Annotated in this window: 55 protein-coding genes and 2 pseudogenes (1 of these 57 running past the window's edge); 50 read left to right on the top strand and 7 right to left on the bottom strand. The window is 37.3% G+C overall.

Annotation, left to right across the window (positions count from 1 at the left end; genetic code table 11):
• From ACFINF_RS04975 to alaS, 32 genes and pseudogenes are all read left to right on the top strand, one after another.
• Positions 1-65 (top strand): annotated as a pseudogene (locus ACFINF_RS04975) (elongation factor Tu); the annotation flags it as partial.
• Between the two features lie 61 nt (positions 66-126).
• The gene (rpsJ, locus tag ACFINF_RS04970; RefSeq protein ID WP_005773267.1) at positions 127-435 is read left to right on the top strand and encodes a 30S ribosomal protein S10; all 309 of its coding nucleotides are present in this window, start codon (positions 127-129) and stop codon (positions 433-435) included.
• 27 nt (positions 436-462) lie between these two features.
• The gene (rplC, locus tag ACFINF_RS04965) at positions 463-1200 is read left to right on the top strand and encodes a 50S ribosomal protein L3 (protein WP_375619913.1); all 738 of its coding nucleotides are present in this window, start codon (positions 463-465) and stop codon (positions 1198-1200) included.
• 2 nt (positions 1201-1202) lie between these two features.
• On the top strand, positions 1203-1823 hold the full coding sequence (rplD, locus tag ACFINF_RS04960; protein ID WP_375619912.1) for a 50S ribosomal protein L4: 621 nt from the start codon (positions 1203-1205) through the stop codon (positions 1821-1823).
• Positions 1820-2113: a 50S ribosomal protein L23 gene (locus ACFINF_RS04955; RefSeq protein WP_375619911.1), complete on the top strand. Its 294-nt coding sequence runs from the start codon at positions 1820-1822 to the stop codon at positions 2111-2113. Before rplD ends, ACFINF_RS04955 begins: the two co-directional genes overlap by 4 nt.
• A 21-nt stretch (positions 2114-2134) precedes the next feature.
• A complete protein-coding gene (gene rplB / locus ACFINF_RS04950) occupies positions 2135-2968 on the top strand; it encodes a 50S ribosomal protein L2 (RefSeq protein ID WP_273788259.1) in 834 nt (277 codons plus the stop codon).
• A gap of 15 nt (positions 2969-2983) precedes the next feature.
• Positions 2984-3262 carry a 30S ribosomal protein S19 gene (gene rpsS / locus ACFINF_RS04945; RefSeq protein WP_004855734.1) on the top strand — a complete coding sequence of 93 codons (279 nt, stop codon included), beginning with the start codon at positions 2984-2986 and terminating at the stop codon, positions 3260-3262.
• Between the two features lie 2 nt (positions 3263-3264).
• Entirely contained in the window at positions 3265-3654 is a 390-nt protein-coding gene (gene rplV / locus ACFINF_RS04940; protein WP_375619910.1) for a 50S ribosomal protein L22, read from the top strand.
• The gene (gene rpsC, locus ACFINF_RS04935) at positions 3654-4364 is read left to right on the top strand and encodes a 30S ribosomal protein S3 (protein WP_015856582.1); all 711 of its coding nucleotides are present in this window, start codon (positions 3654-3656) and stop codon (positions 4362-4364) included. Before rplV ends, rpsC begins: the two co-directional genes overlap by 1 nt.
• A gap of 36 nt (positions 4365-4400) precedes the next feature.
• Complete coding sequence (gene rplP, locus ACFINF_RS04930; protein ID WP_015856581.1) at positions 4401-4814, top strand: 50S ribosomal protein L16; 414 nt, start codon at positions 4401-4403, stop codon at positions 4812-4814.
• A 12-nt stretch (positions 4815-4826) separates the two neighbouring features.
• Positions 4827-5027, top strand: a complete 201-nt coding sequence (gene rpmC, locus ACFINF_RS04925; protein WP_273788260.1) for a 50S ribosomal protein L29 — start codon at positions 4827-4829, stop codon at positions 5025-5027.
• 11 nt (positions 5028-5038) lie between these two features.
• Positions 5039-5278, top strand: a complete 240-nt coding sequence (gene rpsQ, locus ACFINF_RS04920; RefSeq protein ID WP_012231991.1) for a 30S ribosomal protein S17 — start codon at positions 5039-5041, stop codon at positions 5276-5278.
• A gap of 144 nt (positions 5279-5422) precedes the next feature.
• Positions 5423-5791, top strand: coding sequence for a 50S ribosomal protein L14 (rplN, locus tag ACFINF_RS04915; protein WP_004855715.1), 369 nt, complete (start codon positions 5423-5425; stop codon positions 5789-5791).
• A 12-nt stretch (positions 5792-5803) separates the two neighbouring features.
• Positions 5804-6118, top strand: a complete 315-nt coding sequence (rplX, locus tag ACFINF_RS04910) for a 50S ribosomal protein L24 (protein ID WP_015856579.1) — start codon at positions 5804-5806, stop codon at positions 6116-6118.
• The gene (gene rplE / locus ACFINF_RS04905; RefSeq protein ID WP_375619909.1) at positions 6111-6668 is read left to right on the top strand and encodes a 50S ribosomal protein L5; all 558 of its coding nucleotides are present in this window, start codon (positions 6111-6113) and stop codon (positions 6666-6668) included. Before rplX ends, rplE begins: the two co-directional genes overlap by 8 nt.
• Before the next feature lie 24 nt (positions 6669-6692).
• Positions 6693-6998 carry a 30S ribosomal protein S14 gene (rpsN, locus tag ACFINF_RS04900; protein WP_005773283.1) on the top strand — a complete coding sequence of 102 codons (306 nt, stop codon included), beginning with the start codon at positions 6693-6695 and terminating at the stop codon, positions 6996-6998.
• A gap of 14 nt (positions 6999-7012) precedes the next feature.
• Positions 7013-7411 carry a 30S ribosomal protein S8 gene (gene rpsH / locus ACFINF_RS04895; RefSeq protein ID WP_375619908.1) on the top strand — a complete coding sequence of 133 codons (399 nt, stop codon included), beginning with the start codon at positions 7013-7015 and terminating at the stop codon, positions 7409-7411.
• Between the two features lie 39 nt (positions 7412-7450).
• Positions 7451-7984 (top strand): 50S ribosomal protein L6, encoded by a 534-nt coding sequence (gene rplF / locus ACFINF_RS04890; RefSeq protein WP_015856576.1) that lies wholly within the window; start codon positions 7451-7453, stop codon positions 7982-7984.
• Positions 7985-7996: 12 nt separating this feature from the next.
• Positions 7997-8359 (top strand): 50S ribosomal protein L18, encoded by a 363-nt coding sequence (gene rplR, locus ACFINF_RS04885; protein WP_015856575.1) that lies wholly within the window; start codon positions 7997-7999, stop codon positions 8357-8359.
• Positions 8360-8467: 108 nt separating this feature from the next.
• Complete coding sequence (rpsE, locus tag ACFINF_RS04880; protein ID WP_015856574.1) at positions 8468-9016, top strand: 30S ribosomal protein S5; 549 nt, start codon at positions 8468-8470, stop codon at positions 9014-9016.
• Between the two features lie 31 nt (positions 9017-9047).
• Positions 9048-9254: a 50S ribosomal protein L30 gene (rpmD, locus tag ACFINF_RS04875; RefSeq protein WP_015856573.1), complete on the top strand. Its 207-nt coding sequence runs from the start codon at positions 9048-9050 to the stop codon at positions 9252-9254.
• A gap of 20 nt (positions 9255-9274) precedes the next feature.
• Positions 9275-9742, top strand: coding sequence for a 50S ribosomal protein L15 (rplO, locus tag ACFINF_RS04870; RefSeq protein ID WP_375619907.1), 468 nt, complete (start codon positions 9275-9277; stop codon positions 9740-9742).
• Between the two features lie 161 nt (positions 9743-9903).
• Positions 9904-11250 (top strand): preprotein translocase subunit SecY, encoded by a 1347-nt coding sequence (secY, locus tag ACFINF_RS04865; protein ID WP_375619917.1) that lies wholly within the window; start codon positions 9904-9906, stop codon positions 11248-11250.
• Complete coding sequence (locus ACFINF_RS04860) at positions 11247-11825, top strand: adenylate kinase (RefSeq protein ID WP_375619906.1); 579 nt, start codon at positions 11247-11249, stop codon at positions 11823-11825. The genes secY and ACFINF_RS04860 overlap by 4 nt, the downstream gene beginning before the upstream one ends.
• A 180-nt stretch (positions 11826-12005) precedes the next feature.
• Positions 12006-12374 (top strand): 30S ribosomal protein S13, encoded by a 369-nt coding sequence (rpsM, locus tag ACFINF_RS04855; RefSeq protein WP_026500557.1) that lies wholly within the window; start codon positions 12006-12008, stop codon positions 12372-12374.
• Positions 12375-12488: 114 nt separating this feature from the next.
• Positions 12489-12878, top strand: a complete 390-nt coding sequence (gene rpsK, locus ACFINF_RS04850) for a 30S ribosomal protein S11 (protein ID WP_007347762.1) — start codon at positions 12489-12491, stop codon at positions 12876-12878.
• A 94-nt stretch (positions 12879-12972) separates the two neighbouring features.
• Positions 12973-13986: a DNA-directed RNA polymerase subunit alpha gene (locus ACFINF_RS04845; protein ID WP_015856568.1), complete on the top strand. Its 1014-nt coding sequence runs from the start codon at positions 12973-12975 to the stop codon at positions 13984-13986.
• Between the two features lie 24 nt (positions 13987-14010).
• Complete coding sequence (gene rplQ, locus ACFINF_RS04840) at positions 14011-14439, top strand: 50S ribosomal protein L17 (protein WP_375619905.1); 429 nt, start codon at positions 14011-14013, stop codon at positions 14437-14439.
• 269 nt (positions 14440-14708) lie between these two features.
• Positions 14709-16103: a DegQ family serine endoprotease gene (locus ACFINF_RS04835; RefSeq protein WP_375619904.1), complete on the top strand. Its 1395-nt coding sequence runs from the start codon at positions 14709-14711 to the stop codon at positions 16101-16103.
• 9 nt (positions 16104-16112) lie between these two features.
• Positions 16113-17432 (top strand): replication-associated recombination protein A, encoded by a 1320-nt coding sequence (locus ACFINF_RS04830; RefSeq protein ID WP_375619903.1) that lies wholly within the window; start codon positions 16113-16115, stop codon positions 17430-17432.
• A gap of 991 nt (positions 17433-18423) precedes the next feature.
• Positions 18424-19467: a recombinase RecA gene (gene recA, locus ACFINF_RS04825; protein WP_375619902.1), complete on the top strand. Its 1044-nt coding sequence runs from the start codon at positions 18424-18426 to the stop codon at positions 19465-19467.
• 201 nt (positions 19468-19668) lie between these two features.
• Positions 19669-22341 (top strand): alanine--tRNA ligase, encoded by a 2673-nt coding sequence (alaS, locus tag ACFINF_RS04820; protein ID WP_375619901.1) that lies wholly within the window; start codon positions 19669-19671, stop codon positions 22339-22341.
• Between the two features lie 1234 nt (positions 22342-23575).
• Here the strand turns inward: alaS and ACFINF_RS04815 are convergent.
• Positions 23576-25357 (bottom strand): glucan ABC transporter ATP-binding protein/ permease, encoded by a 1782-nt coding sequence (locus tag ACFINF_RS04815; RefSeq protein WP_375619900.1) that lies wholly within the window; start codon positions 25355-25357, stop codon positions 23576-23578.
• Positions 25358-25563: 206 nt separating this feature from the next.
• Here ACFINF_RS04815 and ACFINF_RS04810 point away from each other — a divergent pair, with 206 nt between their 5' ends.
• From ACFINF_RS04810 to ACFINF_RS04780, 7 genes are all read left to right on the top strand, one after another.
• On the top strand, positions 25564-26547 hold the full coding sequence (locus ACFINF_RS04810; protein WP_375619899.1) for an RluA family pseudouridine synthase: 984 nt from the start codon (positions 25564-25566) through the stop codon (positions 26545-26547).
• A gap of 791 nt (positions 26548-27338) precedes the next feature.
• Positions 27339-27845: an ATP-binding cassette domain-containing protein gene (locus tag ACFINF_RS04805; protein ID WP_375619898.1), complete on the top strand. Its 507-nt coding sequence runs from the start codon at positions 27339-27341 to the stop codon at positions 27843-27845.
• Positions 27846-27875: 30 nt separating this feature from the next.
• Positions 27876-28232 (top strand): hypothetical protein, encoded by a 357-nt coding sequence (locus ACFINF_RS04800; protein WP_375619897.1) that lies wholly within the window; start codon positions 27876-27878, stop codon positions 28230-28232.
• Positions 28207-29028, top strand: coding sequence for an ABC-2 family transporter protein (locus ACFINF_RS04795; protein WP_375619896.1), 822 nt, complete (start codon positions 28207-28209; stop codon positions 29026-29028). The genes ACFINF_RS04800 and ACFINF_RS04795 overlap by 26 nt, the downstream gene beginning before the upstream one ends.
• The gene (locus ACFINF_RS04790; protein WP_375619895.1) at positions 29012-29800 is read left to right on the top strand and encodes an ABC-2 family transporter protein; all 789 of its coding nucleotides are present in this window, start codon (positions 29012-29014) and stop codon (positions 29798-29800) included. Before ACFINF_RS04795 ends, ACFINF_RS04790 begins: the two co-directional genes overlap by 17 nt.
• A gap of 726 nt (positions 29801-30526) precedes the next feature.
• Positions 30527-30886 (top strand): hypothetical protein, encoded by a 360-nt coding sequence (locus ACFINF_RS04785; RefSeq protein WP_375619916.1) that lies wholly within the window; start codon positions 30527-30529, stop codon positions 30884-30886.
• A gap of 524 nt (positions 30887-31410) precedes the next feature.
• On the top strand, positions 31411-31776 hold the full coding sequence (locus tag ACFINF_RS04780) for a response regulator (RefSeq protein ID WP_015856546.1): 366 nt from the start codon (positions 31411-31413) through the stop codon (positions 31774-31776).
• A gap of 309 nt (positions 31777-32085) precedes the next feature.
• Here the strand turns inward: ACFINF_RS04780 and rpsI are convergent, their stop codons facing one another.
• Positions 32086-32571 carry a 30S ribosomal protein S9 gene (rpsI, locus tag ACFINF_RS04775; protein ID WP_375619894.1) on the bottom strand — a complete coding sequence of 162 codons (486 nt, stop codon included), beginning with the start codon at positions 32569-32571 and terminating at the stop codon, positions 32086-32088.
• A 2-nt stretch (positions 32572-32573) separates the two neighbouring features.
• A complete protein-coding gene (gene rplM / locus ACFINF_RS04770) occupies positions 32574-33038 on the bottom strand; it encodes a 50S ribosomal protein L13 (RefSeq protein ID WP_375619893.1) in 465 nt (154 codons plus the stop codon).
• 296 nt (positions 33039-33334) lie between these two features.
• Here rplM and recJ point away from each other — a divergent pair, with 296 nt between their 5' ends.
• Entirely contained in the window at positions 33335-35119 is a 1785-nt protein-coding gene (gene recJ / locus ACFINF_RS04765) for a single-stranded-DNA-specific exonuclease RecJ (RefSeq protein WP_375619892.1), read from the top strand.
• 16 nt (positions 35120-35135) lie between these two features.
• On the opposite strand, the gene parE is transcribed toward recJ, so the two are convergent.
• The 4 genes from parE to ACFINF_RS04745 form a co-directional block, all read right to left on the bottom strand.
• A complete protein-coding gene (parE, locus tag ACFINF_RS04760; RefSeq protein WP_375619891.1) occupies positions 35136-37202 on the bottom strand; it encodes a DNA topoisomerase IV subunit B in 2067 nt (688 codons plus the stop codon).
• A gap of 81 nt (positions 37203-37283) precedes the next feature.
• Positions 37284-38021 carry a lipoyl(octanoyl) transferase LipB gene (lipB, locus tag ACFINF_RS04755; RefSeq protein WP_375619890.1) on the bottom strand — a complete coding sequence of 246 codons (738 nt, stop codon included), beginning with the start codon at positions 38019-38021 and terminating at the stop codon, positions 37284-37286.
• A 116-nt stretch (positions 38022-38137) separates the two neighbouring features.
• Positions 38138-38989: a TPM domain-containing protein gene (locus ACFINF_RS04750; RefSeq protein WP_375619889.1), complete on the bottom strand. Its 852-nt coding sequence runs from the start codon at positions 38987-38989 to the stop codon at positions 38138-38140.
• Entirely contained in the window at positions 38989-39615 is a 627-nt protein-coding gene (locus tag ACFINF_RS04745) for a LemA family protein (RefSeq protein WP_375619888.1), read from the bottom strand. Before ACFINF_RS04745 ends, ACFINF_RS04750 begins: the two co-directional genes overlap by 1 nt.
• Before the next feature lie 388 nt (positions 39616-40003).
• On the opposite strand from ACFINF_RS04745, the gene ACFINF_RS04740 reads away from it, so the two are divergent.
• From ACFINF_RS04740 to ACFINF_RS04695, 10 genes and pseudogenes are all read left to right on the top strand, one after another.
• Complete coding sequence (locus ACFINF_RS04740) at positions 40004-40816, top strand: class I SAM-dependent methyltransferase (protein ID WP_375619887.1); 813 nt, start codon at positions 40004-40006, stop codon at positions 40814-40816.
• Positions 40817-42121: 1305 nt separating this feature from the next.
• On the top strand, positions 42122-43660 hold the full coding sequence (hutH, locus tag ACFINF_RS04735; protein ID WP_375619886.1) for a histidine ammonia-lyase: 1539 nt from the start codon (positions 42122-42124) through the stop codon (positions 43658-43660).
• A 469-nt stretch (positions 43661-44129) separates the two neighbouring features.
• Positions 44130-44375: a hypothetical protein gene (locus ACFINF_RS04730; protein WP_375619885.1), complete on the top strand. Its 246-nt coding sequence runs from the start codon at positions 44130-44132 to the stop codon at positions 44373-44375.
• A gap of 928 nt (positions 44376-45303) precedes the next feature.
• Positions 45304-46680, top strand: a complete 1377-nt coding sequence (locus ACFINF_RS04725; RefSeq protein WP_375619884.1) for an amino acid permease — start codon at positions 45304-45306, stop codon at positions 46678-46680.
• A gap of 964 nt (positions 46681-47644) precedes the next feature.
• Positions 47645-47866 (top strand): hypothetical protein, encoded by a 222-nt coding sequence (locus ACFINF_RS04720; RefSeq protein ID WP_375619883.1) that lies wholly within the window; start codon positions 47645-47647, stop codon positions 47864-47866.
• 589 nt (positions 47867-48455) lie between these two features.
• The gene (locus tag ACFINF_RS04715) at positions 48456-48620 is read left to right on the top strand and encodes a hypothetical protein (protein ID WP_375619882.1); all 165 of its coding nucleotides are present in this window, start codon (positions 48456-48458) and stop codon (positions 48618-48620) included.
• 281 nt (positions 48621-48901) lie between these two features.
• Positions 48902-49303 (top strand): annotated as a pseudogene (locus ACFINF_RS04710) (hypothetical protein).
• Positions 49304-49668: 365 nt separating this feature from the next.
• Positions 49669-50070, top strand: coding sequence for a hypothetical protein (locus tag ACFINF_RS04705; RefSeq protein WP_375619881.1), 402 nt, complete (start codon positions 49669-49671; stop codon positions 50068-50070).
• 148 nt (positions 50071-50218) lie between these two features.
• Positions 50219-50668, top strand: coding sequence for a hypothetical protein (locus tag ACFINF_RS04700; protein WP_375619880.1), 450 nt, complete (start codon positions 50219-50221; stop codon positions 50666-50668).
• A gap of 1019 nt (positions 50669-51687) precedes the next feature.
• Positions 51688-53920 carry the 5' portion of an autotransporter outer membrane beta-barrel domain-containing protein gene (locus tag ACFINF_RS04695; protein ID WP_375619879.1) on the top strand. The gene runs 515 nt beyond the window's last position, so 2233 of the gene's 2748 nt are visible here — the first part of the coding sequence; its start codon is at positions 51688-51690; its stop codon lies beyond the right edge, outside the window.

The following is a 53920-nucleotide window of genomic DNA, read 5'->3' as shown; positions in this document are numbered from 1 at the left end:
GTTTTGCTATTCGTGAAGGTGGTCGTACTGTTGGTGCCGGTATCGTCTCTAAGATCATCGAATAAATAATGCTTGTTGAGTGCTTTCATTCTTGAAGGCACTCTGTATAACAGGGAAATAAAGAGCATGAACAGTCAAAATATTCGCATTCGCTTAAAAGCGTTTGATCATAGAATTCTTGATACGTCGACGCGTGAAATTGTATCGACTGCTAAACGTACCGGTGCAAATGTCCGTGGTCCCATTCCGCTTCCGACGCGGATTGAGAAGTTTACGGTCAATCGTGGACCGCATATCGATAAGAAGAGTCGTGAGCAGTTTGAGATGCGAACACATAAGCGTCTTCTTGATATTGTTGATCCAACGCCGCAAACAGTGGATGCGCTTATGAAGCTCGATCTTTCTGCTGGTGTGGATGTAGAAATTAAGCTCTGAGGTTTGAGGACAGAAGGAACAGACCCGATGCGTTCAGGTGTAATAGCACAGAAGCTGGGCATGACCCGTATTTATAATGATGCTGGTGAACATGTGCCGGTGACCGTACTTCGTTTGGAGAATTGTCAAGTCGTTGCTCAGCGTACAGTTGAAAAGAATGGTTATACTGCTGTTCAATTAGGTGTAGGCTTTGCTAAGGTTAAGAATACTTCACAAGCTCTTCGTGGACATTTTGCTAAGGCTTCTGTTGAGCCTAAAGCTAAAATAGCAGAGTTTCGTGTGAGTCCCGATAATCTTCTTGATGTTGGTACTGAGATTACGGTGGAACATTTTGTTCCAGGACAAAGAGTTGATGTGACTGGTACCAGTATTGGTAAGGGGTTTGCTGGTGTTATGAAACGGCATAACTTTGGTGGGCATCGTGCTTCCCATGGCAATTCGATCACACATCGTGCTCATGGTTCTACAGGGCAGTGTCAAGATCCTGGTAAAGTTTTTAAAGGTAAAAAAATGGCTGGCCATATGGGGCAAGTGCGTGTAACAACACAGAATATTGAAGTTATTTCCACGGATAGTGAGCGTGGTTTAATTTTAGTGCGTGGTGCTGTTTCTGGTTCTAAAGGTTCTTGGATTTTGATACGAGATGCTGTGAAGAAGCGTCTTCCTGATAATGCTCCAAAGCCTGCTGGTATCCGCCGTCTTGTGAAGGAGAAAACGGAAATGGTTACTCCGGTGACGGAAAGCTCTGAAGTTGAGGGAGCCTAATAATGGATCTTGTAATTAAAACTCTTGATGGTAATGAAGCTGGCAAATTAAAGGTTTCTGAAGCTATTTTTGATCTTGTTCCACGTGAGGATATTTTACAACGTGTTGTTCGTTGGCAGCTTGCACGTCGTCAGCAGGGGAGTCATCAATCCCAAGGTCGTTCTGATGTGTCGCGAACAGGGGCAAAAATGTTTAAACAGAAAGGAACTGGGCGTGCTCGACATTCATCTGCACGCGCACCGCAGTTTAGAGGTGGGGGTAAGGCACATGGACCGGTGGTTCGTAGCCATGCGCATGATCTTCCTAAAAAGATTCGTGCTCTTGGGTTACGTTTTGCTTTATCTGCAAAATTAAAAGCAAAAGACTTAATTATTGTGGATGAGTTGACTGTTAAGGATGCTAAAACGAAAATGCTTGTTTCTCATTTTTCTAAGCTTGGATTTAATAACGCTCTCTTGATTGGTGGTAAAGAGATTGATATTAACTTTTTTCGTGCAGTCTCTAATATCCCTAATATCGATATTTTGCCTATTCAGGGAATTAATGTTTATGATATTTTGCGTCGCAGCAAACTTGTTTTATCAAAGGCAGCTGTTGAGGCTCTTGAGGAGCGTTTTAAATGACAGATCTTCGCCATTATGATATAATTATTAGTCCAGTTATTACTGAAAAGTCGACTATGATTTCTGAATATAATCAAGTTGCTTTTAATGTCGCGCCGAAAGCGACTAAGCCTGAGATTAAGGCTGCTATTGAAGCGCTTTTTAGCGTAAAAGTTAAAGCAGTTAACACGATAGTCCGTAAGGGTAAAGTGAAGCGTTTCAAAGGTATAGTTGGTCGGCAAAGTGATGTCAAAAAAGCGATCGTAACTCTGGCCAGTGGTCAGACTATCGACGTTTCGACAGGTCTTTAAAGAGGCTCGGAGATAGGAATAATGGCACTTAAGCAATTTAATCCAACGACACCTGGGCAGCGTCAGCTTGTTATTGTGGAACGTTCTTGTCTTTATAAGGGAAAACCTATAAAGATGTTGACTGAAGGTTTGTCTTCAAAGGGTGGACGTAATAATCGCGGTCGTGTTACTGCTCGTTTTCAGGGTGGTGGACATAAACGTAGTTATCGGTTTGTCGACTTTAAGCGTCTTAAACGTGATGTTTCAGCAAAGGTTGAGCGTTTAGAATATGATCCTAACCGTACTGCTTTTATTGCTTTAATTCGCTATGAGGACGGGCAATTGAGTTATATTCTTGCACCACAGCGTCTTGCGGTTGGTGATTCTGTTATGGCTGGTTTAAATGTGGATGTTAAACCAGGTAATGCTATGCCTCTTGCTAATATGCCTGTAGGTACAATTATTCATAATGTTGAGATGAAGCCAGGAAAAGGGGGGCAGATTGCACGTTCAGCGGGTACTTATGCGCAGTTGGTTGGACGAGATCATGGTATGGCTATTCTTCGTTTAAATTCTGGTGAACAGCGTTTGGTTCCTAGTAGCTGTTTTGCAACTGTTGGTGCTGTTTCAAATCCTGATCATGGGAATATTAATGATGGTAAGGCAGGTCGGTCACGTTGGCGTGGTAAACGTCCACATGTTCGTGGTGTTGCTATGAACCCCGTTGATCATCCGCACGGTGGTGGTGAAGGTCGTACATCGGGGGGGCGCCATCCAGTATCTCCTTGGGGTAAGCCTACGAAAGGTAAGCGTACGCGCTCCAATAAAGCCACTGATAAATTTATTATGCGTACGCGTCATCAACGCAAGAAATGAGAAAGGTAGTCTGAAGTGGTTCGTTCAGTGTGGAAAGGTCCGTTTGTTGACGGCTATCTTCTTGGTAAAGCAGAGAAGGTACGTGCAAGTGGGCGCAATGAAGTTATAAAAATATGGAGTCGTCGCTCTACTATTTTACCGCAATTTGTTGGTTTAACTTTTGGTGTTTACAACGGTAATAAGCATATTCCTGTTTCTGTTTCTGAAGAGATGGTTGGACATAAGTTTGGTGAGTTCGCTCCTACCCGGACTTATTATGGTCATGGTGCCGATAAAAAAGCGAAGAGGAAGTAGGAATGGGAAAAGCTAAAGTTTCGCGCCAGCTTAGGGATAATGAAGCAAGAGCTGTCACGCGGAAAATTCGTGTTAGTCCGCAGAAGCTTAATTTAGTTGCTGCAATGATTCGTGGTAAAAGAGTTAATGTAGCACTCGCTGATTTGATGTTTTCACGCAAGCGTATTGCTGCTACTGTGAAAAAAACGCTTGAATCAGCAATTGCAAATGCAGAGAATAACCACGATCTTGATATTGATTCGCTTATTGTGGCGGAAGCTTATGTTGGTAAGTCGATAGTGATGAAGCGCTTTCATGTTCGTGGTCGAGGGCGTGCTAGTAGAATTGAACGTCCATTTTCGCATCTTACTGTTATTGTTCGTGAAGTTACCGAAAAAGTGGAGGCCGCGTAATGGGTCAGAAGATCAATCCAATAGGACTTCGTCTTGGTGTTAATCGGACTTGGGATTCTCGTTGGTATGCTGATAGTGGTGAATATGGGCGCCTTCTTCATGAAGATTTGAAAATTCGTTCATATGTGCTGGAGGAGCTTAAACAGGCGGCTATTTCGAAGGTTGTTATTGAGCGTCCTCATAAGAAGTGTCGTATTACGATTCATTCTGCACGTCCTGGTTTGATTATTGGTAAAAAGGGTGCTGATATCGAAAAGCTTCGTCGTAAGCTCTCAGAAATGACGGATGCTGAAACTTCATTAAATATTGTGGAGATTCGTAAACCGGAGATTGATGCCACGATTATTGCGCAATCAATTGCTCAACAGTTAGAGCGTCGTGTTGCTTTTCGTCGTGCAATGAAGCGTGCTGTTCAGTCTGCTATGCGTCTTGGTGCGGAAGGTATTCGTATCAATTGTTCTGGCCGTCTTGGTGGTGCTGAAATTGCTCGTATGGAATGGTATCGTGAAGGTCGTGTTCCACTTCATACCTTGCGTTCTGATGTTGATTACGGTACAGCAGAAGCTAAGACCGCTTATGGTATTTGTGGTATTAAAGTTTGGGTCTTTAAGGGTGAGATTCTTGAGCATGATCCGATGGCTTCAGAACGTCGTGCTACGGAAGTTGATCAATCTGGTTCTTCATCGAATCGTCGCCGTGAAAATGCTTAGTTTTTGAGATTGAACTAAAATTTGGAGTAGAGAACAATGTTGCAGCCAAAGCGCACAAAGTTCCGTAAACAGTTCAAGGGCCGTATTCACGGTGTTGCGAAGGGTGGTACGGATTTGAATTTCGGTGCCTACGGTTTGAAGGCTGTTGAGCCGGAGCGGATTACTGCTCGTCAAATTGAAGCGGCGCGCCGTGCGATTACGCGTTATATGAAGCGTTCTGGTCGTGTGTGGATTCGCATTTTTCCAGATCTTCCGGTTACATCTAAACCGACTGAAGTTCGTATGGGTAAAGGTAAGGGAAGTGTCGATTATTGGGCTGCACGTGTTGCTCCTGGACGCATCATGTTTGAGCTTGATGGAGTTCCTGAGGATGTTGCACGTGAAGCACTAAGATTGGGTGCTGCAAAGTTGCCTATAAAAACGCGTTTCATCCAGCGTATTGCTGAATAATGAGGTTAAGCGATGAAAGCCACAGAATTACGGGCGCAAACGCTCGACCAAATGAAAGATGAATTGGCTAAGTTAAAGAAAGAGCAATTTAATTTGCGTTTTCAAAAAGCAACAGGTCAATTAGAAAAGACTGCGCGTGTTAGACAAGTTCGTCGTGATATTGCGCGTATTAAAACTTTTCTTCGTCAAAAGGTAAGTGAAAGTAAGGTTTAAGGAAATGAGAGATGCCTAAACGCGTTTTGCAGGGTGTTGTTATTAGCGACAAAAGTGATAAGACTGTTGTTGTCAAAGTTGAGCGCCGTTATTCTCATCCGCTTCTTAAGAAGACTGTTCGGCAGTCTAAAAATTATAAAGCGCATGACGAAAACAACCAATTCAAGATTGGGGATCAGGTTTCTATTCAAGAATCTAGACCAATTTCGAAAGATAAATGTTGGATTGTTGTAAAAGACAATGTAGCGTAATGAGTTAAGTTTATTGTTTTAGAATTTAACAGTGTTTTTATCATTGATAAATTTAAAGGCGATGACTTTATCGTTATTTGGCAGGCAAATCCGAGTGTATAAAAGGTACAATCGGATATATGTGTTAAGAGAAGGTGGCCAGTCATGATTCAGATGCAAACAAACCTCGACGTTGCTGATAATTCTGGTGCTCGTCGTGTCATGTGCATCAAGGTGTTAGGCGGTTCAAAGCGGAAATATGCTTCGGTCGGTGACATTATTGTTGTTTCGGTTAAGGATGCTATTCCTCGTGGCCGTGTTAAAAAAGGTGATGTTATGAAAGCTGTTGTGGTTCGTACTGCTAAGGATATTCGTCGCGCAGATGGTAGTGTCATTCGTTTTGATAGTAATGCTGCGGTTTTAGTGGATAATAAAAAAGAGCCGATCGGTACTCGTATCTTTGGACCTGTTCCCCGCGAATTGCGTGGTAGGAATCATATGAAGATCATCTCGCTCGCTCCTGAAGTTCTGTAAGGAGTAAATGTTATGCAGAAGATTCGAAAAGGTGATAAAGTTGTTGTTTTATCCGGTAAGGATAAAGGATGTAGTGGTGAAGTAATTAAGGTTAGTCCAAAAGAGAATAAGGCTTTTGTTCGTGGGATTAATATGATTAAACGTCATCAACGTCAAACGCAGAAGCAAGAAGCTGGAATTATTTCTAAAGAAGCTCCGATTCATCTGTCTAATTTGGCGATTGCTGATCCTAAAGATGGTAAGCCTACACGTGTAGGCTTTCGTATGAATGCAGATGGTAATAAAGTGCGTTTTGCCAAGCGTTCGGGAGAGTTGATTAATGGCTGAGGAAAGACAAATACCGCGTATGAAAGTGCATTATTTTGAAGTGATTCGTAAAGCGCTTCAAGAGAAGTTTAATTACAGAAATGCGATGCAAATTCCGCGGATTGATAAAATTGTAATAAATATGGGGATAGGTGAAGCAACTGCTGATTCGAAGAAGCCTTCCCTTGCTGCTGAGGATTTAGGGCTAATAACAGGTCAGAAGGCTGTTGTTACACGTGCGCGTAATTCTATTGCGACCTTTAAGGTTCGTGAAGGAATGCCTCTTGGGGCTAAAGTTACATTGCGTAAAGATCGTATGTTTGAGTTTTTAGATCGTCTTGTTACGATTGCTCTTCCACGGGTTCGTGACTTTCGTGGTTTGAATCCAAAGAGTTTTGATGGTCGTGGCAATTTTGCTATGGGTATTAAAGAACACATTGTGTTTCCAGAAATCAACTATGATAAAGTTGATCAAATTTGGGGCATGGATATTATTGTTTGTACGACAGCAAAAACGGATGATGAAGCTCGTGAGTTATTGCGTGCTTTTAATTTTCCTTTTCGTTCGTAACGGCAGACATAGTGAGGTGAAAGTATGGCCAAAGTAAGTGCCGTTGAAAAAAATAAGCGTCGTGAGGTGATGGTAAAGCGTTATGCTGCCCGTCGTGCACGTTTGAAAGCAATAGTTATGGATCAGAAGGTTTCTCTTGAAGAACGTTTTAAAGCTTCTGTTCAGTTGGCAGAGTTGCCACGTAATTCTTCGAAAGTTCGTATTCGTAATCGCTGTGAGGTTTCAGGTCGTCCGCGGGCTTATTATCGTAAATTAAAAATGTCGCGAATTGCGTTGCGTGAGCTTGGCTCTATTGGCCATATTCCTGGTATTGTAAAGTCTAGTTGGTAAGAGGAGATTATTTAATGTCTATGTCAGATCCTCTTGGTGATATGTTAACACGTATTCGTAATGCACTTGGTCGTAAAAAAGGTAAAGTAGTTACTCCAGCTTCGAAGCTTCGTGCGCACGTTCTTGATGTTCTTCAGTCGGAAGGTTATATTCGTGGATATAATCAAATTGATTTAGGTGATGGGAAAGCTGAAATTGAAATCGAATTGAAGTATTTTGAAGGGCTGGCTGCTATTCGTGAGATTTTACGTGTATCAAAGCCAGGTCGTCGTGTGTATGTTTCTGCTAAGTCACTTCCACAGGTGGCAAATGGTCTTGGTATTTCGATTTTATCGACTCCTAAAGGCGTCATGGCAGATCATGAGGCGCGTGAACAGAATGTTGGTGGAGAACTCCTTTGTCGTGTTTTCTAAGTTATGTCAAGAAAACGGAAGAAAAAGTAGGTTAGAACAATGTCTCGTATTGGAAAGAAACCCATTTCAATTCCTTCTGGAGTTACTGCTACTGTTGAAGGTCAGCTGGTTAAGGCAAAAGGTCCAAAAGGTGAGCTGAGCTACGTCGTCAATGATGAAGTCTTAGTCAAGTTTGAGGAAAATATCATATCAGTTATGCCGCGGGATCAGTCAAAAGATGCGCGTTCTAAATGGGGTATGTCGCGCTCAATGATTGAGAACATTTTTTGTGGTGTGAAAGATGGTTTTGAAAAGAGGTTGGAGATTAATGGGGTTGGTTATCGTGCTGCTTTGCAGGGTAAGGATGTCCAACTATCTCTAGGCTTTTCCCATGATGTGGTTTATAAAGTTCCATCGGGTGTTACTGTAACTGTTCCTAAGCCGACAGAAATTGTTGTTTCTGGAATTGATAAACAGCAAGTTGGACAAGTTGCAGCGGAGATTCGTGAGTATCGTAGACCTGAGCCTTATAAAGGTAAAGGTGTTAAGCATGCAGATGAACGTATTTTCCGTAAAGAAGGTAAAAAGAAATAAGGATTTTGTATTATGGTTTCATCTAAGGACATTATCCAACGTCGTGCAAGGCGTGTTCGTCGTAGAATTAAAATGGTTTCTCATGATCGTCCTCGGCTTAGTGTTTATCGTTCAAATCAGAACATTTATGCTCAAGTTATCGATGATTTGCGGGGATGTACACTTGTTTCAGCCTCTACTCTTGAAAGTGATTTAAAAAAGTCGTTAAAGAGTGGTGCTGATAAAAAAGCAGCTTTTGCTGTTGGTAAGTTAATTGCTGAGCGTGCGAAGCAAGCGGGTGTTAATGAAGTGGTTTTTGATCGTGGAGCGTATGTGTACCATGGTCGAGTCAAAGCTTTAGCTGAAGCTGCTCGTGAAGGTGGTTTGAATTTCTAAAATTTCTTATTTAATGAGTAAGGAGAGTTTAGAATATTTCGTTTAAGTTCTTCCAGTTTGATGAGGGACTTTGTTATCGTGCTTCCGGAAAAGAAAAAGGAATGAGGAATGGCACAAAAAGAACGTGGTGAGAGAGAAGAACGCGATAATGAGTTTGTCGATAGGCTAGTTCATATCAATCGTGTTGCTAAAGTTGTAAAGGGTGGTCGGCGTTTTGGTTTTGCTGCTCTTGTTGTTGTTGGAGATCAAAAAGGGCGTGTAGGTTTTGGACATGGTAAAGCCCGTGAAGTTCCAGAAGCCGTTCGTAAAGCAACGGAATCTGCAAAACGTGGGATGATTTATGTTCCGCTTCGCTCTGGACGTACATTGCATCATGATCTTGAAGGGCGTCACGGAGCGGGCCGTGTTTTGCTACGTTCGGCTTCTGCTGGTACTGGTATTATTGCTGGGGGACCGATGCGTGCTATTTTTGAAGCTCTTGGTATGCAGGATGTCGTTGCAAAATCACTAGGATCATCGAATCCTTATAACATGGTTCGTGCAACATTTGATGCATTGAAACATCAAATGCATCCTAGAGATATTGCTGCTCAACGCGGTATAAAATATTCGACTTTGCAGGCGCGTCGTCGCCATTTAGTTGACCTAGAAGGATAGTTTCTGAGATTATCAGAAAAGGAATTAGGAAATGGTTCAGAAAAAATCTCAGAGTGGTAAAACTATCACGGTGGAGCAAATTGGAAGCCCTATTCGAAACTCACAGATTCAGCGTGCAACCTTAAAGGGGCTTGGATTAAATAAAATGCGTCGTCGGCGCGTTTTAGATGATACACTTTGTGTGCGGGGTATGATTGCTCAGGTTCGGCATCTTGTTCGCGTTATAGATGAAGGTTAAGGGTTGCGGGAGTATTAGATATGAAACTCAATGAACTGCGTGATTGCGAAGGCGCAACAAAAAATCGTAAGCGTATTGGGCGTGGTATTGGTTCCGGTACGGGTAAGACTGGTGGTCGTGGTGTAAAAGGGCAAAAGTCGCGTTCTGGTGTTTCCCTTAATGGTTTTGAAGGTGGGCAAATGCCTATCTATCGTCGTTTGCCAAAACGTGGATTTAGAAATTTCTTTGCCAAAACCTACAATGAGGTTTCACTAGGACGTATTCAGTTGGCAGTTGATGCAGGTAAGTTGGATATTGAAAAGCCTGTTGATATGATTGCTTTGAAAGAAGCTGGTATTATTCGTCGTGAAAAAGATGGGGCTCGTCTTCTTTCTGATGGTGAGTTGAAGGCTAAGATTACCTTTCATGTTTCTGGTGCTTCACAAGCTGCTCGTGGTAAGATTGAAAAAGTGGGTGGTCAGGTTATTTTTCCTGATAGTGCTCGATAATTTTTTAATATGAGTAGAGACCTAAAGAAGAGTTACATCTGTTCGGTGGGGGCTTTTGTGGAGAATTTTTTAAGTTCTGCATTTATTTATGTATGCATATATGAATTTTAAGGTTATACTTCTGTGATTTAAAGAACTGGAGTGTGAAGTGGAGACGTTTTATGGCATCAGCAGCAGAGCAATTTGCTTCCAATATAAACTTCGGTACCTTTTCTCGTGCGACTGAATTAAAGAAACGCATCTGGTTTACTCTGGCGGCGCTTCTTGTATATCGCTTTGGCACTTACATCTCTCTTCCAGGTATTAATATCGATGCTTTGCGGCAAACATTCGAACATCACGCGTCGGGTGTATTAGGACTCTTTAATATGTTTGCTGGGGGTGCCGTTGGGCGTATGGCTATTTTTGCGCTGGGTATCATGCCTTATATATCGGCATCTATTATTGTGCAATTGTTAACATCTATTATTCCTTCTTTGGAAACTCTTAAAAAAGAAGGGGAATTAGGTCGTAAGATTATCAATCAATATACGCGTTATGTAACAGTAGTATTGGCAATTCTACAAGCTTTTGGTATTGCGGTTGCGCTTGAAAGCGGTATAGGGACGGGGCTTCAAATTGTTTTAGAACCAGGTCTTATGTTTCGTGTTTCTTCTGTTATTACACTTGTTGGCGGAACGATGTTTCTCATGTGGCTTGGTGAGCAAATTACGTCACGTGGTGTTGGTAATGGGGTTTCTCTTATCATTTTTACAGGGATTGTAGCCAATTTTCCTTCTACTTTTGCTCAGCTTTTGACAGCTCATAGTCACGCTGATTTATCAACATTTCTTTTAATAGGAATTGTTCTTATTGCTGTTTTGGTTATTGGGCTTATTGTTTTTATAGAGCGTGCACAACGGCGAATTCTTATCCAGTATCCGAAACGTCAGGTTGGGAATCAAATGTTTCAAGGAGATATGTCGCATCTTCCTTTAAAGTTGAATACTGCTGGTGTTATTCCACCTATTTTTGCTTCATCTTTATTATTATTACCTGCCACTATTAATAATTTTTCTGATAAAATGCCACAATGGGTTCAGGCGATTTCTTATGCTCTTGGTCATGGACAGCCACTTTATATGATTGTTTATGCATTTTTAATGGCGTTTTTTTGCTTTTTTTATACAGCTATTGTGTTTAATCCAAGTGATACTGCAGATCAGTTGAAAAAACATTCTGGTTTTATTCCAGGGATTCGTCCAGGTGAACGTACAGCCGAATATATTGATTACGTTTTGACGCGTATTACTGTTGTGGGCGCTGTTTATATTATCTTGGTTTGTTTGTTACCTGAATTTATGATATCTGCATTACAGGTTCCTTTTTATCTTGGGGGAACATCCTTGTTGATTGTTGTTACTGTTACGCTTGATACGGTTGCTCAAATTCAGGGGTATCTTGTTGCTCACCAATATGAAGGGTTGATAAAAAAATCAAAACTTCGTGGAGGTAGAAGGAATCGATGAGAGTTATTCTTTTAGGTCCTCCTGGAGCGGGAAAAGGTACGCAAGCAAAAATGTTGACTGAGGAATATAACATTCCTCATTTGTCAACAGGGGATATGTTGCGTGAGGTGATTGCCAAAGAAACGGAGATTGGTAAAAAAGCTAAAGCTATTATAAGTTCTGGTGCTTTGGTTCCTGATAATATTGTTAATCAAATCGTATCAGATCGGATTGGTGAAACTGATTGTGTAAATGGTTTTGTTTTGGATGGATATCCTCGAACTGTGGGGCAGGCAGAAGCGTTACAACAGATTTTGCAGTCAAAAAATATGCGGCTTGATGCTGTTATTGAGTTGTGTGTTGATGAAGACGTGTTGATTGAACGTATGAAGAAGCGCGTTGAGGAGACAATAGCGGCTGGTGGACAGGTTCGTTTAGATGACAATCCTGTTGCTTTTGCAAAAAGATTAGTAGAATATCGTGAAAAAACAGCTCCCTTATCAAAATTTTATTCAGAGAGGGGAATGTTGAAGGTCATTGATGGAATGATTGGTATTGCTGAAGTGACACGTATGATTAGAGTTTTTCTTTCATGAGATTTTTTTTAGAAATAAATGAAAAGAGTTGACTTTTGAGATGAAATCTATCACAAATGAATTTAATTTATTATTAGTGAAATAATAGGATTCGGAAGAATTTTTTCTGAGTCTATTTTTTTCTGTAAGGTATATCAGGTATTTTATAACAATTTGTCAAAATAACTAAGGAGAGTAGGCGTGGCTCGTATTGCTGGCGTCAATATCCCGACAAATAAGCGTGTAATTATTGCGCTTCAATATATCCACGGGATTGGACCAAAATTTGCTCAAGAAATTATTGAAAGAGTTGGCATTCCCTTGGGGCGTCGTGTCCATGAACTTTCAGATGCTGAGGTGTTGCAGATTCGTGAGGCGATAGATCAAGGCTATCAAGTTGAAGGTGATCTTCGTCGTGAGGTTGCTATGAATGTTAAGCGTTTGATGGACCTTGGTTGTTATAGAGGATTGCGTCATCGCCGGTCTTTGCCTGTCCGAGGGCAGCGTACACATACAAATGCTCGTACGCGTAAAGGACCAGCTAAGGCAATTGCTGGTAAAAAGAAATAAGAGCCTTTTTGGAAGGTTTTTATATATTCTGTTTCTTGTTTGATTTGTTTGACAAGGAAAAGAAGGTGGAGCTGCTGATGTTACGGCAGTGATGAGATCGTTGAAAGGGAAATTATGGCCAAGGAAGCCACACGTGTTCGTCGTCGCGAACGTAAAAATATTTCATCGGGTGTTGTGCATATTAATTCAACATTTAATAACACAATGATTACTATTACTGATGCTCAGGGTAATGCAATTGCTTGGTCATCTGCGGGGGCCCAAGGGTTTAAAGGTGCGCGTAAATCGACACCTTTTGCTGCTCAAGTTGCTGCGGAGGATTGTGCAAGAAAAGCGCAAGAGCATGGTATGCGTTCTTTGGAAGTTGAAGTTTGTGGGCCTGGATCAGGGCGTGAATCTGCTCTTCGTGCATTGCAATCTGTTGGTTTTGTCATTACTTCTATTCGTGATGTAACACCAATTCCTCATAATGGATGTCGTCCGCGGAAAAGGCGGCGTGTTTAATTGGGTGTTGTTTTTTGTTGTCGGAGATTTCTCTGATGTTCACATTGGTCGTTACGATTGAATGGTAACGGAACTAAAGAACGGGAATAAAAATATGATCCAGAAAAACTGGCAGGAACTTATTAAACCCAATAAGGTTGAATCATGTGCGCATGATAATCCAAATGTTATAAGTGTGATTGCTGAACCTCTTGAGCGGGGTTTTGGCTTAACGTTAGGAAATGCACTTCGTCGCGTGTTGTTATCTTCGCTTCGTGGTGCTGCTATTACTGCTGTGCAGATTGACGGTGTCTTACATGAATTTTCATCGATTCCAGGTGTGCGTGAGGATGTTACGGATATTATTCTGAATATAAAAGAAATTGCGCTTCGTATGGAAGAAGAAGGTCCTAAACGTGTCGTTGTTTATAAAGAGGGGCCTGGTGTCGTGAAAGCGGGAGATATCAGTACCGTTGGGGATATGGAAATTCTAAATCCAGATCATGTTATTTGTACTCTTGATGAAGATGCTGAAATTCGTATGGAATTTATTGTCAACACAGGGAAGGGGTATGTTCCATCTGATCGTAATTGTGTTGATGATGCACGTATAGGGCTTATTCCAATTGATAGTCTTTATTCACCAATTCGTAAAGTGTCTTATAAAGTGGAAAATACGCGTGAAGGTCAAGTTTTGGATTATGATAAGTTGACTTTAACGATTGAAACGAATGGTGCTGTTAATGGAGAGGATGCTGTTGCTTTTGCAGCACGCATTCTTCAGGATCAATTATCGTTATTTATTAACTTTGAAGAGCCACAGAAGGAGCCTGTTGAAGAGGCTGATTCTGAGCTTTCTTTTAATCCTGCTCTTCTCAAAAAAGTGGATGAATTAGAACTTTCAGTTCGTTCGGCAAATTGTCTTAAGAATGATAATATTGTCTATATTGGTGATCTTATTCAAAAAACAGAATCTGAAATGCTTCGGACACCGAATTTTGGTCGCAAATCGTTGAATGAGATTAAAGAAGTTTTGGCATGTATGGGCTTACATCTTGGGATGGAAATTCCTGCGTGGCCGCCTGAAAACATTGATGATCTTGCAAAGCGTTATGAAGATCAATATTAAAATTAGAATTTAAGGAGAGTGCTTATGCGCCACAGTAAGTCAGGACGCAAGTTGAATCGTACTGCCAGTCACCGTAAAGCGATGTTTGCAAATATGGCAACTTCGTTGATCGAGCATGAGCAGATTGTGACAACGCTTCCAAAGGCTAAAGAAATTCGTCCTATTGTTGAAAAACTCGTTACTCTTGGTAAGCGTGGTGGTTTGCATGCGCGTCGGCAAGCAATTGCGGCACTTCGTGATGCAGGAAAGGTTGCAAAATTATTTGATACGCTTGCGCCACGTTATGCATCACGCAACGGTGGATATTTGCGTATTATGAAAGCAGGGTTTCGTACCGGTGATAATGCGCCTATGGCTGTTATAGAATTTGTTGATCGTGATGTTGAAGCGAAGGGTGCTGGGGATCGTGCTCGCATGGAGGTTTCTGAGAATGAAAAGGGGACATCTTCGTAGAGTTTTTTTAATTCTGTTAGATTTTTAAAGGCCGCCTTGTCTTAGGCGGTTTTTTTGTGAGCATTTTAAAGTTTGCTTTAGTTGAGAAATAGATGCAGAGAGAAAATTATAGGACATTGAATTATCTGATTTTTATAATATTTATTGTTCAAATAGGTTGTTTTTATTCTCTATTATGAAATATTAATAGAGATCCTTAATTTGCGGGGATGAGTTTTTTTATTCTATTAATCTTCAACAGAATGTGCTGATTTTATAAGGAGTGTATTATGAGATATTCTTTTTGGGTGCGGATTTTTTTTGCAATTATGATGCAGATATCATTTGATCATGTATATGCTCATATTCCTCAAACACAAACAGAAATCACTCTTTCATTTGCTCCTTTAGTTAAAAAGACAGTTCCATCTGTTGTAAATATTTATGCAGCTCGACAAATTAGAGCACGCTCACCTTTTGAAGGCGATCCATTTTTTGAGCAATTTTTTGGTCGTTTTCAAAATAATTTTCCTGTTCGCAAGCAATCGTCATTAGGATCAGGGGTGATTGTTGATGCACGTGGTTTGATTGTTACAAATTACCACGTCATTAAAGATGCAAGCGAAATTAAAGTGGCTTTTTCTGATGGGCGGGAGTTTGAGAGTAAGGTCGTGCTCAAAGATGAAGCAACGGATATTGCAATTCTTGAAGTTGAGGAAAAAGATGCTCAATTCCCTGTTCTTTCTTTGGGAAATTCTGATGCTGTTGAAGTTGGTGATCTTGTTCTTGCTATTGGTAATCCTTTTGGTGTTGGTCAAACAGTTACAAGTGGTATTGTTTCAGCGCAAGCGCGTACACGTGTTGGGATTTCTGATTTTGACTTTTTTATTCAAACAGACGCTGCCATTAATCCAGGGAATTCTGGTGGCGCTTTAATTGATATGAAAGGTCAATTAATCGGAATTAATACGGCTATTTATTCGCGTTCCGGTGGTTCTGTAGGAATTGGTTTTGCTATTCCAGTTAATCTTGTAAAAGTGATGCTTGATACTGTTAAACGCGGTGGAAAATATTTTGTGCCGCCTTATATTGGGGCTTCTTTTCAAAATGTTACACCTGATATTGCTGGTGGTTTAGGTTTAGAACGTCCTTATGGTGCTCTGATTATTGAAGTTATCAAAGATAGTCCTGCTGAAAAAGCTGGATTGAAAGTAGGTGATGTTATTTTGAGTGTGCAAGGGGTACGTGTTGATAGTCCAGATAGTCTTGGGTATCGTTTGATGACAGCTGGCGTTAAGCATAGTCTTGCTTTGGAGTATTTACGAAATGGAAAAACTTTAAAAACACAAATAACAGTTTCATCGATATCAGAAACTGCATTTTTAAAATCTGAAAAAATCACGGGTGACAGTCCTCTTGCTGGTGCTGAAGTGTTAGATTTAACACCGCAAAATAGTCGACGTTTTCATCTTCCTATATCTGCAAAAGGGGTTGTGATTACCAACCTTGATGACATGAGCAATGCAGCTGGAATTTTTCAGTCAGGAGATATTCTACGTGTTGTAAATGGTCATAAAATTCAAACAGTTCATCAGTTGAAAAAGGTTCTTATGCAAGCTCGTTCGCGTACTTGGCAATTGGAATATGAACGTGACGGTATGTATATTCGCCAATTTATTCGTTGAGGTTTTTTTTTGAAGAAAGATTTTTTTACTTCGTCGTTTGATTTTCAAGTTAATAAAAATCAGCCACTTGCAGAAAGAATGCGCCCCTGTTCTCTCAATGATGTTGTGGGACAAAAGCATTTGATTGGAGAGGATGGTTTGCTTTCACGTATGGTGGCAACTGGCTCAATTGGATCGATGATTTTTTGGGGGCCTCCAGGGACGGGAAAAACAACTGTTGCACGTTTGTTAGCACTTGAAACAAATTTCGCGTTTGAACAGGTTTCTGCTATTTTTACAGGAGTTTCTGAACTTAAAAAGATTTTTGAAGTTGCGCAGAGGCGTTTTATATCTGGAGATAAAACACTTCTCTTTGTTGATGAAATTCATCGGTTTAATCGTGCACAGCAGGATAGTTTTCTTTCTGTGATGGAAGATGGTACTGTGTTACTTATAGGTGCAACAACCGAAAATCCTTCTTTTGAACTTAATGCTGCTCTTCTTTCGCGTGCACGTGTTTTAACATTTCTTTCACATGATCATGAAAGTTTGGACATGCTTTTGAAGCGTGCTGAAGAAGTGGAGGGAAAAACTCTTCCCTTGGATAATGATGCCAGAGACGTTTTGATAGAGATGTCTGATGGTGATGCGCGGGTAGCTTTAACATTGGCAGAGGAAGTTTGGTCTATTGCCCCATTGGGAGAGATTCTTGATGTTGTTGCTTTGCAAAAAGTTATTCAGCGTCGTGTGCCTATTTATGATAAAGGACGAGATGGGCATTATAATCTCATTTCAGCGTTGCATAAATCCGTTCGTGGATCTGATCCTGATGCTGCGCTTTATTATTTGGCACGTATGTTGGATGCTGGTGAAGATCCTCTCTATATTGGGCGAAGATTGGTTCGTATGGCCGTTGAAGATGTTGGTTTGGCGGATCCTCAAGCTCTTGTCATTTGTAATGCAGCAAAAGATGCCTATGATTATTTAGGATCACCAGAAGGAGAATTGGCTTTGGCGCAAGCATGTCTTTATGTTGCAACTGCGCCAAAGTCAAATGCAACATATCTCGCGTATAAAGCAGCACTGCGTTGTGCGCGCAAAAATGGCTCTTTATCACCTCCTAAGCATATTCTTAATGCTCCTACGAAATTTATGAAGGAGGAAGGGTATGGAAATGGTTATTGTTATGACCATGATGAACCAGACGCTTTTTCAGGACAAGAATATTTTCCCGAAAAACTTGGGCGTCAGAGTTATTATAAGCCAGTTGAGCGTGGTTTTGAGCGTGAAATTATGAAACGTCTTGAGTGGTGGAAACAATTGCGCAAAAAACGTAAAGATCAAAAATAAAATTTGAGTAGAAATACATGTTTTATTGATCTTGGATTTATTTTTTATCTCTTATGCTATTATATGAGCAATTTAGCTTGTATTTTAAACATTTATTGCGTTGCTCGTAGATATTTTTTGATATCCTCAAAAGTGCATATTTTTTATTAAATTTAAATGTGTCATTCAACTTTTAAGCTGCTTTATTTTTGTGGTTTTATTAAATAATATATTTATTTATAACGATAATTCACTGTTTTGTAAGTTGAATGAAAATCCTAAATACCGTGAATTTTACTCATTCCAAGCCTGTTATTTGTTGAATCAATCAAATCATTCGCTTGTATGTTATAAGAAGGATTAGCGTGTGATAAAAACTGTGCAAGAAAGAACTAAAAATTCCTCTTATGAAGCGTCTCAAGTGCCGAGAGCTGTCGCAACATTGGGGGATGATGAATAGTGTGATGGTGCGCCGATTTGCTCCTTCTTTAGTGTAAAGATGGTGGCACCCAAAGGGTTTTACAGTATACCGCATTCAAGGGTGTTGTCACGAAGTGAGCTTGGTAGTGTTGAGAGATGTTTCTTAAATCAAGTGTATGAATATGCAACACAATGGCGTTTTGTTCTTCGATGCAATAGGGTATGAGGTTGATTGATAATGCATTTTTGTGTGATCAATAGCAGGAGAACTCTTAGTCTCTTAAGTCCTTAATCAAAGGGATAAGCAGAAGGGCTGTAGAACATTGTGTTTAAATTTAAATTGTTCCTTTTCTAGAGAGATATAAATATGTTAACTATGCTCTCATGGTGATATTATTTTATTGGAGTTTATTATGTGTCATAAGATAAGCAATGCTAATTCTTTATTGTGATGGTCATGAATGTTATGGGCATAATGTGGAGATAGGAATGGAAATAGTCTGTGAAAATCTAAACTCAAGCCTTTAGTTAAATTAAAAGTACAGTGTACACTTAAGTTTCAGATTATTATGAATCGGTCAAGGATATAATCGTGGATAAAACAAAAGCTCTCGATGCTGCTCTCTCACAAATTGAACGTTCTTTTGGTAAAGGCTCGATTATGCGTCTTGGGCAAAAAGAGCAGGTTGTTGAAATTGAAACAGTTCCAACAGGGTCGTTATCTTTGGATATTGCTTTAGGGATTGGTGGGTTACCGAAGGGGCGTATTGTTGAGATTTATGGACCAGAAAGTTCTGGGAAAACAACGTTGGCTCTACATGCTATAGCTGAAGCACAGAAAGGGGGTGGAATTTGTGCTTTTATTGATGCAGAGCATGCGCTTGATCCTATTTATGCGCGTAAGCTTGGTGTTGATTTAGAAAATTTGTTCATTTCTCAGCCAGATACCGGTGAACAGGCATTGGAAATTACAGAAACGTTGGTTCGTTCTGGTGCAGTTGATGTGCTTGTTGTGGATTCTGTTGCAGCTTTAACACCACGAGCAGAAATTGATGGTGAAATGGGTGATGCTTTGCCCGGATTGCAAGCTCGGTTAATGAGTAAAGCGTTGCGAAAATTAACAGCAGCAATTTTTCGCTCTAACTGTATGGTTGTCTTTATTAATCAAATTCGCATGAAAATTGGTGTGATGTTTGGTTCTCCCGAAACGACAACGGGTGGAAACGCTTTAAAGTTTTATGCTTCTGTTCGTTTGGATATTCGTCGCATTGGATCCATTAAAGATAGGGATGCAATCGTTGGTAATCAGACGCGCGTTAAAGTGGTGAAGAATAAACTGGCACCTCCATTCAAACAGGTTGAGTTTGATATTATTTATGGTGAAGGTATTTCCAAAGTAGGTGAATTGATTGATTTGGGTGTCAAGGTTGGTATTGTGGAAAAATCTGGCGCATGGTTTTCTTATAATTCTCAGCGTTTAGGACAGGGGCGTGAGAATGCAAAGCAGTTTTTGCGTGAACATGCGGAAATAGCTACAGAGATTGAAGCAGCTTTGCGCCAAAATGCTGGTTTGATTGCAATTGAATTGTTAGAAAATGCAGGGTCAGAAAATATAGAAAGTGATGAAGCCATTTGATGGAGCGTTTTTTTCGTCTATAATTTTTTCCTTTAAGATTTTTCTGTTTTTTTGTTTGAGTTTTTAAATACGCAGTCATTTTTTCTCAATTTTTTAAAACAAATATTTCATTCTTTGATTAAATTGACTCCATGCGTGGCGAAGAGGATATTTAATGAGGGGGATTTTTATGGTTTTGTGCTGTATTGAGCAGGTGTCAGTATGAATAGTGTTAATAATATTCGGTCAATATTTTTGGATTATTTTCATCGTAATGGGCATAAAGTTCTTTCTTCTAGTCCGCTTGTTCCGCGAAATGATCCTACACTTATGTTTACAAATGCAGGGATGGTGCAGTTTAAAAATGTTTTTACTGGACTTGAACAACCTCCTTATAAGCAGGCAACAACAGCACAAAAATGTGTTCGTGCGGGTGGAAAGCATAATGATCTTGATAATGTTGGTTATACGGCACGCCATCATACATTTTTTGAAATGCTGGGTAATTTTTCTTTCGGTGATTATTTCAAAGAAGAAGCCATTTTTTTATCATGGAATCTTTTAACGAAGGAATTTTGCCTACCAAAAGATAAATTGTTGGTGACAGTTTACCAGAGTGATGATCTTGCTGCTGAATTGTGGCGTAGAATTTCAGGTCTTCCAGATGAAAAAATTGTCCGTATTGCGACGGCTGATAATTTTTGGTCGATGGGAGAAACAGGACCTTGTGGGCCTTGTTCGGAGATTTTTTATGATCATGGCGATGAAATCTGGGGCGGTCCTCCTGGAAGTATGGAAGAAGATGGCGATCGCTTTATTGAGATTTGGAATCTTGTTTTTATGCAATATGAGCAGATTTCTCAGGAAGAACGTGTTGACTTGCCTCATCCTTCTATTGATACCGGTATGGGATTAGAGCGTATTGCTGCTGTTTTACAGGGCGTTCATGATAATTATGACATTGATCTTTTTCGTGCATTAATTGCTGCATCAGAAGAAATTACAGGGATTGAGGCAAAGGGTGATTTTATTGCCAGCCATCGTGTCATTGCTGATCATCTTCGTTCATCTGCATTTTTGATTGCTGATGGTGTGCTTCCTTCTAATGAAGGTAGAGGATATGTTTTACGTCGTGTTATGCGTCGTGCTATGCGTCATGCGCATCTTCTTGGTGCTAAAGAGCCCTTAATGTGGCGACTTTTGCCTGCTTTAAACCGCGAAATGGGACAAGCCTATCCTGAATTGGTGCGTGCTGAATCTTTGATTTCAGAAACTTTAAGGTTAGAAGAAATACGTTTTCGTAAAACGCTTGAACGAGGACTTGGTTTGTTAAATGAAGCGAGTACCGATCTTAAAGAAGGAGATCATTTAAATGGTGAAGTTGCTTTCAAGCTTTATGATACCTATGGTTTTCCGCTTGATTTAACGCAGGATGTTTTGCGGCGTCGTGGAATATCTGTTGATGTTGATACCTTTGATAAAGCGATGGAACGTCAAAAAGAGGAAGCGCGTGCCAATTGGTCTGGTTCTGGGGAAGCTGTAACAGAAAAGATCTGGTTTTCTATTCGTGATAAAGTGGGGGCTACAGAATTTTTGGGTTATGAAACCGAAACGGCTAAAGGCATTCTTACAGCTCTCGTGTGTGATGGTAAACTCGTTGATCATATTTCCTCAGGTCAGAAAGCTATGCTTGTTGTTAATCAGACACCTTTTTATGGTGAATCTGGTGGGCAAATTGGTGATAGTGGTATCATTTCTGGTGAAAATTTTATTTTTGAGGTGCATGATACCCAAAGAAAGGGTGATGGTGTTTTTATCCATATTGGGGAGGTGAAATCTGGTCAGGCATCGAGGTCTGATTATGTAGAATTAACCGTTGATGTTGTTCGTCGTAAAAAAATTCGTGGAAATCATTCTGCTACTCATTTGTTACACGAAGCTTTACGACAAGTTTTGGGATCTCATGTTACACAAAAAGGCTCTCTTGTATCGCCAGATCGGTTGCGTTTTGATTTTTCTCATCCAAAATCTGTTTCACCAGAAGAACTGAAAAAAATAGAAGATTTAGCAAATGAGATTATTTTGCAAAATAGTAGAGTGATAACGCGCCTCATGGCTGTAGATGATGCAATTTCTGAAGGTGCAATGGCATTATTTGGTGAGAAATATGGTGATGAAGTTCGCGTTGTTTCTATGGGGGAGCCACTTGAACAGCGAAGATTAAAAAAGCATTGGTCAATAGAGCTTTGTGGAGGCACACATGTGGAGCGAACAGGTGATATTGGTTTGATTCATATTTTTTCTGAAAGTTCTGTTTCAGCTGGAGTGCGGCGTATTGAAGCTTTAACAGGAAAAGAAGCACGTCTTTATCTTAGCCGCCAAGATGAACGTATTCATGAAATTGCTGATCTTTTAAAAACTTCTTCTGCTGACGTAGAAGAACGGGTGCGAATTTTGCTTGATGATCGTCGTAAACTTGAAAAAGAATTGAATGATGTACGCAAGAAAATGATGTTGAGTGGTGGAATAACAGAAAGGGGCCAAGGTGATATTACCATCATTAATGGACTTTCTTTTACCGGACGTGTTGTTAAAAATATTTTACCACGGGATCTTAAGGCGCTCGTCGATTCTGAGAAAAAACAAATCGGATCTGGAGTGGTTGCTTTTATTAGTGTCTCGGAGGATGGAAAAGGGAGTGCTGTTGTCGGTGTTACGGATGATTTAACGGATAAGTTCAATGCTGTTGATCTCGTTCGTATTCTTTCAGTGATGCTTGGTGGTAAAGGTGGAGGTGGCCGTCCTGATATGGCACAGGCTGGTGGTCCTGAGGGGAACAAAGCTGATGAGGCATTTGCGGCACTAAAAGATTTTCTGGGAAAAATTAAAGAATAAAATCATTCTGCATAGGTGTTTTTTACATTTTTATATTGGGTTGGAATCTAAATATCACGAACATCTGTCTGGTGTGTTTCTGAAATCAAGATACAGCGTAATTGGGGGAAAATACAATTGTAAAGATAAAAACAGTGTTTGTCTTTATTATCACTTTTTCATTTGGCTTTATAGCTTCCAAGCGTTTCAGGAGTCACCTTTTTAAGATAAGATAGATTATGCAGCATTTCATGCTTTGCTGTGTATTCTTTTACTAGGAAGACTAGTTATTGTGTTGTTCTTATAGATTTTTTTGAAAAACTATCTCTTTTTATGAAAGGAATAATACAAGATTTATTGCATACAATTATCCTTATAAAGTTATAAGCTGTCATTATTCTACTAGCTTTCAAATGACTAAAATCCCTTTCTTTATAAAAGCGTTGTTATATCTTAGAGCTATTGTTTTCATTTTGCTTGTTATGTACAAGAAAACAGTTTTTTGGTTTATTATTAAAAGGTTTTGAAAAGAATATTCTCCTATCTTTATAAATCTTTATTTCAAGTTATAAAGTAATGAATTATCAATATAAATCAAAGGAATATCATATAAATCTAAGGATTTAGATTAATATCTAATTTATTTTTATGATAAAATTGCTTTAATACATTGAGTTATAATGATAATTTATTGTTTTATCTTTTGAATAAGAGCTACGAATATTCGTAGGATTTTATTATTTCAAATTCTGTGTATGTTAAATTAATCAAAACCACTCACGAATGTCGTTGTGAAATGGGCTTAAGAGCATTGAGAAATGTTTCTTAAAAAAAGTCATATGAATGTGTAAAACAATGATGTTCTGTTCGTTATGAGAGGACTATAAAGAAAGTGATAAACAAAAGTGCAAAGCAATACATAATATTCATTATTTAAAAGATATTTCTTTAGTTCGTTTTGAAATTCGTAAAGCTGAGTTAAAAGAAGACGGTAAAACTGGAAATTGTTTTTACCTTTACATTTTCCCTAAATGAGAGTGTGTACTCGTCAATATGCACAGATATAGGGAAATATTTTTGTCCCAATCTAGTAGAATTGCAATAGCAGAGAAAATACTAAACTGTTTTAATATTTGTCTTAAATATCTAAAATGGTTTGTGGCATTTTTAGAAATCTTTTTATTTATTATATATAAGCACTCTTGTTATATTGACGAGGATTTTTTTTGCATAAGATCTATGAAGAGTATCGTTTTTATGAAGCTATGGCTTCATGTAAGGGGATAACATTTTCTCCTTCTCTTTCTGGTGGTTTGATTGTTAAACCACTTGCCTTTAAAAATTTAGAGAAACGCCCTCCTTTATCGATCAATTCTTGAAAGTTTCCTTTTTCCATTAAGTAACCATGTTCCAGAAAGAGTATCACATCAGCATTGCGTACTGTTGAGAGGCGATGTGCTATAATAAAAGTAGTGCGGTTACGGCGTATGGAATCGAGAGCATCTTTGACACGTGCTTCTGTTTCAACATCAAGAGCGCTTGTTGCTTCATCTAGAATGAGAATAGCGGCATTTTTTAAAACAGCGCGTGCAATTGCTAGTCGCTGTTTTTCTCCACCTGATAATTGAGATCCTCGTTCGCCCACTATTGTGTTATAATGCTCAGCTTTTTTTAGAATAAAATCGTGAGCTTCTGCTATTTTTGCTGCTTCATAAAGTTCCTCATTTGTTGCGCTCGCTTTTCCTATTGAAATATTGTCATGAATAGTACGGTTGAAAAGACCCGAGTCTTGAAATACTGTTGCTAGAGATTTGCGCAAAGATTCGCGATTGATCGAGCATATATTTATTCCATCAATGGAGATATGCCCAAAGGCAGGGTCGTATACGCGCTGCAACAGATTGATCAGTGTTGTCTTTCCAGCCCCTGTTGGTCCTACAATCGCAACAGTTTGTCCTGCTTTAACCTCAAAGGAAATATCAAAAACACCTTGAGAAGAATTTGCGAATTTATAGGTTACGTGATGAAATTCTATGGCGCCTTTAACATTTTGGAGGGAAGGAAGATTTTGTGGTTCGTTGATATGAAAGGTTGAGTCTTCCATTTCAAAAAAATCTTGCAGTTTTGCTTGTGAGGATATTGCACAATTAATAAAATTGCTCATTTGGTCTAGACGGCTAATCATGAGTTGTGCAAATCCAACAAAAGCAACAACTTCACCTACCCGCAATTGACCTTTTGCAACAAAAAAAGCTCCAAGAAGAAGAACACAAACGATTGAAATTGTTGAAGCCATTCGATTTAAGCCACTGGCCAGCGCCCACCAATTGAGAACAGGATTTTGTGCTTTAAGCAAAGCATTTGTATGTTGATGCAGTATAGAAGTTTCTTCTTCTATTCGGTTATAACTTTGTACAATGGAAACATTAGAGATTGAATCACTGACATGTTTAAAAAGGTTGTGGTGGTAGTATTCTACAGCAGCTTGTCCGTCTTTTGTTTTTCGCATCACTAAACGTGCAATTAATACGTAGATGATGGCAAGCACAACTAAGACTATTGAAAGACGCCAATTCATATTAAACGCTATGGGGATGAGAACCAATAAGGCGACAAGCGTCGAGAGGTGTTGGCGCATAAAATCAAGCCATATGGTTGACATGGAATCTATTGCGCGCAAAAGTGTATGGAGTGCGTTGGAAGTCCCACGTTGTTGATGCCAAATTAAAGGCATGGCAATGATACGTTCAAAAGATTCCGTTAAAACCGTTAAGCGGCGTCTATGGGCTAAGCGGTCAGCACCACGAGCAACAAGGACATAAGCAATAATATGTGAAAGTCCAAAACAAACCCAAAGGGTAAGAGTAGGAATGATAGCTGATTTTTCTGAAATAGAATCAATAACACGTCCGAATAAAATAGGTTCTGCAATGGTGATAATAGCTAACATAACATTAGCGGTACAGATTAAAAGGGATGCATTTTTTTCTCTATTTAGGTAAGTGAGAACACGTGCATAGGTTTTGAATAAGGACACGGTTAATTATCTCCATTCGCTATTAAGCGTAAAGGCTGTTGATTTTTATAACGCTTAGTTTTTAGCTAATAAAATTTGGACGTTGAGAAAAGGCAATTTTGGATACTAACTGTAATATGGTGTGATAACGCCAACTAAAATATGAATTTTTGTGTTTATAAAGGCGCAAAAATAGATCAATAAAATTATCAGGTAAGGGAATTTTCATGGCAGGCATAGAAATAAAAAAAGTTGAGGTAGATGAAAATGGAATGCGCTTAGATCGCTGGTTTAAAGTGCATTATCCAGGACTTGGTTTTGGAGCTTTGCAAAAATTGTTGCGTTCTGGTCAGATACGGGTTGATGGTGGACGTGTTAAAGCCGATGCGCGTCTTTGTATGGGGCAAGCTGTTCGTATTCCACCTCTCCCTATTAATGACAAGGAAAATCTTTCAATAACGGATAAAACACTTCGTGGGCAGGATGATGAAACCGTTTTGAAAAAAATGCTGCTTTATGAAGATCCAAAGGTATTTGTTTTTAACAAACCAGCTGGGTTGGCTGTACAAGGAGGCTCTGGTTTAACACGCCATATGGATAGTATGCTTGAGGTATGGCGCAATAAAAAAGGTGAAAAGCCGCGTTTGGTTCATCGGCTTGATCGTGAGACGTCGGGTGTCCTTATTGTTGCGCGATCAAGGGGAGCTGCTCAGTCCTTAACAGCTGCTTTTAGAGCGCGAGAAACAAAAAAGACTTATTGGGCGTTGGTTCGGGGCGTGCCTAAAAAAAAGCAGGACAAAATTTCAACGTGGATGGTTAAGGAAATGACTGCACAAGGTGACAAAATGCGTGTTTGTGAACATGGGGAGCCAGACTCACATCATGCGGTTTCCTACTATCGCGTTTTAGATACGCGAGGGCGGGCTCTTTCGTGGCTTGAAATGGAACCCTATACAGGGAGAACACATCAGCTTCGTGTGCATGCTGCCTATATGGATCATCCGATCATTGGCGATACAAAGTATTTTTTTTCTGATAGTAATTGGACATTGCCAGGAGGAATTCAAAACCGTCTTCATCTTCATGCACGTCGTATTCGTATTCCTCATCCTTCAGGAGGAATATTGGATATTGTTGCACCTTTACCACCTCATATGGTCCAAAGTTTTAATCTTTTGTCTTTTAATGAGCGTGATGCTGAAACAGAATAAAGAAACTTCATTTGTTCTTTTTGATTGATACAAATTTTGTCTATAAATTTGATAAGATGAATAGGGCATTATTTGAAGAAAGTTTTTGATAAGTAAATTGCTATGAGAAAATTATGTTTTTGAGTGATGAAATTTTCGAATATCATAAGTTTTCTTTCTACAGCTCTTTATCCATATAGATTGTATTGTTATTTTTGGATATGGTGTGTTATTTAATAATCTGAGCTGATGAAGCTGCTCCTTTGAATTATCTATAGGGTCATATATTGGGGAGGTGTGTCTGTTGAGAGAGATGAGTTAGATAAAATCTGAAGGATACTTACTAAAATAGGGAAGGCAATTTTAATTTTTTTATGGGAGATAATTGAGGCATTTTATAGTAATGCTTAGGAAAAGTCTTTTCTCAAAGAATTCCTGTTGTCAAGGAAGTTTGTTTTGTTATCAATGTGGTTTGATATGCTTATAGTATAGATTTACGCTTTGTATTTTTGCTTATACAATGAAGGCTTATTAGCAAATTTCTCCTTTCAATGAGCAATTATTTTTCTACTTACTTAGTTTATCCAAAAAATTATCTTTCATAAAAGAAGAAATAAATTTTCAGTATCTTAATGCTTCATTGAAGTGAGCTCATCGCATTGAAAAAATATCTATACAAAAAATTGGATATAAAACGTTAGGTGCGTTTTATTGCTCTAGGGAGAGTTTGAACACTTTTTTTCTAGTGAACAAAACAGATATTTATTATGGGAACATTCAAAGGTGGGATAAGTTGAAATTAGGAGTGACTGATGGGATCATTATTGATTGACGTTAATAACATCTCAAAAATATATCGCAACATAGACAGAGGAACTGGTTTTACAAATAAGGTGGTTTCCCTCTTCAAGCCGGTTTATACAAATCATCATGTGTTAAAAGATATGAGTTTCACCCTCTTTTCAGGGCAATCTCTAGCAATCCTTGGTCCTAACGGAGCGGGTAAATCAACACTGATTAAAATACTTTCTGGTATACAATGTGCTGATGAAGGATATGTTAAAGTCCTTGATGTTGATCCTTATAAAGCGAAGAAAGATTTGTTCAAGTCTTTGGGGGTGGTCTTTGGTCACAAGAATTGTTTGTGGTGGGATTTACCCTTACGCTACAGTCTGGATATGGTTCAGCCATTATATGGTCTTGAACGCGCTTCTTTTACCCGTGATCTTAAAGAGATTGCTGAGTTGCTGGGTCTTGAGCATATTATGGATAAGCCAGTGCGGATGCTTAGTCTGGGTGAAAGAGTGAAAAGTGAATAGGCATTTAATCTCTCCTTTAGGCCTAAACTATTGTTCCTCAATGAACCAAGTATTGGTCTTGATATTACATCGAAGCATGAAATCAGGGAGCTTCTTAAAAAACTGAAAAGGGAGTGCGGCACTGGATATATCATCACAAGTCATGATAGGGGGGATATTGATGGATATGTCGACGATATTATTCTCTTGCATAAGGGAAAGAAACAGTTTCATGGCAATCTTCACGCGCTTAAGAATGTCATTCCTTCTTTGGTGAGAATGACGCTTTTTTGTGAACACTTGGCTGCACCTTCAGCTGTTATAGAAAAAATTGATGAGATTGCATTGAAATTGTCCACTCCCTCCCTCGAAGAGATGCTCCGTGTTAAATTTAAAGAATTTATCTAACAATTGCTTTGGCATGTTTCTTTTTGCCAAGAATGGATTACTCACTATCGTCAATGACAGGGCAATGTTCTTTACTGATTTTGTCATGGGGACTCTTTCGCCATTCGTTATTCAACTCATGTTATGGAACGCACTTTTTTCTGATATGGGCAGCACCATAAACGGTTTTAGCTTTCATGATATGATGTATTATTATGCCTTGGCTTTAATTTTATCACGCTTAAATAATGGTTATGGTTTAATTCAGTCTTTCTCTCAATATGTTAAAGAAGGTAAATTAGAAGTCACTCTCACAAAGCCATTCAGTTACATGACACAAATGCTGTTTACCTTTTTGGGTGAGAGTGTGTTATATGCTACTCCTTTACTTGTGATCTTTATGGTAAAGCTTCTTTTATCTTACGAGAATATTCTGGGATTAATACTCTCTTTTCTGCTCTTTTTTCTCATTCTTGCTCTCTCTCAATTGCTTTTTTTACTCTCTTTCGCAATTTCGTTATTGATTTTCTGGGTGATTGAGTACGGTATTTTGCTCTCTTTTAGTATCCTTAGTTCGGCTCTTCTTGGTGGTGTTCTTTTGCCACCCTCTTTCTGGCCCACGTGGCTTATTCCGCTCATGCAGTTTAACCCTTATCGTTTCATGATCTCTGCTCCTGCTGAGTTTCTTGCAACGCATAATTTGGCGGTTTTCCATCAGTTTATTGTGGGCAGTGTTTTTTATATTTTGTGTCTTCTATTCTTTATTCATGTTGTCTGGAAGAAGGGAATGAAAGCGTATCATGGAGCGGGTGGTTGAGGTGAAGATAATTATTCATTTTATTGGTATGAATATACGCCGGCAGATTGTTTACGGTAAGAATTTGATTGGGGAGTTTCTTCTTTCTCTTTGCTATTATTTTATTCAATTCATATTTATTGATAAAATATCTTCTTTTTCAGGAAAGATCGGTAACTATAGCACAGATGAAATTCATCTTATCTTTGTTGTCTTCGTTTTACTCCGAGTGTTTTTAAGTATTTTTACCAATTCTATTGGAATATTTTTTGAAAAAGTCGCGAGTGGTAAGGTTGAATCATATCTGACAAAGCCTGTTTCAATCTGGGTATTCATGTTGGTTGGCTGGTGCAATCCTCTTCGTCTGATAAATTTATTTGTTCTTTGTGTGAGTGCGTATTTTTTTGTTTCATTACCGGATCTTTCAAGCATTAAGATGGGATGGTTTTCTTTTATCGTTGCAATAGTTTGTGTCTTTATCATCAATATCTGTTTTTGCATGATGTTCAACTTTATAACATTTGTTACTAATCGTAAGATGCCAGTCGAATATTTTCATACAATGGTTTATGAACTTTCATATATCCCCATTGCAATTTATCCCTCAAGCATCGTGAAATGGTTTTTGTTTCTGCTGCCAATGGCTTTTTCTGCTTCTTTGCCCGTTTCACTGTTATTTGGTAAAAATGAATGGAATATTGGATATCTTCTGTTGAGTACTTTTCTTTTTATTGCCATGACTTTCATAAGTTATAAGAAAACAATTCGTAAATTTAATGGATTAGGGGGATGATATAAAAGTCAGAAAGTTATAATCGTGGAAGACAATGAACTTTATTAAAGAACTTTATTAAAATTATTCCGAGTTCTTGTAGAAACGAGAGGCTGTGAAATCGTCAAAATGTGTAATGTCCTTATGGCATTAGATTTGGCGCGTTCACCAAAAGTTATCTCTTATTGTATCTGATTTAGCTTTTTCAATCAAAGAGCTAAGCTGGAGTTTACGCTAATTTTTTACTGGGACAGCTATTTCTTCTCAATTTATAATAATGCAAAATAATTTTATCAGAATATTTCAATAAAGTATTTTTTTGTTTTCTGTAAATTTTAAAAATATTTATCTTGCTGTACTATACAAAAAATAAAAACAATATGTGTAACTAAAAAACAACACATTAATATTTTTATACTGTAATACTATAATAATATTTATGATAATAAAGCTAAAATTATAATAAAAACAATAAAATAATTCTAATTTAATAAATTTTAGCATTAAATTGTATAATATAAAAACACAAATAAAACAATTGACAAACTTAAGATAAATATGTAACGGATATATTATAAATGTAATATAATATAAAAATAATAATTAAAATAAAATTATTAATTAAAGTTTTGTATTATATTTTTTATTATAAGTATATAAATATACTTTATCGATAGATGATGTAGTGTTTTCTATTTAGAGGGGGTGGTAAAGAAAATTTATTTTATTAAACATTAGGTGGTTATGATGAAAATATTTAAGCATTGTATAGTATGTGTGGTTGCTTTCGCTATTTTCTTTTCACAGGTTTTAGGAGCCAATGCCGGTTCTTTAAATGGTAGATTTCAAAATGCTGGTTTCATTTCTGTAATGACACAGGAAAATAGAGTTATTAAAGCTGTTGATATGATTATTAGCCAATTTGGAGGACAAGGGGCTGGGAAAAATGTCCAAAAAGTTGCGGGTTTAATGGGGATCGAGACAGCGATTTTTGCTTTAATCGCATATTTTGTATATTTCTTTACTAGAAAGCCGCCGAGTCCTAGCAGAGAGACAGGTGGAAGAGCATTCGATGCTCTTGCTTATAGTGCATGGGCTTTGAATTAAAAGTTATTTTACTTGATGAACTTTGAATTATTCTGTTCTTGAATATTTTATATGAATAAACCGTGATATTTAATCACGGTTTATTCATATTTTACTCTTAATGATATTGATATGTTTATTCTTAAGATATTATTTTGGGGATGGCAATATATGGCACATTGAATTTAACTAATCAGCTATTTTAAAGGCTACTTAAATTTTTCCTCTTTAAAATACGTATTTGAGCTAAGTTTGTGGCTGATATTTTTTTATGATGAAAACGCGAATGCATTAATCGAGATATCCATAAACTTTGCAGATCAACTCAAAAAATATACGATAATACAATCTTACGACTATTTGTGGGGTTCATTTTTATGAAATGAAAAAGCATAGTGATGAGTATTACAAATGTTTGCGTAAAAAAATTTTTATTGGAATCTTTTAGTCTCTTTGTGGTTTACAATTTTTTTTATCATTTTATCTTAAGCAAAGAGAATGTAAATTCATTTCTATTTTGTCTAAGAAAGATGGAAGTTATACTAATGTCAAAAAAAGTTATGATCGTGGAAGATAATGAGCTTAATATGAAGCTATTCCGTGATCTCGTAGAAGCGAGTGGCTATGAAACCATTGAAACGCGAAATGGTCTTATGGCATTAGATTTGGCGCGTTCATCAATGCCATCTCTTATTCTTGTGGATATCCAGTTGCCAGAGGTCTCTGGAATAGATGTTATTAAACAATTAAAAGAAGATGAAGAACTAAGATCGATTCCCGTTGTTGCTGTAACAGCTTTTGCTATGAAAGGGGATGAAGAACGAATTCGTGCAAGTGGATGTGAAGAATATATGTCAAAACCTATTTCTGTCCCGCATTTTATCACAATGGTAAAGCATTTCTTGGACTGAAGCTTGTTAAATAATGATAGAAAAAGACATTGAAAACCTTATGAGATAACTAAAGTTATATTGCAGATATTTTTGTATTCTACTAATATGTGGGTAGGTCTATTAGCAAAATATAAGTTTTAAGAGATTGAAACTGAGGTTTTGAATTTTTTGATCTACTTTTTTAGTCCTTGTCTAAGGAGACGGGGTTGTTTTGCATTCTTGTTTTCTTCTAACAGGTGTAAATTTTTCTTTACTAAAAATCTGTTTTAGCAGTTAAAAAAAGCCCCGTTTTTGTCCGAGGCTTTATGTATTGTACAAAAATTGAAATTAACGCTTTGAGAATTGGAAAGAACGACGTGCTTTTGCTTTACCGTATTTTTTACGTTCAACAACACGGCTATCACGGGTAAGAAAACCACCTTTTTTCAAGATTGAACGAAGTTCTGGTTCATAATAGGTTAAAGCTTTGGAAATGCCATGGCGTACTGCACCGGCTTGCCCGGAAAGACCACCACCTGCAACGGTTGCAATAATATCAAATTGGGTCTCTCTGTTTGTTGTAACAATTGGTTGACGAAGAATCATTCTAAGAACAGGACGAGCAAAATATTTATCAAATTCCTTATTGTTGATCGTGATTTTTCCAGAACCTGGTTTAATCCATACGCGCGCAACAGCGTCTTTACGCTTTCCTGTTGCATAAGCACGTCCTTGTGAATCAAGCTTTTGCACGTGGACAGGAACAACATTTTCATGTGTTTCTGTAATACTTGTTACTATGCTAAGCTCAGAAAGAGAATTAATTTCAGCCATAATCAAGCAATCCTTTTGTTTTTGCAGTTTAAAGCACCAACATCAAGAGATTCAGGCTGTTGTGCTTCATGTGGATGTTGGCTTCCAGCGTAAACACGTAGATTCTTCAATTGACGGCGACCAAGGGGACCACGAGGAATCATGCGCTCTACCGCTTTTTCAATAACGCGTTCGGGAAAACGCCCCTCAAGAAGTTGACGTGCTGTACGTTGTTTGATTCCACCAATATAACCGGTATGCCAATAATATTTTTTATCCGTATATTTTTTGCCAGTGAGAGCTATTTTATCTGCATTAATGACAATAACGTTGTCACCATCATCAACATGTGGAGTAAATGTAGCTTTATGTTTGCCACGTAAGCGGTTAGCAACAAATGCGGCAAGACGACCTAAAACAAGGTTTTCTGCGTCAATAATAACCCATTTTTTCACCACTTCAGTTGGCTTTTGTGAAAAAGTTGCCATAGAAGTATCCTTTATAAGAACCCTTTTAATATAAGGGAATTTTTACTGTTTTGCGTTGAAAATTGTTACCATAGCGAAATATTTAACGCATACTACTTGCTCTGATATAATGTCTTTTGATTGACGTCAAGAGAAAATAAAAACTTTATAAAACAATATGTTATAAGAATGGTATTATAATACCCCATTAAAAGAAGTTTGTGGACAATTTAAACTTAAAATGAATGTTGCAAAAGACTATTTTATCTTTACCGCATGATTGTATTTTATCTTTCTTCATTATAAAATAAGCAATAATGCAGTGGTCTCGTTATTTTCTCAATGTTGAATCTTCTGCTTGTGGTCAAGCTTGGTTAGATGCCCTTGGTGTTCAAGGAATAAATAATGCGCGCGCTATTTCTCAAAAATTTGGTTTTCCAGATCAGTTAGCTCGAGTACTTTCAGCAAGAGATGTAGATGAAGCTGAGGCTGTTGCTTTTATTAATCCGACATTACGTACGCTTATGCCTGATCCAGAAAGTTTTAGGGATATGCAATGCGCTGCAGAGCGTATTGTTAAGGCTCTTCTTAATCAAGAACAGGTTGCTGTTTTTGGTGATTATGATGTTGATGGTGCTTGTTCTTCGGCACTCATAGCGCGTTTTTTTCGTTATTTTGGTATTGAAGTCAAAATTTATATTCCTGATCGTATTGTTGAAGGCTATGGTCCGAATGAACAAGCAATGAGGATGCTTGTGCAAGAAGGTGCTCGGTTAATTATCACTGTTGATTGTGGCGCAAACAGTCCAGATGCGGTAAAAGCAGCGAGGCTTGCTGGTGCTGATGTTGTGATTTTAGATCATCATCAAATGTCAGAGATCCATCAAGAAGCTGTTGCTCTTGTTAATCCTAATCGCCCTGATGATTTTTCTAAACAGGGGCATTTATGTGCAGCGGGCGTTGTTTTTGTTACGTTAGCTTGGGTTCATCATTTGCTGCGGAAAAAACAATTCCAAGGGCAGCTACCTGATCTTTTAAGTATGCTTGATCTTGTTGCATTGGCAACCATATGTGATGTCGTTCCATTACAGGGGGTTAACCGTGCTTTTGTGATAAAAGGGCTTCAAGTTGCTCGTTCTATGCATAATCCAGGAATAACAGCTTTAACAAAGGTTGCACGAATAGGGGAGCCGCTTAATAGTTTTCATTTAGGTTTTTTGTTAGGTCCTAGAATTAATGCAGGAGGGCGCATTGGTGATCAAGCTTTGGGAGCACGTTTGCTTAGCTGTGAGAATAAAGATGAAGCGGACAGAATAGCAGAACAATTAGATCGGCTTAATAAAGAACGCCAAGAAATGGAGAACATTCAATTAGCACAAGCGGAATCTTACATTGCTTCTCTTTATCAAGATCAAGAAATACCCTTGTCCCTTGTAATTTCTCATAAAGAATGGCATCCGGGAATTATTGGTATTCTTGCTTCCCGTCTCAAAGAGCGTTTTTTTTGTCCTGTTTTTGCTATTGCTTTGAAAGAAGATGGAAATGGCGTAGGGTCGGGACGTTCAATTAATGGTATAGATTTAGGAGCACTCGTCCGTGAAGCTGTTACATTAAATTTATTAGAAAAAGGAGGGGGACATAGTATGGCAGCAGGAATTACAATTCAATCAACAAAAATTGAAATCTTTCGAAAATGGCTAGAAGAAAAAGTTTCTTTAAGGGTCTCACAGTTGCATGCTAAAAAGTCTCTTAGTATAGATGGTTCTCTTTCTGCTTCTGGTGTTAATGAAGCGCTGTTTGAGTTGCTTGAAAAAGCAGGGCCATTTGGGACAGGGAATGCAACACCTGTTTTTGTTCTTCCCTCTCATCGATTGGTGAATCTATCTGAAGTTGGTAAAGGACATCTTCGCCTCATTGTATCTAATGTTGAAGGAAAAAAACTGCAAGGAATAGCTTTTCGTGCTGTAGGGACATCGCTTGGTGATTTTCTTTTTGAAAATATTGGTGAAATGATTCATTTAGCTGGTCATCTTAGTTTGAATTATTGGAATGGAACGACCAATCCGCAACTGCGCGTGATTGACGCAGCCGCAGTGGTTTGAAAGGGATATTTTTACATTAGATGTCTAGATTAGAAGCAAAAGTAGAATTTTCTTGTATGAAACGAAATCGTGCTTCTGGTTTTGTTCCCATGAGACTTTCTACAGTCTTTTTCGTTTCTTGCATTTCCACGGCATTAATAGAAACACGAAGCAATGTACGTTTTTGAGGATGCATAGTCGTTTCTTTAAGTTGTTCAGCGCGCATTTCACCCAGCCCTTTAAAACGCCCGATTTCGATTTTAGCTTTTCCAGTAAATTCAGTTTTGAGCAATTCATCCTTATGAATGTCGTCACGAGCATAAGCAACTTTTCCTCCTTGCGATATTCTATAAAGGGGAGGGACGGCGAGATATAAATGTCCCTGATGAATAAGGTCAGGCATTTCTTGAAAAAAGAAGGTAATGAGCAGTGACGCAATATGGGCACCATCAACATCAGCATCTGTCATGATGATAATACGTTCATATCTGAGATCTTTTTCACGATACTTGGAGCGTGTTCCACATCCAAGAGCAAGGATAAGATCGCTAATTGTTTGGCTTGAGTTCATTTTTTCATGTGCAGCACTGGCGACATTTAAGATTTTACCACGAAGAGGTAAAATTGCTTGGTTTGCTCTATTTCTTGCTTGTTTAGCAGATCCTCCTGCAGAATCTCCTTCAACAATGAATAGTTCAGCACCCACAGCATGGTTCTGACTACAATCTGCAAGTTTACCGGGCAGACGTAATTTACGGACAGCAGTTTTTCGACTTATTTCTCTATCTTGGCGTCGTTTAACACGTTCTTCAGCACGTTCAATAACCCAATCGAGAAGTTTTGTTGCTTCTTGCGGGGAGTTTGCTAACCAATGATCAAAAGGATCGCGGATTGCATTCTCAACGATACGCTGTGCTTCAATAGTTGCTAATCGATCTTTTGTTTGTCCAACAAATTCAGGGTTACTGATAAAGACTGAAAGTATTGCGGCTGTTGAAATCATAATATCGTCAGACGTAATAATTGCGGCGCGTTTGTTTCCTATTAACTCAGCATAGGATTTCAATCCACGCAAAAGAGCTTGACGTAATCCTATTTCGTGTGTTCCGCCTTCTCCTGTAGGAATCGTATTGCAATAAGATTGCACACAAGAATCACCACCATGCCAAGCGATCGCCCATTCAACGGAGCCATGGCCATTATTTTGTTGTGTTTTGCCAGAAAAAATTTCTGACGTTACTCTATATTCATCTTTTAGTGACGAGAGTAAATAGTCTTTAAGCCCATTGGGAAAATGAAAAACAGCTTTTTCAGGAATATTTTTTGCGCTTTCAAGTATGACGGGATCACAAGTCCAGCGAATTTTTACGCCACCAAAAAGATAGGCTTTGGAGCATGCCATCTTATAGATTTTTTCTGGATCAAAAGCTGCTTTTTCACCAAAAATTTCACGATCAGGATGAAAGCGAACGCGCGTACCACGACGATTATAAACATCTCCCAGATCTTCCAATCCAGATTGAGGAATACCGCGTGAGAAACGTTGGCGGTAAAGTTTTCGTTCTCGTGCAACTTCAACTTCCATATCATCAGAAAGAGCATTGACGACAGAAATTCCTACTCCATGAAGTCCCCCCGCAGTTTGATAAGCCTTTCCATCAAATTTTCCTCCTGAGTGGAGTTGTGTCATAATAACTTCAAGAGTAGATTTCTCAGGCATTTGAGGATGATTTTCGACAGGAATACCGCGTCCATTATCTGTAACGGTTATATAACCGCTCCTATCTAATGAGACTTCAATAAAATCTGCATAACCCGCAACAGCTTCATCCATCGCGTTATCAATAATTTCGGCAAATAAATGATGGAGCGCTTTACTGTCTGTTCCACCAATATACATTCCAGGGCGTAAACGTACGGGCTCTAAACCCTCAAGCACTCGAATAGAGAGGGCATTATAGTCGTCTTCTTGCGTATTTTTTGCACTTTTTTTTGAAATCATCGCTTTTGATTTCATTGGAGACTGCAGAGTGTTTTCTTTTGTATTTACCCGAGATTGGGCTTTATTTAAAACACTAAAAAGATCCTTTTTGTTATCGCTCATAGCGGTTAACTATCTACCTCATAAAATAAAATATTTATTAAAGTAATTTTATGCCTGTTTTTTATTTAAAAATCAATGCACTTAGGAAACATCAATTGTTGGACCGAAAATTTGTTCAAAAGCGTGTTTGAGAGCAATATCAATATCATGCATTGTTACAGAGTAACCTAGATCAAGAAAGCTTGTTACACCGTGGTTTGTAATTCCACAAGGAACAATTCCTGAATAATGGGCTAAATTAGGATTAACATTGATAGAAACTCCATGAAAACTTATCCATTTGCGCACTCGAATGCCAATAGCTGCAATTTTATCTTCGGAAGAAAGATCATTTTGTTTTGATGGGCAATGAGACTGTTTAACCCAGACACCAACGCGATCTTCTCTGCGTTCACCTTTAATATTAAAGTTTGCAAGCATCTGTATGATCCATTCTTCTAATGCACTAATGAAAGCACGGATGTCTTGTTTTCGGCGTTTAAGATCAAGCATGATATAAGCAATACGCTGTCCTGGACCGTGATATGTAAATTCACCTCCACGTCCTGCTTCATAAACAGGAAATAAATTAGGCGCCAAAAGATCTTTTTTATTTGCACTCGTCCCTGCTGTATAAAGGGAAGGGTGTTCAAGAAGCCAAACTTGTTCATGCGCGGTTTTTGCAAGAATTTTTTCTACACGTTCTTGCATATAACGCAGAGCTTCAGGATACTCAACTAGATGATTACTTATCTTCCATTCAACGGGTGGATTTCCTAAAATTGCATTAAAATGATGTGATAAGCGATTACGATCTGTATGTTTTAATTCAAATGTCATTGGTAATATTTATCTTGATGTTTGAGTTTGTATTATAATCAGAAAAATAAAAAAGAATTAAGAGATAGTTCATAAGAAGTGCAATGAATTTTATTAAAAAAATCGTTATGCTCGTTTTACCATCTTCCTGTTGCACCGCCACCACCTGATGATCCACCACCACCTCTGAATCCTCCTCCCCCTGAATGTCCACCAAAGATTCCACCAGAACCTCTACCGCTCGCATTTAAGTTTAAAAACCAAGGTGTGAAGACAATACCTAGCCAAAGATACTTTCGTGGACCTATTTTTTTACCAAAAATCATAGCAAGAATGGGCAAACCAATGACTATAAAGAGAATGAGAAAGATGGTTGTATTTATAATCATTTCTTCTTTTTCAGCTTGTTTGCGTTGTTCTTCAACAGCTTTAGCTTTTTGATTGATTCGAAAAGAAAAATCAGCATCACTTTGTGTGATAACTTTGATAATTGCGTGAACGGATTCGACAATTCCTTTTTGATAATTTCTTTCACGAAAATTAGGAATCATGAAGCTATTAATAATGACAGAGGAAATGGCATCTGTTAGTTCTCCCTCCAGACCGTAGCCTACCTCAATACGTGCTTTGCGTTCATTTGGTGCAATAACGATTAATATGCCGTTATTGATTTGTTTTTGGCCTAATCTCCATGTACGAAAAAGAGAATTGCTGTATGTTTCTATATCATTGCCCGAAAGAGTAGGGAGCGTCACAAGAACGATTTGATCTCCTGTTTTCTTTTCCAGTGTAGTTAGCTTTTCCGTTAAATTTCTTTGTGTTGCATGATCAAGTAAATGAGCCATATCGTTGATATAGCCGGTTAAAGGAGGAAACTTAGTGTGTGCGTAAGTGACATTTCCCAATGCAATGATCAAATATAGAATACTCAAAGGAACCCATAAACGTAGAAAAGTACGACGTTGTATAGAGTGTTGAAATATTTTCATTAATTAAAATTAACCTTTGGTGTTTGTTGGCTATCAGTATCGATGGTAAAAGTAGGTATAGGTTTAGCATCACGAAACCATAGCTTTGCCCAAATCATCGTCGGCATTGTTTTGAGAGCAGTATTGTAAGCACGTACTGTTTCAATATAATCGCGGCGCGCAACGGAAATTCGGTTTTCTGTTCCTTCTAATTGTGATTGAAGAGCAAGAAAGTTCTGGTTTGCTTTAAGATCCGGATAGTTTTCGACGACAGCCATAAGCCGCGAAAGGGCACTTGATAAATTTGCTTGATTTTTGAGATATTGCTGCATAACTTCTGGATTATTCAACATATCTGCATTAATGTTGACTTGCGTTGCTTTGGCACGTGCCTCAATTACATTTGTGAAAACGCTTTGTTCATGAGCTGCGTAAGCTTTAACTGTTTCTACAAGATTGGGGATGAGATCTGTACGACGTTGATATTGATTGAGCACTTCACTCCATGCTGCATGTGCTTTTTCTTCATTTGTTGGTATCGTATTAAATCCGCACCCACTTAAAAATGGGACTAACCATGCCAAAAAAATCACGATTGAAAATTGTTTTAATATTTTAAACATTGAAGAAGTTTGTACATTTAACATAAAGATGTCTCCACAGATATTTTATGTATTATATAGGGTTTATCTTCTTGGTGGAAAGTATTTTGAATTTTATAAACAGGTATATTTATCAACAAATCGACAACTCTATGCGTTTTAGGCACGCTTAAGTGATTTGTTGATATTAAAATAATAATGGTTATATAGATGTCATCTTATAAAAGATCAATAATATTCATATCAATTATTATTACAGAAAATTATATTATTTTTGTAGTATTTTTTGTGTTTCACAACGTGCAGATAACAATAGGAAACGGGAAAAATTTAAGCATCAATCTTATGGAAAGATAGACGGTAAGGGCAGTTCTTATTTTCCCTCCTTTAGAAGTTATTCTTAGTACATCGGATAAAAAAGGGTTTTTTAATTATGTATGGTAGTAATTGTGAAAGAGGGGAAAATCCTGTGATAGAAAGTGTTCAACGGCAAAGTGAAAAGTTTGATGGATTGGCTAATGATTATGATCGTTATCGTCCTCGCTACCCTCTTACTTTATTTAAAACCATGCTCCATCCTTTTAAGAACAAAAAGCATTTGTCCATTGTGGATGTGGGAGCTGGGACAGGTATCGCATTAGAGGGAATTGTTAAATTTTTAGGAAATGAGCACCAATATCATGCTATCGATGTATCGGCAGATATGATTAAGAAGGGGCGAAGAAAATTTCCTACGGTGCAGTGGTATCAGGGTCGTGCCGAAGACCTATTGCCTCAAATTGGTGAGGTCGATCTTGTCATTGCAGCACAAGCGTTTCAGTGGATGGATCGTCCTAAGTTGCTTTGTTCTGTTTCAGATCAACTTCGAGTCAATGGTGTCATGGCTGTTATTCAAAATAATCGCGATTTCAAGCATAGCGAATTTCTAGAGGCTTATGAGACATTGTTAGAGAAAATGAGTTCGAACTATTCTCGGTATTATCGTAAATTTGATTTTTTACAGGAAATGAGTGATGGCTTTGGGGTAGATCCAGAAAAGATTTTTTTCCATACGCACAATTGGACGATGATGATCCCATCTGAAGCTTTTATTGGAATGAGCCGCTCTTCAACGCAAGCGCAACGCGCTATTGCTTGCTATGGGCAAGAATATTTGCGGCAATTGGTTACATTGATAAAGAAATATGAAGTGCAAGGTAATTTGGAGCTTTTGTATCGAAGTGAGCTCTATATGTATGCAGGATAATCTGATATCGATGATTGCTTTTGCTCTTTTAGCACATCAGAGTAGGTGATATTCAGGAGATTAACGCATTATTAAGGCAGATTTTGAGGAGGGAGAGTTTTTTCTTCTTCAGCATTCAAATTGACATCTTATTTTCATTGTTCACTTGATATGAGAGAGTTTTAAATAGAAAATTTATGAACTGCATTATAGCATCGGAGCGCTTTCTTTACTGTAGTTTAACAACAGATTATTTTATAAAAGGGGAAGAGGTAGATTGAATAGAAATATTTGATAATTCTTTGTTTTTACGATTATTTTTTATTATTAAATGAGAGTTCTTAAATTTTAACAAAACTAACTGAAAAAGTACAAAATTATCATAATCAGAAATTTGCAGTAAAAAGGGTAATGACTTGGAAGAACCTTTAAAAAACAACTACTTTTGAAATTATCCCTAAATTCATATTCAATATAGCAAAAAAGTAAAATATAAATATGTTATATGAAGCATTTCTCTTTTTTAAAGATATAATATAAAAACAATATGTTAATTAAATTTTTTGATATAAGAAAACTTCTTTTATTTTTATTTTAAATAACGGGTTAGATCGAGTCTTGTGTGGTTTTATTGAAGATGTGCTTTTCAGGTTTCAATCTGGCGCTTTAAATACAATTTTAGAAGTGGCAAATAAGCTTAATTTCTTCTATGTTGTGATGTATTAAATAAGTTTTTTAATTTTCTATAGAGTTAAATTTTTGCAATCATGATAGATTGTGGCAGCTATCTATCTAAGATTTTTATAAGTTTAGTAGGAATAGCTTAATGATAAATTCATTGAGTCCTCCATCTTTACGCTTCATACACAAGAACAAGTCTGCATCATCACACACTTTGTTATTTCCCAATGTTGCGACAGCCCTTGAGACGGTTCATAAGAGGAGTTTTTAGTCCTTTTTTTACAGTTTTATCCATATGTCAATCTCGCTTATGATGTGCAAGCGAATGTTTTTTATTGATTCAACATACACAGATTTAGAATGGGAGAATCTTAAGATGTTCGGCTCTCTCATTCAATGTAAATAATGTTAGATTATGATTATAAATTAATGCGTTATCTATTTTTGAAATCCATGACCTTGGTTGTGCTTGTCAATATTTCATTTTCATTTATCGTCAACTATTCTACTTTTGGATAATGACCCCATCGTAAGGAATGCCTTTAAGAAAGCATTCTCGTTTTAAAGAGTCGTTATAGTTTTTTTGTTTTATAGAAGGATCAATAATGCTAAACATTACACTTTGATTAAAAAAGAAAGTAAATTATGACTATTATACTAAAACCGAGCGAGGTGACGCTTAGTGAACTTGAAGCTATTTATTTTAATGGTGAAGTGAGTAAACTTCATAATGACACGCATTTAGCTATCGAGAAAGGGGCTCAGCGCATTGCTGAAATTGCTGCTGGAAGTAAGCCTGTGTACGGTATTAATACTGGTTTTGGGAAGTTGGCTTCCATTAAAATTGATGCGGACGATGTCGCTGTTTTACAGAGAAATCTTATTTTGTCCCATTGTTGTGGGGTAGGAGAGCCTTTAGCTGAAAATATTGTGCGTTTGATAATGAGCTTAAAGCTTATCTCTTTAGGAAGAGGGGCTTCAGGAGTTCGTCTAGAATTGGTAAATTTGCTGGAAAATATGCTTGCAAAGGGCGTCATTCCTGTCATCCCTGAAAAAGGGTCTGTTGGTGCTTCAGGTGATCTAGCTCCACTTGCTCACATGGCGGCTGTTATGATGGGAGAAGGAGAAGCATTTTTTCAAAATATTCGTATGAGTGGAGCGGTTGCATTAGAGAAAGCGGGATTGTCACCTATTATTTTAGAGGCAAAGGAAGGTCTAGCTCTTATTAATGGGACTCAAACATCAACAGCTCTTGCACTTGCCGGCCTTTTTCGAGCTTACCGGGCATTGTGTGGTGGATTGCTGGCAGGGGCTTTGACGACAGATGCCATCATGGGATCAACGGCGCCATTTCATCCTGATATCCATATTTTACGAGGACATTATGGGCAGATTGCTGTATCGAAAACATTAGAAAGGCTTGTAGAGGATTCAGAAATTCGTGCAGCACACTTACGTGGTGATGAGCGTGTACAAGATCCTTATTGTATACGTTGCCAGCCACAGGTCATGGGGGCATGTTTGGATATTTTGCTAGCAGCAGCAAAAACACTGATTATTGAAGCAAATGCTGTTACAGATAATCCATTGATTTTAAGGAATGGTGAAGTTGTATCAGGTGGGAATTTTCATGCTGAGCCTGTAGCGTTTGCTGCTGATCAGATTGCTCTTGCTTTATGTGAAATAGGATCTATTTCTCAACGGCGTATTGCTTTGATGGTTGATCCAGCAGTTTCTTATGGACTTCCAGCTTTTTTAGCGCATAATGCAGGTCTTAATTCAGGTTTTATGATTGCTGAAGTAACAGCAGCAGCTTTAATGTCTGAAAATAAGCAAATGGCCCATCCTGCTTCCGTTGATTCAACACCAACTTCAGCTAATCAAGAAGATCATGTTTCAATGGCTTGCCATGGAGCTCGTCGGTTATTGGTAATGAGCGAAAATCTTTTTACACTTATTGGCATTGAAACGCTTGTTTCAGCACAAGGAATTGAATATCGTGCACCTTTAAAAACAAGTGCTTTTTTGCAATCTGTTATGGAATGTTTGCGCAAAAATGTTGCTTCTCTTAAGGAAGATCGCTATCTGGCTCCAGATCTTCATCAAGCGCATATACTTGTGCGTGAAGGGCACTTATTATCTGTTTTACCAGAAACAATTTTTCCTTCACTAGAACCTAAATAATATTTATTTTTGAGTTTAAAAGAGAAGGAGAGAGCTAATTATAAGATTTTTTTATACAAAAATTGGAGATATGATGAATATATCTTTATAATAATTAATAAATATTTTTCCATTTAGTGGCTGTTATGTATTGTGTTTACTCACAATTATCTCTTTAATACGCTTATCTTATCTTATCTTGTCTTATCTTGTCTTATCTTGTCTTGTGATATAAAATATTTTAGATAAGTTTATGAATGGGCATACTATATTTATTATTACTCACTAAAATTAATATTTTTATTGAGCATTTCTCTTTTTAAAAGATAGTTTATAATTTTTGTGCTTTTAAATCACGAGAAAGAGGAAATAAATATCTAAAAATCGTCTATTATGTATTTTAATGACAATTATTGTTTGTTTTTCGCAAATTGTGGAGGCTTACGCGAATTTTTGGAGAGGAAGGTCTCTAGAGGGGAGGTGTTGCTATATGGGCACAGGAGAAAGATATTTTTGTCCAGGTAACAAGGGGAGTGATCATGAATGTTTCATAGGTCAAAGAAGTGAAAACAATAGTCGCTCTCTTTTTGGACCAAAGGTTGAAAAGATGATATTTGCCGCAGTTGCTCTTTTGCTTGGAAAGCTTGTATTTAAAGCGGCTGGAGTTTTTAAAAGATGGGCTGGGGCTAAAATTTCTCACGCCTTTGAGGAATGGCGAGGTTCGTATTATCATTGATTAAGCTATATCAATTGGTTAAAAAAATGAGTGCACGTGGTGTTGAATGCAATTTATGATGATGTGACAAGCTAAAAAGTATAGAAAGTTTATACGGTATTAATGGAAAGTTTAACGCATGTTCCTCTTGAATATGATGATATCAATTTAAGTTTTTTATTTATAGCCTTGAAAAACACATATGATGAATGAAAGCATATGCCCCTCATGCAAAACAGTGTTGTTTTTTGCATTAACGGGTTTGTTTTAAGGAAATATTCCTCAATACTTAAGCTTACATGTCAGGGTTGCATCCGTGGGTGGTATAATCTAAAAACTCTTGTGAAATGTATAAGATTAATAATGCATCATTATTTTTATTTTACGAAGATACGAGTTGATACTATCAGATAATCTATTTTCCGAGTTGTGACAGCTTTTTGCACTTGAGACAGTTTATTAAAAGGCATTTTTATTTCTTTCTTTACGTATTTTTTATTCACACATCAATCTCGCTTATAATGTGTAAACGAAAAGTTTTAATTGCTTCAATATGAACAGGTTTGGAAAAGAGAGAATCTTATGATATTGAGGAGCCAATCCAATATATAAAACAATAAATTATCCTTATGAATAAAATGTTTATATTATCTTGCATTCAATTCCACATTTTCTGCAGAAAAATAGAAAATATAAAAATGAGTTAAATGACAATTATAAAAAATTTTATTATCACGTAATTTCAATAAAGTGATACAAAACTTAGGCTATAAAAAGCTGAATCATTCGCAATAAAAGTATTTTTCATTGCCTAGGATAGAGCGTCTGGAAGGCTATTGTTCAATGCTTTTAAAGTATATCTTCGAAAGAGAAACATGAGGCTTTATTTATCATAAAGCTGTTATTGTGGTGTGGATTTTCGTCAACATTTCAATAAAGAAGGAAAGTAATGGCACGAAATGAACTGAAACGAGGTATGAGTAAGCGCCAAGTTATTTTTTTAGCTCTTGGCTCTGCTATTGGAACAGGTCTTTTTTATGGGTCTGCACAGGCAATTAAGCTTGCGGGTCCAAGTGTTTTGATTGCCTATTGTATTGCTGGTTTAGCTATTTTTATGGTTATGCGGGCTTTAGGAGAGATGATTATTCATAATCCATTACCTGGTTCTTTTGCACGTTATGCGGCAAATTACATATCGCCATTAGCAGGTTTTTTAACGGGATGGACATATGTATTTGAAATGATTCTTGTTGGTTTGGCTGATATTACAGCTTTTGCGACTTATATGGGGTTTTGGTATCCTGATGTTGCTCCTTGGATATGGGCATTGAGTATTACGTTAATTATTACGGGTATTAATTTAGCTGCCGTAGAAGTATATGGTGAACTAGAGTTTTGGCTGTCTTCTATTAAAGTTATTGCTATCATTGCAATGATTATTTTAGGAATAGTAATTATTTTTTGTGGTTGGGGTGAAAGTGCAGTTTCTTCTACTGTTACTATTCATAATTTATGGAAGAATGGTGGTATTTTTCCTAATGGTTGGTTTGGTTTTTTAGCTTGCTTTAGTGTTGTTGTCTTTGCTTTTGGTGGTATAGAAATCATTGGGATGGCAGTCATGGAAGTTCAAAACCCTCATCAAACAATTTCAAAGGCAATTAATTCTACTCCAGTTCGTATTTTGCTTTTTTATGTCATGACGTTAGCTATTTTAATGTCACTTTATCCTTGGAATGAGATTGGTCTTATGGACAGCCCTTTTGTATCCATTTTTGAAAATCTTGGGATTTCATATGCGGCAAATATCTTAAATATTGTTGTTGTTACAGCGGCTATTTCTGCAATGAATAGTGGAATGTATGGTGCTTGTCGCATGATACATGGTTTATCGCAGGAAGGTTATGCTTTAAAGAAGTTTCAATATTTATCAAAAAATGGTATACCAATTTTTGTTATCTTGATGATCTTTGGTATTTTTCTTCTTGGTGCTGTCCTTAATTATTTTTACCATGAAAAGCTTTTTTTTCTTATTGCTGCAATGGCAACGTTCGCGACAGTTTTTGTGTGGATGATGATTCTACTTTCACAAATTTTTATGCGAATTAAGATGCCTAAAGAAGTACAGAATGGTTTAAAATTTCCAATTCCATTTTGGCCAATAGGATCGATTTTTTCTATTTTATTTATGGTTTCTATTTTTATTCTCTTATGGTATTTTGATGAAACACGACCAGTTTTAATTATAGGTTTTAGTTGGATTGCTTGGCTTGTTATTTGTTTCTATGCACTTAAACTTTATAATTTAAAGCAAAAGAAACTGCAATAAAATGTGAATAGAGATTAAACTCAAAATAAATAGCTGATGTCATCAGGAGAACAGTTGTTTGATTGTTATTCTCTAAAGATTAGAACAATTTAGATTGAAAAAAAATCTGCTCGTTATTATTTTTCTTTGGAAGTTTTTGTGAGCCATTGCTTATGGTCATGATCAAATCATATAAATATTAGGCGTTTTTTGATTGTGAGCCCTGCAAACAATATAAGTTTTTCATGTTAAAATTCCTAACAATGCAAATAGATTTTACTAGATACAAGATTATAGGCAGATATCTTTTTCTAAACGTATTAATGGAGTTCTGTTTCACAAGAGAAGTTATTGTAAGAATTGTTTTTATTGTTTTATAAGCTCTTTATAAAAATTGGTTTTTTAAATTTTGTTGTTTAAGAAACTACTATTGCTTTTAGAAGTGAAGTTAAAGTTTTTGATGTATTTTCTTGAAAAGAAGAGTTGGAGTCTTCTGTATCCTTTAAAAGGATATCTTGGTTGTTATGGGGTAAAAGGGAGAAGTTTTTTTCTCAAAGAGGATTGGCATTGGTACAAAATAGTGGATAATAAAGTCATTGTATCATTGTGTTTGCAAAAACTTCAATAAAGAGCAGCAAGGTATCACAATAAAATTTCATAGGAGAGTAAATTAAAGAGAACAATGAACGTGTGATAGTTTTACGATTCTTGTTGTTATTGCGATCAAAAGAGCAAGTATAAAACTTATTTTTTATAATATTGATACGAGGGTAATTTTTATCACAAGTGGAGGAGGACAAAATGCACTCCGCAGCTGTATTGTAGTGCAAAATTATTCAATATTATTATAAAAGGCGCTCAAGAACACTACGACCAGCAAAAACAATCATCGGAAAGTGGCTTTTTACACGAGAAATCTTCCAATAGCTCTGAAACGCACATCATAACGATTTCCTCTATCCTTGAGGCAACGGGCAAAGTTGACATGGATGTACAAGGAGATGCTATGATTATTGCTTCTCATCTGATTTTTGGTCAAGATATCAATGTAATGGGAGAAAGTATGACGATTGTTGACATGACAGATTATCATAGCAGCCATTCACAGACGTATGCAACAGGTTTTGATGTGGGTTCAGGCAAAAATTTTGTTTCGATATACGGGAGCGAAACAAAGACAGAAAATGAAGAGAGTTTTGAACATTAAGGCTCTTCTCTCTGTAATATCAATATTACGATCAAGAAAAAAGATGTGAGTGTAGTAGACTTTGATCTTGCAGGGAGGATATTATCCTTTCGGCTGCGCATGATGTCAATGTGTTTGTGGGTCATAATAATCATAGTTCAAGTACACAGGAGGAGCGCACAGGCTTTGGCTTTTAGTTTGAAAAGAGCAGCAGCGGTGTTTCTGTTAGTGTTGGGGTTGCTAGTGCGAAAGACACCGGCGATCAATAGGAAATCGCTTTGTTCAATCCTATTTTAAAGCGCGCAGAGATGTGCAGATTACTGCTGATCATGATGTAAACATGCAAGCCCGACAAATGTTTCGGCAGAGTGTGATGTCAACGTTGATGCTGGCAATAATATCACGCTTTCGGAAAACTAGGACATCTCTAAGATACAAGAGATTCCTGAAAAGTCCTTTGCTGGTGTGACAGGATTTGTCAATGTGAGCATTCTTGGTACCATAAAAGATACAAGAGATGTAGCAAAATGTTTTGCTCATGGGGATGTGAAACACGAAATCGGCAATGGTTTAATTGACGGACTAAATGGCAATACAGTAGCGATTGTTCGTGCACATAGCCCAAGGTGCCATAACAGTAGGTAAAGGATTACGTGACTTTAAAAAGCGTGGCATCCACAATATAGCAAAGAAAACAGATATCTATCTTTTGGGAACAGCTGATAAGGCTTTATCGATAGCGAATCCATTAGAATCCATTATATGTCGTAAATGATAGCGAAAAAGATCATGTCTACCTACAAAATCATTTACTTAACTCTATTGGTATAGGATTTAGTCACAATCCACCTACTTTTTATAAGGTACCCTTGGAGTTTCCCTATGTATTATTTCCACCAGCAATTCCCATGCGAAAGGAGGGGAGAGCGCTAGGCGGCTATGATCCTAGAATTGTTATAGTCATGCGCGTTATACGTGTGCAAGGCACTATGGAGCGCCTCATATTATGCTAATTTATTCGATTTTAGATAATTTAGATTATTTATGGAGAAAAAAATGAAGCAAATCTTAAAATTATTAAGTGGTCTCATTCTGTTAAATATCGCTGGATATAACATCGACAAGTCCCACTAGGAGTTTTGAGTGCTTGAGAGAAGCCTGGAGCAGACTTTACTGAGGTAGGAAAAGCACTGTTAGAATGTGGCATGCTAACCTCTTATGATGTCTTTCCAGAAAATAAAAAGTCAAGCATCAATACAGAGGCTTCCATTGATGCTTGCATGACCCAAGCAAAATTCCACTACAAATGGGGAGGACTATATTGGTGTTATACTTAATAAAGATGAAAACCTCCCCATTTGTCGTCCTAGTGCTGTTATCCCGCAGCGAAGTGTCAAGAAGCGTTTGAACAGCTCGTTTTGTAAAAAATATAAAACCGCACCTGAATGCCAACCTTAATTTTTGCTAATGATGATCAACAATTCCTACCTTCATGTTTCTCATGCCTGTGTGCGGGGACGTCCTTAATTCACCATTTCAATGCTATTTATTTTATGGGTACTACAACTGTAGGCGCAATAATATAAAAATATCTATTTTTGTTGTAATCAAAATATTGATAATAATTATAAGCATGCCGTTGATAGAATATGATTTTAGTAATAATTTTACTGTATTTTGATATAATAATAATGGTATAATTTTCGGAAAGATAAAAAGAATAAAGGTTGATAATGTCCATCATTTTTTTGGAAATAAAAAAACAGCGTGTAAAATAATTTATAGATTATTTCGTAATATCAAAATTACCCAAGGATAGGAAAATGAAGCAGATTTTAAAATTATTAAGCGGGATAACCTTATTTGTTATGGCTGGATGTTACCCAGAGCAGCCTTCTCGAACAGCTGTAGATGCATGGGAAAAATCCGGTGCAGATCAGCTTGAGATAAAAAAAGCTCTGTTAGAATGTGGAATACAGAATCTTGATGGTCGTATTGATACAGAAATAAGTACTGATGAGAAATTCAATGCCGAGGAGTCTGTGAATGCATGCATGATTCAAGCAGGTTTTCAAGATAAATTGGGAAGAATGAAGTGGTGTGAGAAATATGAAAATCTTCCAATTTGTCAGCCTGATGCAGTTATTCCTCAACGAAGTGTAGAGAGGCGTTTGAATAGTCCTCATTGTGAAGAGCATAAAGAACAACCTGAATGTCAACCTTAAGTATTGAGACTGCTGTAATCAAAAATCCTTACATTCTTGTTTTTGCATGGGGGGATTGTTTCTTTAATATCTATATGCTAACGAGAGTCATCTTGCGTGTGAGCAAATATTAGCAGACTTTCTGTCGTAAATATTGAACGAGGGGGAAATGAAAAAAACATTGAAATTATTGAGTGCTATAATTTTATTAAGCTCTGCTGGGTGTATTAGCAAACCTCCCCCATCTACCTTGAAATTATGGGAAAAGCCCGGTGTCAGTAAGTCTATGGTCCAACAAGCACTGTCAAAATGTGGTTGGAAACCAATCTACGCTTCTTCTGAAAATATGGATTCGCGTGCAAGTGATTTTGCAGCAGTTTATGAGTGCATGACTAAAGCAGGTTATCGGTACAAATTACAAGATTCAAAGGGAATCTATTTTTCATCAGCACCGCGAAGTGATTCATTTTTAGTCAATTTAATGGTAGCGGGGTATCAGCAGGTTATGGACAATGATACTTTTGGTGTAACCAATTCGACAAAACAAGAGCGAGATTTGATGTTACGTTTTGAAAATGATAAAAAGCGCCAGAAAATAAAAAAAGCTTTGCACAAGTGATCATCAACAGTAGAATGTTGATTTGTAAAGCAATAATTGAATAAAAATATTAAACGGGAGAAGAGAGAAATATAGCTCTTTTGTTTCCAATGTAGTTATATTCATCAGCTACGAGATCAGCAATAGTGTTATTGTCAGATGATGATAGCGGAGGATAGTGAGTTGTTGTTTAGAGAAATTTATTCAATATAAAGAATGGCAAATAATAGCTTTGCTAAAATATCTGCTTTAACGATAATAAACAGATAGCTTTCTTGGAACTGATTTTGATGAAATTTTATTTTGTTTTTTTATTTCAAGATGGTGAGTGTTTTACTGTATTTTAGATTTTATCAAAAGATCTAAAATATTATGAAAGTAATTTTTATATAAATATCTTTTCATTGTATGATAATTTTTTGAGATAATATCTTCTAAAGTATTACACTTAATTAATTCAAATCATTGATGATAGGGTATTAGGAGAAGTTTTTTATTTATTCAAATTTCTTTGTTAGCTATCTAGCATTTTTAATATAGAAATTGTGTACATTAGCTTATATATTAGTGTGCAATTTCTTGTTTTTTTGTTGTGGTTGAAGAGATGATGCGGTTATAGATTTCGTATACTGTATCTTATTTGTGCTGTGTTTTATTAAAACGTTTTAATTGTTTAATCTTAAAAGTTATTCTCATTTTGTTGTATTTTTATTTTTCGGTGGTGAGATAAATTGAATAGTATATCTCTTCAAAATTCGCATTTTTTCACGTTTTTTTAAGATTGGTTTTTCGGCATTTTGTAATTACAGTTTTCAGCGGGTTTTGAGATGCCTTCTTTAAAGGGATTGTTATCCTAAATGGTATTTTAAAACTTTGTGTTCTTTCTTTACATAAAACACAAAACATATTATTAAATTCTGTAATTTATCATAAAAAATAAAATAATTTTGTTTATTTTATTCTTGTTGTGTTTAATTTGTGGTTTATTTTTTTTGCCAGCATTTTTTGTTTTTGTTGAAAAAAGAAAGTTTTAAAAAACAATGATAGTCAAGGTATCTAACAATCACTTGCATTCGTGCGTTTTTACAGCAGCTATTTTTTCTTTTTTGTTAAATATAAATATTGAGGCACATTCTCATTCATATACATCACTGTCATGTGACAAAAACAAATTACCTTATGAATGCAGTGATGGTTCAAAGCATACAATTAGTAATAAAGTATATAAATTCACGGCACCTGTTAAAGAGAAGAATGGGGAGGGTAGTTCTCTCATGTTACCTGCTGCTATAGTAGTGCAGGAGCCAAATACAGTTATTCAGGCAATGCGTGTAGAGGTTGAAGCTACTGCAGGTATAGAAGATATTTATGGTGTTTTTGTATCACAAGGGGGAAAAATTGTTTTGAGCGATTCAGCTTTTAAAAATGTATCAATAGGTCTTAAAGCTGATAGTGGAATGATTGAGGTTAATCGTGGAACAATTGAGGCTTCTCAGATTGCTGCTTATGCAGAGAAGCGAGGAGCATCTGTTACGTTAACGAATACAAAAATTAAAGTGGAAGGTTTGGGTATCGGTCAAGAGAGTGCTCTTTTCGTTAGGGCTGATGCGGGTATTCAGATGAAAAGTGGATTTATTGATGTGAATGATGCTGCTGCGCTTTATGTGGAGAGAGGGGGGAGTGCGATTTTAAATGGTGTCACCATTACTTCAAAATATCAAAAAACGGAAGACAATAAAAATGAAAAAATTGCACATACAGTTTTCAATGTAAAACATCAGGGCTCTGTTTATTTAAAAAATACGAATATTATTTCTACGGATGTTCATGTTTTAACAGTTGGACAAGATTCTAACACGCCATCCAATAACGGCAGGGAAGGAAATATTTTAATTTCGCGGGTTAATATTGAAGATTCAACAATTAAAGCAATAGGTAACAAACATGGTATGTATTTTGAGAGGGATGGGAAAAATGATGCGTATGAACAGGGACTTGTCTTTTTGAAAAGGACGATTTTTGAGGTTCCAGATGGAACAGCCGTTCATAGTAATAACAGTCGTAGTTATATTGGAGTAACAGAAGGTACAAAAATTTTTGGTGACTTATTATTAACAGCTGAAAAAGGGGGGAGTGTAGCGATTTTGGCTGATTCTTCTTCATTGATAGGAGGGACTCGTGTTGCCGATGATTCTATTGCTGAGCTTTATTTGACAGGGGGATCAAAATGGTTTTTGACAAAAAGAAGAGGGATAGATTTGCAAGTTGCAAACCGTACAAGTTCGTCTATTTCATTTGTGAAAGTTTCTGATAGTTTTATTGCTTTTGAGACTCCAATGTTTCAGGAGTATCAGACACTTTATATTGGGAATGGAGAAAAAGAAGTTTATAGTGCGCAAGATAGGGCAGATATTTATCTCAATACATATTTCAGTAGTGATGGTTTGCTCGATAATAAAAAGACTGATCGGCTTTTGATACATGGTGATGTTTCTGGAAAAACGACAGTTTATGTGCAATTTGTTGTAGGAAATCAGGGTGAGATAGCAACCAGTGAAAATGCTCATAGTATTTCACTTATTCAGGTTTCTGGAAAAGCGGCAGAAGATTCTTTTCAGTTAAATCGTGCTTATATTGCATTAGAGGGGTTGCCTTACCAATATTATCTTCATGCTTATGGTCCAGATTCTACTCTTGGAAATGCACAAATTTCTCAAAGATTGGTTGAAGGAAATGGAGATTTTTGGGATTTTCGCCTTGAACGTAAGTATATTCAGCCTTCTTTGGGAATGTCTGTTATCCCTCATTCTGAGTTAAAGGTCAGAGAGGTTGTTCCACAAGTTCCAACCTATCTTTTGTTACCAAATGCTTTGTTTCATATTGAACTCATGGATATCAGTAATCAACAAAAAGAATTGCAAGTTATGCAGTCTATTCCTCGCAAATTATTAAAAGTTGAAGGGAATTTTGCTTTATCTGTCCACGGTTATGGTGGGAGTTATCGTTATGTTTCAGATCTTTCTACACTTAAATATGGGTACGATGGTAATGTTGATTATAACGCTATAAAAACAAACATTTTGCTCAAAACAATAGAGAACGCATATAGTACAACATCTTTTGGGATTATGGGAACCTATGGAAAGCTTTCCTTAAAACCTCGTAACGTGGAACAAAGCCAAAAGAGTACGTTTAATAAATGGTCATTTACGACATACGGTAGTGTGAAACGCAACACTGGTTTTTATGTACATGGTCTTTTATCTTATGGTT

The sequence above is a fragment of the Bartonella sp. TS25HLJMH genome, assembly GCF_042193505.1.
In the GTDB taxonomy this organism is placed as follows: Bacteria; Pseudomonadota; Alphaproteobacteria; order Rhizobiales; family Rhizobiaceae; genus Bartonella; species Bartonella grahamii.
This window is presented reverse-complemented; position numbering and strand designations above follow the sequence as displayed.

Bases quoted from the DNA above. Each gene is read 5' to 3' on its own strand.
- rpsC (WP_015856582.1), top strand. From the start codon at position 3,654: ATGGGTCAGAAGATCAATCCAATAGGACTTCGTCTTGGTGTTAATCGG.
- rpsI (WP_375619894.1), bottom strand. From the start codon at position 32,571: ATGGCTGAAATTAATTCTCTTTCTGAGCTTAGCATAGTAACAAGTATT.
- rpsN (WP_005773283.1), top strand. From the start codon at position 6,693: ATGGCCAAAGTAAGTGCCGTTGAAAAAAATAAGCGTCGTGAGGTGATG.
- rplR (WP_015856575.1), top strand. From the start codon at position 7,997: ATGGTTTCATCTAAGGACATTATCCAACGTCGTGCAAGGCGTGTTCGT.
- ACFINF_RS04745 (WP_375619888.1), bottom strand. From the start codon at position 39,615: ATGTTAAATGTACAAACTTCTTCAATGTTTAAAATATTAAAACAATTT.
- rpsQ (WP_012231991.1), top strand. From the start codon at position 5,039: ATGCCTAAACGCGTTTTGCAGGGTGTTGTTATTAGCGACAAAAGTGAT.
- rplB (WP_273788259.1), top strand. From the start codon at position 2,135: ATGGCACTTAAGCAATTTAATCCAACGACACCTGGGCAGCGTCAGCTT.
- rplO (WP_375619907.1), top strand. From the start codon at position 9,275: ATGAAACTCAATGAACTGCGTGATTGCGAAGGCGCAACAAAAAATCGT.
- ACFINF_RS04700 (WP_375619880.1), top strand. From the start codon at position 50,219: ATGAAAAAAACATTGAAATTATTGAGTGCTATAATTTTATTAAGCTCT.
- ACFINF_RS04810 (WP_375619899.1), top strand. From the start codon at position 25,564: ATGGCAGGCATAGAAATAAAAAAAGTTGAGGTAGATGAAAATGGAATG.
- lipB (WP_375619890.1), bottom strand. From the start codon at position 38,021: ATGACATTTGAATTAAAACATACAGATCGTAATCGCTTATCACATCAT.
- ACFINF_RS04730 (WP_375619885.1), top strand. From the start codon at position 44,130: ATGGGCACAGGAGAAAGATATTTTTGTCCAGGTAACAAGGGGAGTGAT.
- ACFINF_RS04705 (WP_375619881.1), top strand. From the start codon at position 49,669: ATGAAGCAGATTTTAAAATTATTAAGCGGGATAACCTTATTTGTTATG.
- ACFINF_RS04845 (WP_015856568.1), top strand. From the start codon at position 12,973: ATGATCCAGAAAAACTGGCAGGAACTTATTAAACCCAATAAGGTTGAA.
- ACFINF_RS04785 (WP_375619916.1), top strand. From the start codon at position 30,527: ATGAAAATATTTAAGCATTGTATAGTATGTGTGGTTGCTTTCGCTATT.
- rplP (WP_015856581.1), top strand. From the start codon at position 4,401: ATGTTGCAGCCAAAGCGCACAAAGTTCCGTAAACAGTTCAAGGGCCGT.
- recJ (WP_375619892.1), top strand. From the start codon at position 33,335: ATGCAGTGGTCTCGTTATTTTCTCAATGTTGAATCTTCTGCTTGTGGT.
- parE (WP_375619891.1), bottom strand. From the start codon at position 37,202: ATGAGCGATAACAAAAAGGATCTTTTTAGTGTTTTAAATAAAGCCCAA.
- ACFINF_RS04750 (WP_375619889.1), bottom strand. From the start codon at position 38,989: ATGAAAATATTTCAACACTCTATACAACGTCGTACTTTTCTACGTTTA.
- rplQ (WP_375619905.1), top strand. From the start codon at position 14,011: ATGCGCCACAGTAAGTCAGGACGCAAGTTGAATCGTACTGCCAGTCAC.
- ACFINF_RS04740 (WP_375619887.1), top strand. From the start codon at position 40,004: ATGTATGGTAGTAATTGTGAAAGAGGGGAAAATCCTGTGATAGAAAGT.
- ACFINF_RS04720 (WP_375619883.1), top strand. From the start codon at position 47,645: ATGGATGTACAAGGAGATGCTATGATTATTGCTTCTCATCTGATTTTT.
- hutH (WP_375619886.1), top strand. From the start codon at position 42,122: ATGACTATTATACTAAAACCGAGCGAGGTGACGCTTAGTGAACTTGAA.
- ACFINF_RS04780 (WP_015856546.1), top strand. From the start codon at position 31,411: ATGTCAAAAAAAGTTATGATCGTGGAAGATAATGAGCTTAATATGAAG.
- ACFINF_RS04805 (WP_375619898.1), top strand. From the start codon at position 27,339: ATGGGATCATTATTGATTGACGTTAATAACATCTCAAAAATATATCGC.
- secY (WP_375619917.1), top strand. From the start codon at position 9,904: ATGGCATCAGCAGCAGAGCAATTTGCTTCCAATATAAACTTCGGTACC.
- rpsE (WP_015856574.1), top strand. From the start codon at position 8,468: ATGGCACAAAAAGAACGTGGTGAGAGAGAAGAACGCGATAATGAGTTT.
- rplN (WP_004855715.1), top strand. From the start codon at position 5,423: ATGATTCAGATGCAAACAAACCTCGACGTTGCTGATAATTCTGGTGCT.
- rplE (WP_375619909.1), top strand. From the start codon at position 6,111: ATGGCTGAGGAAAGACAAATACCGCGTATGAAAGTGCATTATTTTGAA.
- ACFINF_RS04860 (WP_375619906.1), top strand. From the start codon at position 11,247: ATGAGAGTTATTCTTTTAGGTCCTCCTGGAGCGGGAAAAGGTACGCAA.
- rplV (WP_375619910.1), top strand. From the start codon at position 3,265: ATGGGAAAAGCTAAAGTTTCGCGCCAGCTTAGGGATAATGAAGCAAGA.
- ACFINF_RS04790 (WP_375619895.1), top strand. From the start codon at position 29,012: ATGGAGCGGGTGGTTGAGGTGAAGATAATTATTCATTTTATTGGTATG.
- ACFINF_RS04955 (WP_375619911.1), top strand. From the start codon at position 1,820: ATGACAGATCTTCGCCATTATGATATAATTATTAGTCCAGTTATTACT.
- rpmC (WP_273788260.1), top strand. From the start codon at position 4,827: ATGAAAGCCACAGAATTACGGGCGCAAACGCTCGACCAAATGAAAGAT.
- ACFINF_RS04725 (WP_375619884.1), top strand. From the start codon at position 45,304: ATGGCACGAAATGAACTGAAACGAGGTATGAGTAAGCGCCAAGTTATT.
- rplM (WP_375619893.1), bottom strand. From the start codon at position 33,038: ATGGCAACTTTTTCACAAAAGCCAACTGAAGTGGTGAAAAAATGGGTT.
- rpsK (WP_007347762.1), top strand. From the start codon at position 12,489: ATGGCCAAGGAAGCCACACGTGTTCGTCGTCGCGAACGTAAAAATATT.
- rpsH (WP_375619908.1), top strand. From the start codon at position 7,013: ATGTCTATGTCAGATCCTCTTGGTGATATGTTAACACGTATTCGTAAT.
- rplF (WP_015856576.1), top strand. From the start codon at position 7,451: ATGTCTCGTATTGGAAAGAAACCCATTTCAATTCCTTCTGGAGTTACT.
- rpsJ (WP_005773267.1), top strand. From the start codon at position 127: ATGAACAGTCAAAATATTCGCATTCGCTTAAAAGCGTTTGATCATAGA.
- rplC (WP_375619913.1), top strand. From the start codon at position 463: ATGCGTTCAGGTGTAATAGCACAGAAGCTGGGCATGACCCGTATTTAT.
- alaS (WP_375619901.1), top strand. From the start codon at position 19,669: ATGAATAGTGTTAATAATATTCGGTCAATATTTTTGGATTATTTTCAT.
- rplD (WP_375619912.1), top strand. From the start codon at position 1,203: ATGGATCTTGTAATTAAAACTCTTGATGGTAATGAAGCTGGCAAATTA.
- rplX (WP_015856579.1), top strand. From the start codon at position 5,804: ATGCAGAAGATTCGAAAAGGTGATAAAGTTGTTGTTTTATCCGGTAAG.
- rpmD (WP_015856573.1), top strand. From the start codon at position 9,048: ATGGTTCAGAAAAAATCTCAGAGTGGTAAAACTATCACGGTGGAGCAA.
- ACFINF_RS04835 (WP_375619904.1), top strand. From the start codon at position 14,709: ATGAGATATTCTTTTTGGGTGCGGATTTTTTTTGCAATTATGATGCAG.